Annotated in this window: 42 protein-coding genes and 2 tRNA genes (2 of these 44 running past the window's edge); 13 read left to right on the plus strand and 31 right to left on the minus strand. The window is 35.3% G+C overall.

All coding sequences use genetic code 11. The features are described from left to right. The 10 genes from ACSSV9_RS05585 to ACSSV9_RS05630 all read right to left on the minus strand — a co-directional run. Window positions 1–827 carry the 5' portion of a carbohydrate ABC transporter permease gene (locus ACSSV9_RS05585; RefSeq protein ID WP_437346255.1) on the minus strand. The gene continues 28 nt to the left of window position 1, outside the view, so 827 of the gene's 855 nt are visible here — the first part of the coding sequence; it begins with the start codon at window positions 825–827; its stop codon lies beyond the left edge, outside the window. A 5-nt stretch (window positions 828–832) separates the two neighbouring features. Beyond that, the gene (locus tag ACSSV9_RS05590; protein ID WP_437346256.1) at window positions 833–2,131 is read right to left on the minus strand and encodes an extracellular solute-binding protein; all 1,299 of its coding nucleotides are present in this window, start codon (window positions 2,129–2,131) and stop codon (window positions 833–835) included. Next, window positions 2,128–3,633, minus strand: a complete 1,506-nt coding sequence (locus ACSSV9_RS05595; RefSeq protein ID WP_437346257.1) for a SurA N-terminal domain-containing protein — start codon at window positions 3,631–3,633, stop codon at window positions 2,128–2,130. Before ACSSV9_RS05595 ends, ACSSV9_RS05590 begins: the two co-directional genes overlap by 4 nt. A 5-nt stretch (window positions 3,634–3,638) precedes the next feature. Continuing rightward, window positions 3,639–4,670 carry a PorV/PorQ family protein gene (locus ACSSV9_RS05600; protein ID WP_437346258.1) on the minus strand — a complete coding sequence of 344 codons (1,032 nt, stop codon included), beginning with the start codon at window positions 4,668–4,670 and terminating at the stop codon, window positions 3,639–3,641. 16 nt (window positions 4,671–4,686) lie between these two features. Then, the gene (locus ACSSV9_RS05605) at window positions 4,687–7,887 is read right to left on the minus strand and encodes a fibronectin type III domain-containing protein (RefSeq protein ID WP_437346259.1); all 3,201 of its coding nucleotides are present in this window, start codon (window positions 7,885–7,887) and stop codon (window positions 4,687–4,689) included. Between the two features lie 55 nt (window positions 7,888–7,942). Beyond that, complete coding sequence (locus ACSSV9_RS05610) at window positions 7,943–10,633, minus strand: TonB-dependent receptor (protein ID WP_437346260.1); 2,691 nt, start codon at window positions 10,631–10,633, stop codon at window positions 7,943–7,945. Window positions 10,634–10,744: 111 nt separating this feature from the next. Beyond that, entirely contained in the window at window positions 10,745–14,404 is a 3,660-nt protein-coding gene (locus ACSSV9_RS05615; protein WP_437346261.1) for a FlgD immunoglobulin-like domain containing protein, read from the minus strand. Continuing rightward, entirely contained in the window at window positions 14,401–15,435 is a 1,035-nt protein-coding gene (locus tag ACSSV9_RS05620) for a zinc-dependent alcohol dehydrogenase family protein (RefSeq protein ID WP_437346262.1), read from the minus strand. Before ACSSV9_RS05620 ends, ACSSV9_RS05615 begins: the two co-directional genes overlap by 4 nt. Then, entirely contained in the window at window positions 15,432–16,457 is a 1,026-nt protein-coding gene (locus ACSSV9_RS05625; RefSeq protein ID WP_437346263.1) for a LacI family DNA-binding transcriptional regulator, read from the minus strand. Before ACSSV9_RS05625 ends, ACSSV9_RS05620 begins: the two co-directional genes overlap by 4 nt. A 1,985-nt stretch (window positions 16,458–18,442) precedes the next feature. Next, a tRNA-Ser gene (locus ACSSV9_RS05630) sits at window positions 18,443–18,529 on the minus strand. A 224-nt stretch (window positions 18,530–18,753) separates the two neighbouring features. Between ACSSV9_RS05630 and rnhC the strand changes: the two genes are divergently transcribed. From rnhC to ACSSV9_RS05655, 5 genes are all read left to right on the plus strand, one after another. Beyond that, window positions 18,754–19,656: a ribonuclease HIII gene (gene rnhC, locus ACSSV9_RS05635; protein ID WP_437346264.1), complete on the plus strand. Its 903-nt coding sequence runs from the start codon at window positions 18,754–18,756 to the stop codon at window positions 19,654–19,656. A gap of 27 nt (window positions 19,657–19,683) precedes the next feature. Next, a complete protein-coding gene (locus ACSSV9_RS05640) occupies window positions 19,684–20,787 on the plus strand; it encodes a 6-phosphofructokinase (RefSeq protein ID WP_437346265.1) in 1,104 nt (367 codons plus the stop codon). A 119-nt stretch (window positions 20,788–20,906) separates the two neighbouring features. Beyond that, the gene (locus tag ACSSV9_RS05645) at window positions 20,907–21,347 is read left to right on the plus strand and encodes a hypothetical protein (RefSeq protein ID WP_437346266.1); all 441 of its coding nucleotides are present in this window, start codon (window positions 20,907–20,909) and stop codon (window positions 21,345–21,347) included. A 90-nt stretch (window positions 21,348–21,437) separates the two neighbouring features. Next, complete coding sequence (uvrA, locus tag ACSSV9_RS05650; protein WP_437346267.1) at window positions 21,438–24,218, plus strand: excinuclease ABC subunit UvrA; 2,781 nt, start codon at window positions 21,438–21,440, stop codon at window positions 24,216–24,218. An 11-nt stretch (window positions 24,219–24,229) separates the two neighbouring features. Next, a complete protein-coding gene (locus ACSSV9_RS05655; protein ID WP_437346268.1) occupies window positions 24,230–24,691 on the plus strand; it encodes an EVE domain-containing protein in 462 nt (153 codons plus the stop codon). A gap of 113 nt (window positions 24,692–24,804) precedes the next feature. On the opposite strand, the gene ACSSV9_RS05660 is transcribed toward ACSSV9_RS05655, so the two are convergent. The 5 genes from ACSSV9_RS05660 to ACSSV9_RS05680 all read right to left on the minus strand — a co-directional run bounded on the left by ACSSV9_RS05660 (window position 24,805) and on the right by ACSSV9_RS05680 (window position 31,298). After that, the gene (locus ACSSV9_RS05660) at window positions 24,805–27,093 is read right to left on the minus strand and encodes a TonB-dependent receptor (protein ID WP_437346269.1); all 2,289 of its coding nucleotides are present in this window, start codon (window positions 27,091–27,093) and stop codon (window positions 24,805–24,807) included. Between the two features lie 61 nt (window positions 27,094–27,154). Further along, window positions 27,155–27,721, minus strand: a complete 567-nt coding sequence (locus ACSSV9_RS05665) for a sirohydrochlorin chelatase (RefSeq protein WP_437346270.1) — start codon at window positions 27,719–27,721, stop codon at window positions 27,155–27,157. Window positions 27,722–27,740: 19 nt separating this feature from the next. Further along, window positions 27,741–28,331, minus strand: coding sequence for an HmuY family protein (locus ACSSV9_RS05670; RefSeq protein WP_437346271.1), 591 nt, complete (start codon window positions 28,329–28,331; stop codon window positions 27,741–27,743). Window positions 28,332–28,344: 13 nt separating this feature from the next. Beyond that, a complete protein-coding gene (locus tag ACSSV9_RS05675; RefSeq protein ID WP_437346272.1) occupies window positions 28,345–30,627 on the minus strand; it encodes a TonB-dependent receptor in 2,283 nt (760 codons plus the stop codon). 101 nt (window positions 30,628–30,728) lie between these two features. Continuing rightward, window positions 30,729–31,298: a response regulator transcription factor gene (locus tag ACSSV9_RS05680; protein ID WP_437346273.1), complete on the minus strand. Its 570-nt coding sequence runs from the start codon at window positions 31,296–31,298 to the stop codon at window positions 30,729–30,731. 189 nt (window positions 31,299–31,487) lie between these two features. Here ACSSV9_RS05680 and ACSSV9_RS05685 point away from each other — a divergent pair, with 189 nt between their 5' ends. After that, window positions 31,488–32,831, plus strand: a complete 1,344-nt coding sequence (locus tag ACSSV9_RS05685) for a deoxyribodipyrimidine photo-lyase (protein WP_437346274.1) — start codon at window positions 31,488–31,490, stop codon at window positions 32,829–32,831. A gap of 15 nt (window positions 32,832–32,846) precedes the next feature. Further along, complete coding sequence (locus tag ACSSV9_RS05690) at window positions 32,847–34,049, plus strand: purple acid phosphatase family protein (protein ID WP_437346275.1); 1,203 nt, start codon at window positions 32,847–32,849, stop codon at window positions 34,047–34,049. Between the two features lie 19 nt (window positions 34,050–34,068). Here the strand turns inward: ACSSV9_RS05690 and ACSSV9_RS05695 are convergent, their stop codons facing one another. The 4 genes from ACSSV9_RS05695 to ACSSV9_RS05710 all read right to left on the minus strand — a co-directional run bounded on the left by ACSSV9_RS05695 (window position 34,069) and on the right by ACSSV9_RS05710 (window position 37,525). After that, window positions 34,069–34,581: a TlpA family protein disulfide reductase gene (locus ACSSV9_RS05695; protein WP_437346276.1), complete on the minus strand. Its 513-nt coding sequence runs from the start codon at window positions 34,579–34,581 to the stop codon at window positions 34,069–34,071. A 1-nt stretch (window position 34,582) separates the two neighbouring features. Further along, window positions 34,583–35,149 carry a thioredoxin family protein gene (locus ACSSV9_RS05700; RefSeq protein ID WP_437346277.1) on the minus strand — a complete coding sequence of 189 codons (567 nt, stop codon included), beginning with the start codon at window positions 35,147–35,149 and terminating at the stop codon, window positions 34,583–34,585. An 80-nt stretch (window positions 35,150–35,229) separates the two neighbouring features. After that, window positions 35,230–36,465 carry a phosphoglycerate dehydrogenase gene (serA, locus tag ACSSV9_RS05705; protein WP_437346419.1) on the minus strand — a complete coding sequence of 412 codons (1,236 nt, stop codon included), beginning with the start codon at window positions 36,463–36,465 and terminating at the stop codon, window positions 35,230–35,232. Between the two features lie 76 nt (window positions 36,466–36,541). Further along, window positions 36,542–37,525, minus strand: a complete 984-nt coding sequence (locus tag ACSSV9_RS05710) for a YpdA family putative bacillithiol disulfide reductase (RefSeq protein ID WP_437346278.1) — start codon at window positions 37,523–37,525, stop codon at window positions 36,542–36,544. A 56-nt stretch (window positions 37,526–37,581) separates the two neighbouring features. On the opposite strand from ACSSV9_RS05710, the gene ACSSV9_RS05715 reads away from it, so the two are divergent. After that, complete coding sequence (locus ACSSV9_RS05715; RefSeq protein WP_437346279.1) at window positions 37,582–38,082, plus strand: hypothetical protein; 501 nt, start codon at window positions 37,582–37,584, stop codon at window positions 38,080–38,082. A 40-nt stretch (window positions 38,083–38,122) separates the two neighbouring features. Here the strand turns inward: ACSSV9_RS05715 and ACSSV9_RS05720 are convergent, their stop codons facing one another. Then, the gene (locus tag ACSSV9_RS05720) at window positions 38,123–38,410 is read right to left on the minus strand and encodes an HU family DNA-binding protein (RefSeq protein ID WP_437346280.1); all 288 of its coding nucleotides are present in this window, start codon (window positions 38,408–38,410) and stop codon (window positions 38,123–38,125) included. A gap of 209 nt (window positions 38,411–38,619) precedes the next feature. Between ACSSV9_RS05720 and ACSSV9_RS05725 the strand changes: the two genes are divergently transcribed. Continuing rightward, window positions 38,620–40,503: a putative porin gene (locus ACSSV9_RS05725; RefSeq protein WP_437346281.1), complete on the plus strand. Its 1,884-nt coding sequence runs from the start codon at window positions 38,620–38,622 to the stop codon at window positions 40,501–40,503. Here ACSSV9_RS05725 and ACSSV9_RS05730 read toward each other — a convergent pair. Further along, a complete protein-coding gene (locus ACSSV9_RS05730; protein ID WP_437346282.1) occupies window positions 40,500–41,258 on the minus strand; it encodes a TrmH family RNA methyltransferase in 759 nt (252 codons plus the stop codon). The genes ACSSV9_RS05725 and ACSSV9_RS05730 overlap by 4 nt on opposite strands. 264 nt (window positions 41,259–41,522) lie before the next feature. On the opposite strand from ACSSV9_RS05730, the gene ACSSV9_RS05735 reads away from it, so the two are divergent. Both ACSSV9_RS05735 and ACSSV9_RS05740 read left to right on the plus strand, forming a co-directional pair. Next, window positions 41,523–41,595 (plus strand) — tRNA-Thr (locus ACSSV9_RS05735). Window positions 41,596–41,982: 387 nt separating this feature from the next. Then, a complete protein-coding gene (locus tag ACSSV9_RS05740; protein WP_437346283.1) occupies window positions 41,983–44,205 on the plus strand; it encodes an NADP-dependent isocitrate dehydrogenase in 2,223 nt (740 codons plus the stop codon). 227 nt (window positions 44,206–44,432) lie between these two features. Here the strand turns inward: ACSSV9_RS05740 and ACSSV9_RS05745 are convergent, their stop codons facing one another. The 4 genes from ACSSV9_RS05745 to ACSSV9_RS05760 all read right to left on the minus strand — a co-directional run bounded on the left by ACSSV9_RS05745 (window position 44,433) and on the right by ACSSV9_RS05760 (window position 50,148). Beyond that, window positions 44,433–46,640 (minus strand): ATP-binding protein, encoded by a 2,208-nt coding sequence (locus tag ACSSV9_RS05745; RefSeq protein ID WP_437346284.1) that lies wholly within the window; start codon window positions 46,638–46,640, stop codon window positions 44,433–44,435. 408 nt (window positions 46,641–47,048) lie between these two features. Next, on the minus strand, window positions 47,049–47,774 hold the full coding sequence (locus ACSSV9_RS05750; protein ID WP_437346285.1) for a LytR/AlgR family response regulator transcription factor: 726 nt from the start codon (window positions 47,772–47,774) through the stop codon (window positions 47,049–47,051). A gap of 5 nt (window positions 47,775–47,779) precedes the next feature. Next, window positions 47,780–49,627 carry a TIGR03545 family protein gene (locus ACSSV9_RS05755; protein ID WP_437346286.1) on the minus strand — a complete coding sequence of 616 codons (1,848 nt, stop codon included), beginning with the start codon at window positions 49,625–49,627 and terminating at the stop codon, window positions 47,780–47,782. Then, the gene (locus ACSSV9_RS05760) at window positions 49,624–50,148 is read right to left on the minus strand and encodes a TIGR03546 family protein (RefSeq protein ID WP_437346287.1); all 525 of its coding nucleotides are present in this window, start codon (window positions 50,146–50,148) and stop codon (window positions 49,624–49,626) included. The genes ACSSV9_RS05755 and ACSSV9_RS05760 overlap by 4 nt, the downstream gene beginning before the upstream one ends. A gap of 201 nt (window positions 50,149–50,349) precedes the next feature. On the opposite strand from ACSSV9_RS05760, the gene ACSSV9_RS05765 reads away from it, so the two are divergent. Both ACSSV9_RS05765 and glnA read left to right on the plus strand, forming a co-directional pair. Next, entirely contained in the window at window positions 50,350–50,796 is a 447-nt protein-coding gene (locus ACSSV9_RS05765; RefSeq protein WP_437346288.1) for an Lrp/AsnC family transcriptional regulator, read from the plus strand. Between the two features lie 9 nt (window positions 50,797–50,805). Beyond that, a complete protein-coding gene (gene glnA, locus ACSSV9_RS05770; RefSeq protein WP_437346289.1) occupies window positions 50,806–52,236 on the plus strand; it encodes a type I glutamate--ammonia ligase in 1,431 nt (476 codons plus the stop codon). A gap of 58 nt (window positions 52,237–52,294) precedes the next feature. Here the strand turns inward: glnA and ACSSV9_RS05775 are convergent, their stop codons facing one another. The 6 genes from ACSSV9_RS05775 to ACSSV9_RS05800 all read right to left on the minus strand — a co-directional run. Next, complete coding sequence (locus tag ACSSV9_RS05775; RefSeq protein ID WP_437346290.1) at window positions 52,295–53,770, minus strand: phytoene desaturase family protein; 1,476 nt, start codon at window positions 53,768–53,770, stop codon at window positions 52,295–52,297. 1 nt (window position 53,771) lies between these two features. Next, window positions 53,772–54,395: a tetratricopeptide repeat protein gene (locus ACSSV9_RS05780; RefSeq protein ID WP_437346291.1), complete on the minus strand. Its 624-nt coding sequence runs from the start codon at window positions 54,393–54,395 to the stop codon at window positions 53,772–53,774. Between the two features lie 83 nt (window positions 54,396–54,478). Continuing rightward, window positions 54,479–55,480: a glycosyltransferase family 2 protein gene (locus ACSSV9_RS05785; RefSeq protein ID WP_437346292.1), complete on the minus strand. Its 1,002-nt coding sequence runs from the start codon at window positions 55,478–55,480 to the stop codon at window positions 54,479–54,481. A gap of 80 nt (window positions 55,481–55,560) precedes the next feature. After that, window positions 55,561–56,178 carry a lysophospholipid acyltransferase family protein gene (locus tag ACSSV9_RS05790; RefSeq protein ID WP_437346293.1) on the minus strand — a complete coding sequence of 206 codons (618 nt, stop codon included), beginning with the start codon at window positions 56,176–56,178 and terminating at the stop codon, window positions 55,561–55,563. A 6-nt stretch (window positions 56,179–56,184) separates the two neighbouring features. Continuing rightward, on the minus strand, window positions 56,185–56,832 hold the full coding sequence (locus ACSSV9_RS05795; protein WP_437346294.1) for a carotenoid biosynthesis protein: 648 nt from the start codon (window positions 56,830–56,832) through the stop codon (window positions 56,185–56,187). A gap of 8 nt (window positions 56,833–56,840) precedes the next feature. Further along, window positions 56,841–57,671, minus strand: partial view of a phytoene/squalene synthase family protein gene (locus tag ACSSV9_RS05800; RefSeq protein WP_437346295.1) — the 3' portion only. Its footprint extends 12 nt past the window's final position; 831 of the gene's 843 nt are visible here — the last part of the coding sequence; its start codon lies off the right edge, out of view; its stop codon occupies window positions 56,841–56,843.

Genomic DNA, 57,671 nt, shown 5'->3' on the forward strand with positions numbered 1-57,671 from the left:
TGAATAAAAACCACTGCTAATATTAATAAAGCAAAAAACAGACCAAGAGTAGCTGCATACCCCATGTGATAGTAAAAGAATCCTTGTTTATAAATATAAAGAACAGCAGAAAGAGTGCTGTTTAAAGGTCCTCCGCCGGTCATTACATACGGTTCAATAAACAGAGAAAAGCCCCCAATAGTAGAAAGTACGACTACCATAAAAATAGTAGGATTAATAATGGGAAGTGTAATCCTGAAAAATTTTTGGAAATGAGACGCACCTTCAATATCGGCAGCTTCATAGTATTGTTTCGGAACAGCCTGCAGCCCGACCAAAAACAAAACCACATAAAGTCCTACATTTTTCCATGTAGCCATAATTGCTATCGAAGGCATTGCCCAAGCAGGATCAGTTAACCATCCGACCTTAGACAATCCGATTTGTGCAAATAATCGATTAAACAACCCACTTTCGTATCCATAAAGTTGCTGCCATAAAATCGTAACAACAACTCCGGAAACAATAACAGGAGTAAAGTAAGCGGCTCTGAAAAATCCCTTTAATTTGATTCTTTGATTTAACAATTCTGCCAGGAATAATGCTACTACGATTTGTAATGGAATATGAATTGCTAAAAATATTAATGTATTACTCAATGATTTCCAGAAGAGATGGTCGCTTATTAGTCTTTTATAATTTGTAAAGCCTGTATATTGCATAGGGCCAATAATATTCCAGTCATGAAAAGTTAAAAAAATAGAAAATCCGATCGGAAACGCTATGAACAAAACAAAGAAAATAATGTAAGGTGAAACAAATATGTATGGAATAAATTTTTTCTTCATAAGAATTACCTTAAAAATAAAAGATTAACTGCATGCTCAGCGTCCTTCAATGCCTGTATGGGAGATTTTTTTCCGTAAATTACGCAGGCTTCATATTCTTGCGATATAATATCAAATACTTCTTTCAGTTTAGGCGTTTGGTCGGTTCCTTTTACGAATTTTGCTTGCATAGCAAATATTTTCATCCGAGGATTTTCATTAAAGTAATTCTCGAATTTCTTATTCTCCAACAGATTTTTTCTTCGCGGTAGCTGATTCGTAATTTTGAGCAACTCGAGGTCGTTTTCTTCCGACAAAAGATAACGAAGAAATTTCCATGCTTTTTCGGGATTCGGACAAGTATTAAATATTACAATATTTTTAGGATCGCAATATGTATAGACAGGACCTTTGTGATTGTCTGGTACCGGTATAAAAGTGAAGTCATAACTAAAGTTTTTTGGTTTAAACTTTTCTGCATGAGCTATTTCCCAGGGACCGGTGAATCTTGTTGCTATTACTCCACTTAGAAAAACATCCTGCCTTGCTGAAAGTCTCTCTTTCGGGAAATAATTTTTTTGATAAAGGGTTCTCAAGAAAGTAAAGACCTTAAGTGCCGCATCATTATTGAACACAGCTTTATTACTATCAATTAATTTACCGCCATTTGAAGCCGCAAGATAAAGCGGGTAGAAATCGAAAAGTCTTTGCCACCACGTTACAATTACTTCTGAATATCCGAACCACCTATCAATATAACCGTCGCCGTCAGTATCAAGTTGATACTTAGATGCTGCTTCAAAATATTCGGAGTAAGATGAAGGCGGTTTGTTTAATCCTATTGAGCGGATGATGTTATTATTATAAATCATCATAATAGGATTAATCTTCCAGGGTATCTGGTATATATGCCCATCTTGCGATCTAACTTCTTCAATAACACTACTGTCGCATCTCTGGTAAAGAAAATCCATAAAGCCGTCTAGAGTATCTAGGGGTATCAAAATACCAGCTCTCGCATAATCTTCTACGTCTCCCTCCCACATGTTGGAATAGATATCAGGAGTAGTTTTCCCTACGATAGCAGCTAGTATTACTTCCTCGCTTGATTGCCCTTCGGGTACCGGCTGAAACTTCACTTTCATTCCCGGATTCATTTTATTCCATTTTTCGACTACTCCTCTGGAAAAAATTATCTCTTCGGTATTATTCGAAGACCAGTAAATAATATTATCCGAAGTATGATTTGCTTTTCCGCAAGAGACCACTAAATTTACGGCTAAGATGAATAAAATTTTATATAATACTTTTCGGATAACTTTCATTGCCATTTCATCCATATGTTATCTATAGTAGGATATGGAGTTCTTGGAATTAGATTCCCTCTTTTAACAAAATAAAAATCAACAGCTCGGGGATTTTCTTCTTCACTTACCTTTATACTAGCAAGTACTTTTTCATCAATGAAAATATCCGTCACCTTTTTGAGTTCATTAATTTTATAAAATAACTTTTTAGTTAATTCCTCTTCTATCATTTCAAGAATTGTTTGTTCATTTTCTTTTTTATTCTTTGTATTAATTTCGTTGTGTTCCAACATTATTGAATTAATCATCTCCTCTTTTACTTTGCTGAAAACTATTTTGTCTTTCCACCATTTTATTTGATTTTTCACTTTTGGTATTTCGTAATAACCTTTTTCCAATGCAATTTTGGATAACAAATAATCTCTTGTCATTCTCCAGATAATACCTTCGAGCGACTTCGAAAAATTTCCCAAATTACTTTTATCATATTTAATGTACTGTTCTCTAGTTCTATACCAGTTTATAAAATCTTCCAATGTTATCTTGTAATCTTTTAAATTTACAAGTACCATTTTTTTCAGATTTCCGTCATCTTTTATATTATTTTCCTGTAATGTATTTTTTAATATTTTCTCGAGTTGCCAGGTTTCAAAAAGATCTTTTGTTAAAGTAAATCTACCGATATGGGTTCTTAAGATTTTGAAAGGGACTCTTTTTATTACAGGATTTTGTGAAAGCATTATTTTCTTTACGTACTGATTAGATAAATCATCCAGCTTTCTCTTAATTAGTGCTGTTTCTGAATCTTTAAGTAATTTCTGCTGTTCTGTTTCGGATGCAATTAATCGATAAGAAAAATTTTTTAATAATATAATATACCAGCCATCTTCAACTCTTATTGGTTTGCTATATTTTCCTATTTGTAATGTATCAATAATTTTACCGAGGAGTGGATTTTTCATTCCGAGTAAATATCTTGTAGTTTTCAAAGATCTATCCGAAGTTCGAATTGAGTCGTTTAATTGTAGATTATACAAAACTTCAAAGTTCTTTCCATTTCTAAGTGAATCATAACAATCATTAATATAAGAGCTATCACTTGAATAAAGCCATTGTATTTCTACATCAATTAATTTCTGTTTAGCAACAGTATCAATTTCCTCTTTACTCAAATTGATTTTCCCTAGAATTTCATGCCTAAACATCTCTTCAGTTGCAATGTCTGCTGCAAAAGCTTCAATATAATTTTTGATTTCACTTGTTGTATCGGTTCCGAGTTTATAACCATAAAGTGCAAGAAGTTTTTCTTTAATTAAGTGCTCCAAGAAAATTCTTTTTGAATTTTTTACTTTTTTATAAAAAGCCGGTCCATATTCATAACAATTAACGAACTCTTCAGCAGTTATATCAATAGTGCCAACCTTTGCAACAATAGAATCATTTAATGATAAGCTATCTCCAAAGGTATTAATTGAGAATAGTAATGTTAGTATGGTCAAAATCGTTTTAAATAATTTCATACATTTCAGAAGACTAAATTAATAGAAAACGTATGTACATTTTGTAACCGACCAAAATCTCTGTAAGCGTAATCAAACTTAACATATGCATTAGCAAGAAGTAATTTAGAATTAATTCCGAAACCAAATGTCAATCCTCCTTCAGAATAACTGTTGAATGCCGATTGATAGCCACCGCGCAAATAAATCAGTTCTTTGAAAGAGGTTTCGAATCCAAAATTCATACTTTCATAATCGTTATTTGGATGAATTGCATCAGCAGAAAATGTAAGTCTATAAAATTCATTTTTATAAATATTAGTTGAAATACCTATTTGAAATATTAATGGTAGATCCCACGAATCCATTTCAATATTTGTCGGTATTTGGTCATTTGAACCTTCTTTGGTTGGATCAACACTAATGAAATATCTTGCATCACGTCCAGTCATCTTTAGTGAAGTACCAAAATTGTATATTGTTGCGCCGATTACCATTCCACCAAATAGATCGGTTCTGAACTTTGTACCAGCATCGATAGCAAAAGCATTAGCAGACATATGCCATATCTTTTGTTGAATATACTTCGCCGTAAAACCAATTGAGAATCTATCTGTCAAATTTCGAGCATAAGATACTCCAACCGCAATATCTCCTGCACTAAAAAATTCGCCTGTTCCTTCTGGTTTTTCAACAGTTCTCACTTGCATATCATTCATTGAAAGAGAAGTAAAACTTACACCAATATTTCCGATTTCACCAAGAGGGATTATCAGTCCCAAAAAATCAAAATTGGTTTCAGCAATCCATAAGGTATGACTGAATGTTGCTTCATAATTTTTATGGTTTGAAATTCCTGAAGGATTCCAGTATAATGCCGTAGCATCATTAGCAAAGCTCACATAAGCACCACCCATACCTACAGCAGAAGCACCTACCGGAATTTCCAAGAATGAAGCTCCTGTTGTACCTGTTTTAGATACACTTTGTGCAGTTAAATTTTTCCCAATTAATAATATTATGCAAGCAAATAAAAATGTGATATATAATTTTCTCATATTAGTCCTCGACTTACTACTTAATTACAGCAAATTTGTCGATTTTTTCTCCAATGCCAGGAGCATCCACATGATAAACATACACCCCATAAGACAAGCTCATTCCGTCCTTAGTTATAAGATTCCATGCTTCCTGTCCATCATCAATATTACTATTATGTTCAATAGTTTTTACGTGTTTGCCGCTGATTGTATATATTCGAATAGTGCATTGTTTAGGGAGATTAATAAAATAAATTAATCTATCCCCTCTGCCCACTTCAACAGTAGCGGGCTCCCACGAAGCTGCCCCTACATAAGGATTAGGAACTACTGCAATTTTATCTAGATCATTTATTGCTTTTTGCTTATCAAACTGTGGACCCTTTAAAGTAAATTCAAAATATTCACCATTTCTAAAAGGCTTTTTAGTTATTAACTTAAAAATATCTCCATACTTGGGTGGAATCTGATTAGATTCAGAAATTGTTGTGTCTTTTATAAGGGTAACAGACCATGTGACATGTAAATCTGAAAACGAAGTTGCCGGTTTGCCTGCAGAATCACCAAGAATAATAAATATTGCATCACCTTCATTGAATATTTCGTCTTGATTTACATCCCGAAAAATAAATTGATAATTCTTACCTTCCGTTACATTTCTTACTATAATGTTTGATTTTATTGGTTTACTAAAACTAGTGGCCGGGAACGACAAATCCCCCATACCAGGTTCAGTTAATTCGATTTCAAAATCGGCTGGGTAGTCAACACGTTTACTTATGTACGCCGGTGCGAACCTCGAATCAAAACCAAGTTGTACTATATAGTTGCTGTTACCTTTTTTCCAGCCACTTTTTTCATAATCAATAGTAACTATATTATCATTATTTAATGTAAACGAAAATCCATCTATAACATTTGACGTTACTACATTTTTATCCATTTTTACGTTAATCAGTGTATCGATAGTCGTATAATCTATTAATCGATAAACAGGAAAAGCCTCGTTATTATACTTTGAGTCTTCGACAAATTCTATTCTATAAGTATGATTGTCTTTAATAGAATCTGGATCAAGTATTTCAATCTTCAAATTACCCGATGATGGCCCGCTCGAAAAATAGTTTGTTACTTCAGGTGGAATATATCCTGCGGCAGGAGGTCTTGGCACTACAACAGCAGTGTTTACATCGGTTGTAATATTTCCATTGATATCTCTTTTGATAATAGTAGTAGTTTCTGAAGGTGGAATACCTTCGAAAGTCCCTTCTATTGTAGTGGTTGTATATCCCTGATCATAAGCAGCAACTGCATAATAATATGTTTGTCCATTCTGAACTGTGGAATCTATGTATGAATGTCTTAAACCTGTGTCATCCCCAAGATAAAAATGAGCACCATTAACGTCAATCGGATGCAATCCTTTAACATCATCAACAAGGTCAAATTGCGCAATTGGTTTTCTAAATGTAGCTTTACCATATGCGTCTGTTATTGTTTTACTTTCAATGAAATTTGGGTCAGTTGCTCTATAAATACGATATCCTTCAAAATTATATTTTTGATAAAATGCATCGAATGTTTTTTCTGCTCTATCATCCCAATAAAGTATAACTTTTTTATCGCCTGGAATAACTTTGACAATCGGTTTTTCGGGTGGTTTAGCAAATCGATAGCTTGCATTATAAATTTGTTGAACTGTCTTTTTTCTTCTAAATAAATCGTCTTTATCAATTCCAAAAATTAATGCCATAGAAAATCGTTGAGTCTCGCCAGTTTCTTTAACTTCACCTGCTTCAACAGAATATTTTTCTCTTCCCCACATATGAAATAAGTAGCTCGAAAAATAATTTGCAAGATTAACACCTACGAGCGATTGACCATGAGGAGTTGGTAGACCTGAGAGAACAGTCCAGTTTTCCTCATCTCTGTCAAGTTCATATTTATGAACTGGAAAGATTGCAAATCCTGTAAGACCTAATTGATCAGACTCGTCTTTATCTAAAATTCCAAAATTCGGTTCACCTTGATCAGGCTTTCCATTGCCTTCAGTACCATCATCGTCTGGACCTTTATACCCTTCGTCAAAAGGGCCAATACCGTCTGTACCAACGTCGTCATTTAATGCTTCATCTTTATCCCAGACTCCATTACTATTTCGATCATCAAATCCTCTCCAGTTGCTATTTTCATCCGCATCCCAATGTGGTTTCCAAGAGCGTCCATAGAAGATCTTAAAATTTGTTGTATCTCTACCTGGATCTAATATATAAGGATCTTCAGAAGGAGATGAAATAAAGCGGTTAGCAATGTTGTTTCTCATTTCATCAGTTAAACCGTCCAAATCGTTATCTTTGCGATCATCGGAGATTCCAGGACTTTCAAGAAATGCATAGCCAGCCATTCCAACGGGACTCCAATTTCCTGGTGAGCCTGTAGGCACTGTTGACCATGCATATGAAATATCGAGTAAGTCATCATAATCACCTGCATTATTCGATGAGTTGTCATGACCTCCGATTCCCCAGTCGATATATTGAGCAAAAAGCACTTTTTCATAATCTGTTGTGCTCATGTTGGTAATTTCATAATACCAGAAAATTACGTCCTCAGCAAGTACTTGAGACCATTGAAAACCTCTTGCTTTAACCTGCATACCCAGGCCACCTCTCTCTGGGTCATCTTTATCGGGTCTGAAGTTATTTTTAATAATATATTCTCTATCCTCGTTGTCATCAAATACGAAATAAGTTTCAACGTCTGCATTCTTGACACCTTTACCAAAAAATCCATTCCATAAACCATTCCAGTCAGATGGGCGATCGGGCCACTTAGTAGGCCAGCTTGAAGGAACGTCGCTTCTAGCTGGTATTTCGGAATAAGGAGCTGCGTAACCAGGAAGAGGCCACCATCCGTAAGTTATCCCCGTTGAAGGATCATAACGTGTAAATTCATAATAATTAGTTTCCAGAGGATGAATAACATTTCCCGCCGGATCGAAAGTCTCTGCCTGCACAATCACAGCAACACCATCAACATAAGTATGATTTGTCCCCTTAGGCCATACACCACTTCTATTTGGTTCATTTAACCAATCTGCAATCTCACCAAAATTATAATAAACTGTAGCGGCAAGATTACCATCCATATAACCTTTTCTTGTTTGATTGTGGTCCCCTTTATTTTTATCTACAACCACTTGTGCGTTCAATTCATACATGAATATCACTGTCATAAAAAAACTCAAATAAAAACAAATACTTTTTATCGAAGTCACTGCTTCCTCCTACTTAAAAGCTTATTGATGTACCAATAATAATTTGACGAGGTGATGAATAGAAGTCGGGGCGTTTAAAAAATTCCTCTAAGGTATTTACTCCACGTGGCTTTTCCTGAGCACGAGTTAATTCTAATGTGTATCCTGCACGTCCTGTATCGGTAAAGACTTCTATTTCGTTTGCAGTATCAAACAAATTATAAACTTTGATATAAAATGATAATTGCTTATTAAACAATGTAATATATTTAGTGAGATATAAATCGACATTAAATGTGGTTGGACGATTTTCACTATTCTCAAGACCTGTTCTCTGATTCTGAAATGATGGAGTATATGGTAGTCCTGAACCTATTTTACCAATTAAACTTGCAATAATATCGCCAGGCTTCCCAGCAGTTACAGTAAAATTCAGCGAATGTCTTTGATCCCAATTAAGCGGTACAAGTTGTTTATTAGCTTCAATCGGAGGATTTGCCTGAGCTTTATTAAATGCATCGTTAGGGTCCGAGGCATTCCCTTTAGCTACTTGATAAGTATAATCAAGAGTAGCACCTATACCACTTCTAAAGCGTTTTTCAAACGAAATCGTAATTCCTTTAACCGCTCCATAATCCCTATTAATTAACTTACTGAATTTTTTGAATTCGTTTTTTATATGAATTTCTGTACCAAGCAAATTACGGATGTCTTTATAGTAACCTGTAAGTGTAATGCCGAAGTCTGTGGCTAGTTCTTGTTGCAAACCAATTTCATACATAACTGTTTGTTGAGCATCAAGATCAGCATTTCCAATTGTGTTGCCAATATTTTCCGGGAAATTACCAGTCAATGGTATTCTAAAATTAGGATTACGATAAAGATACTCAAAAGGTGGTATCTGAAAAAAATGCCCATACGAAATGTGAATTGCTCCTCTATCTGTAATAGGATAAGAGATACCTATTCTTGGACTTATCTGATATTTCGATTTTGCTTTCTCCAACAAGGAATCAGGATATGGTGGGTGAAGTTGATCGAGTAATGAGATTTTATTCGCATCTTTCAGATAATATCCATCTGGTTCAAAATAATCGAATCTAATTCCTACATTGACAACAAGGTAATCCAATTCAATTTTGTCTTGAATGTAAGAAGCAAATTGAAAAGGATTGTTTTTGTAAGTGTTATAATTGAAAGAGCCTGGTTCAGGAAGTCTTGGTTTATAACCGTTCGATGCATCAATAATAATTTGAAAATCTTTATAGTCTATTTCATGATATTTAAATTCAGCACCAGTTTTTAATTGATGAATATTATTTACCTGCCATGTAAAATCAATTTTACCAGAATAGGTAGTAGTTGTATGATAAAAATGCCAATTTTGTGTTCCCCCTGTTAAAAAAGCATTGCCACTTACATCTTGCATTCTTTCTGGTTTTACATACCTTGAGTCTAAAGGGTCTTCATAAACATATTGCTTGAATTTTGTATTAAAAGCTGAAGCTAATAAATCGATAAAAGCAGAGTTGCTTAGAATATAAGTATAACTCAAACTTGTCAAAAAGCTTTCCTGAAATTTTTTATAATCTCCATCTGGATTTAATTTGAACAAATGATCGTAGTCTTTATACTCATTATTTTGATAGAGCATATTTAATATTAGCCCTTTCCCTCCTCCATCTATATTAAACGACAACTTCCCTTGAAGAGTGTAACGTTTATTAAAATTCATGGGCACATATTTATTATCGCCCGTAGCACCTATATACCATTGGGAAGGATCATTAGCAGAAAAGTTAGAAGAATCTGAGGGATTAAACATTCTTTTTCCATAAAGGTATCCATCATTATAAATGTATCTTCCGGAAATAAAAAATTTAATAAAGTTATTTAACCCCGGTATAGGTCCACTTAGATTACCCTGGAAATTATATCCATCTGAAAGAGATAAGTGAGAAATATTATCATATAAACTTTTTCTTGTAGTAAAATAATCACCTGAATAGACCGAAATATCACCCTCAATTTTATCGCTGGCTATTTTAGTTATTTGGTTTACGACACCAGATAATGCCTCGCCATACTCAGCGTTAAAAGTTCCTGTTAACACCTGAAGTTCTTGAATACTATTGACTTCTGCTGCCAAAGCAGAGGCTCCTGAATATGCATCGTTAACTGCAACGCCGTCAATAAGATATTTAACTTCATTAGCTCTTCCACCTCTGAAATGACCATTCACAACTCCCGCTTGTAAATTTATTACTGCGTGAATATCTTCTAAAGGGAGCATGGCTATTTGTTCTCCACTAACTTTTGCCTCGGTGGAGGTGAGGTCTTTTTGTACAATTGGTTTTTGTGCCGTAACAACAATATCGTTAATTGTTACAGCTTCTTCCTGCATTGTAATATCAATTCTTGTAGTCTGATCAACAGAGACTCTGATATTTTTTATAGTTACTGTTGTATATCCTACTAATGATGCTTTTATTTCATAAATACCTGGCGGAATATTGATTATAAAATAATTGCCTTCTACGTCCGAAGCAGCACCCATCGTTGTACCTAAAATAACTACATTTACGCCAATTAAAGGCTCGCCCGTCTTGGCATCTGTAATTTTTCCAGCTATTTTACCAGTAGTTCCTGCATGGGTAGAGTTAGACCCAAATATTAATGCTGCTAAAATGATTAGAATAAAAAATTTTCGATTACGAGTGAACATTAATTCACCTGCTTTTTTTTCTTAAATAAATCTGTCCACGCTCATCTAACATAAGCAGTTCAAAGATATGCGTACCCGATCAAACGGGTACGCATAAATAATTATCATATTCTATTTCAGCAAAAGCATCTTTTTAGACAAAGTAAATCCTTCTGTTTCGAGACGATAGATATAAGTTCCTGCGGAAACCTTAACACCATAATTATTTGTACCGTCCCAAGTTACTCTATGAACGCCAGCGGACTGCGCAGAATTAACTAGTGTTTTAATTTCTCTACCAAGAATATCATAAATCTTCAGTGTAACAATTCCTTCTTTCGGGAGGGTATAGCTAATGATGGTAGTTGGATTAAAAGGATTAGGATAATTCTGGAACAAATTGAATTGATTTGGTATTGCCTCCTCGGTTTCCACACCAACCAGATCGAGTTTTCTTACTTCTAAGAGATCACAATAAACTGTGCCTTTGAATCTGCTAAGAGGATGAAGTCTTACTGACAATGATTTTGCCCCTTCCTGTACAGGGACATCAACATAAAACTGCATCCAATCAAATTCACTAGCAACAGGAAACTTGAGAGGAATATCTCTCGACCAGAATTCGCCCCAACCTTCGTTATTTCCAGATGTATTATGGAATATTGGAGTTATAGCGAAACTCGCTTGATCGCCTATTTCAGCCATTTCCTGAGGATTTAAACCAGATGCTTTTAACCAAACTGAAATTCTTATCATATCACCCGCATTAACATCTTTTAATGCAGTTATATCATAAATATGTTGAGTTAGTTTTCCGCTCGGTTCATTATTTTCTCCGATCGGATATCTTACTGTGCCTACAAATCCATCGTGTGTACCTGGCAAATTCTCGAACTTCAAACTGTATCTTCCATGATATGATTCCTCATCTGTTATTTTCGTATTCTCATATCCATCACTCAATCTTCCATCGTTACCTCCTACCGGGGGCAACCAGTAAAACCATCCCGTCGGTACTCCTAGTTGCGTGTTCCAGTCCTGGCCTGCCCACGCTCCGTTCCTTCCATAAAACATAAAATCATCTGCCCATACTGTCCCCGTTGCATTCTTCCCTCCTACAAACTTTATTACCGTTGTATAACTATCCTCCGGCAATATTACACTACCTACTTCATTTGTATCGGCTATCCATCCCTCACTGCTTGGCTTACTCTGGTCTATCGGTAATTTTACCTCCCCTATTAAATTACCACTCTCTCCATAAAACGTATAGCTTATCCACCAACGCTCGTCGTCATTGGCTGGATTTACATTTACTCCCTCTGTCCTTACGTAGGCTCCCAAAAATATGTCTACATCTTTATTATGCACAGGCGACCATAAATCACACATGTTTTCACTCTCCCAGTAGGCTTCTTCACCCGTTCCTGTCTTCTCTATCTTCAAGCTTCTGCCCATCGACCTGTAGTAATCTGTTGCCCATTCCAATTTTGCTCCGCTCGGCTCTCCCCCTTTCTTCCAGTACGACGGTAAATTACCTTCAAAACTGCCTATCTCACTTATCTGCGGTACATCCAACTTCTCTACAGTCAGGTAATCACAATATACTGTCCCTCTAAACTGCCCCAATGGATGTAATCTTATCGATAACGATTTTGCCCCTTCTTGAACTGGTATATCTACATAAAACGGCATCCAATCAAATTCACTCTTTGACGGAAATTCTATTGGAATATCCCTTGACCAAAATTCACCCCAGCCTTCATTATTCCCCGTCGTATTATGAAATATCGGAGTTATGGCAAATTTTGCTTGATCTCCTGTCTGGCTTACATGCTCAGGCTCTAAATCCTTACCTTTTATCCATACTTTGATTCTTAGAACATCACCAGCTTTTACATCGGCTCCGATCGGATATCTTACTGTGCCTACAAATCCATCGTGTGTACCTGGCAAATTCTCGAACTTCAAACTGTATCTTCCATGATATGATTCCTCATCTGTTATTTTCGTATTCTCATATCCATCACTCAATCTTCCATCGTTACCTCCTATCGGCGGCAACCAGTAAAACCATCCCGTCGGTACTCCTAGTTGCGTGTTCCAATCCTGGCCTGCCCACGCTCCGTTCCTTCCATAAAACATAAAATCATCTGCCCATACTGTCCCCGTTGCATTCTTCCCTCCTACAAACTTTATTACCGTTGTATAACTATCCTCCGGCAATATTACACTACCTACTTCATTTGTATCGGCTATCCATCCCTCACTGCTTGGCTTACTCTGGTCTATCGGTAATTTTACCTCCCCTATTAAATTACCACTCTCTCCATAAAACGTATAGCTTATCCACCAACGCTCGTCGTCATTGGCTGGATTTACATTTACTCCCTCTGTCCTTACGTAGGCTCCCAAAAATATGTCTACATCTTTATTATGCACAGGCGACCATAAATCACACATGTTTTCACTCTCCCAGTAGGCTTCTTCACCCGTTCCTGTCTTCTCTATCTTCAAGCTTCTGCCCATCGACCTGTAGTAATCTGTTGCCCATTCCAATTTTGCTCCGCTCGGCTCTCCCCCTTTCTTCCAGTACGACGGTAAATTACCTTCAAAACTGCCTATCTCACTTATCTGCGGTACATCCAACTTCTCTACAGTCAGGTAATCACAATATACTGTCCCTCTAAACTGCCCCAATGGATGTAATCTTATCGATAACGATTTTGCCCCTTCTTGAACTGGTATATCTACATAAAACGGCATCCAATCAAATTCACTCTTTGACGGAAATTCTATTGGAATATCCCTTGACCAAAATTCACCCCAGCCTTCATTATTCCCCGTCGTATTATGAAATATCGGAGTTATGGCAAATTTTGCTTGATCTCCTGTCTGGCTTACATGCTCAGGCTCTAAATCCTTACCTTTTATCCATACTTTGATTCTTAGAACATCACCAGCTTTTACATCGGCTCCGATCGGATATCTTACTGTGCCTACAAATCCATCGTGTGTACCTGGCAAATTCTCGAACTTCAAACTGTATCTTCCATGATATGATTCCTCATCTGTTATTTTCGTATTCTCATATCCATCACTCAATCTTCCATCGTTACCTCCTATCGGCGGCAACCAGTAAAACCATCCCGTCGGTACTCCTAGTTGCGTGTTCCAATCCTGGCCTGCCCACGCTCCGTTCCTTCCATAAAACATAAAATCATCTGCCCATACTGTCCCCGTTGCATTCTTCCCTCCTACAAACTTTATTACCGTTGTATAACTATCCTCCGGCAATATTACACTACCTACTTCATTTGTATCGGCTATCCATCCCTCACTGCTTGGCTTACTCTGGTCTATCGGTAATTTTACCTCCCCTATTAAATTACCACTCTCTCCATAAAACGTATAGCTTATCCACCAACGCTCGTCGTCATTGGCTGGATTTACATTTACTCCCTCTGTCCTTACATAGGCTCCCAAAAATATGTCTACATCTTTATTATGCACAGGTGACCATAAATCACACATGTTTTCACTCTCCCAGTAGGCTTCTTCACCCGTTCCTGTCTTTTCTATCTTCAAGCTTCTGCCCATCGACCTGTAGTAATCTGTTGCCCATTCCAATTTTGCTCCGCTCGGCTCTCCCCCTTTCTTCCAATACGACGGCAAATTATCTTCAAAGCTGCCTATTAAATTAATTCCTGATTGAGGAATAATGTTACTAAGCGGAAAAAGTAAAGCAACGGTAAAAACCAAGCCCCGAATATACTTCTTTATAAAATTCATTGGGCCTCCTTTAATTTGTTATTAAATTGATATTTAATGATGGATTTATTAGTAGATTGCTCCAAGTTGAAAAAGTCTGCAAGTTGATCAATAAATATTTTTTTTGTAGTAAGAGGTTTTACATTTATTTTACGAGAGACGAGCAACTCAACTGCATCAAAAAAGGTATATGGATTTAGAAGTGAAGAAATTAAAGTAATCTCATTTTTCACAAGAAAATAAATATCATAATTTGACGAAGCATTTGAAGGAGGTATACCAAACAATAGAATGCGTCCATCTTTTCTAAGAGTTTTAATAAGGTCTTTCAGAATTTCGGTATTACCAGAAGCTTCGATAGCGATATCAGCGCCACCGTTCAAAATATCTTTAATATTACTAACGAGAGCAGGATCAGATGGATAAAAAACAAAGTCGGCTCCAAGACTTAAAGCTATTTCCTGTTTTTTTTCTTCCGGTTCAATTACTATTATACGTGCTGCACCGTTTAATTTAGCTAGCTGTAGCATCAAAAGTCCTGTTGTACCAGCCCCCGCAATTACCACACTTTCTCCCACTTTAAGGTTAATACGGCGTACCCCATGAATACAACATGAAAGAGGTTCAGCAAATGAAGCTTCGTCGAGAGAAAAATCAGTTGGGAGTTTATAGATCTGGCTTAATGGCAGGCTTACATACTCAGCAAAACCACCATTTATATTAATGCCAATAGCTTTAAGATTTTCGCAGTGATTAATTTTTCCTTTCTTACAGTAATAACATTCTCCGCAAAAAATATTTGGGTCAATTACAACTTTATCACCGACTTTAATCCCTTGATTTTTATTATTAACATCGACTACAACACCACTAACTTCATGGCCTAATACAGTATTTCTTTTGGCATAGGCGACACCTTTAAAAATATTAATATCAGTACCACAAATACCGCAAGTATCAACCTTAACAATAACTTCGTTATTTGATGGCTTCGGAATATCAATTTCTTTTAATTCTACTTTACCTTGTTCAATGTAGTAAAGTGCTTTCACTTTTTAAGTTCCTTTGTAGATTCTCTCTTGATTAGTTCAACAGGTACCAATATTTTTTTGGTCTGATTAGTGGGAGGAGAAGACAAAATACTAACGATTAAATTCATAGCTTCAATTCCTAAATCGTCTTTCGGAACACGCATGGTAGTAAGAGGAGGATTTAAAAGTAAATCAGCTTCTACATCGTCGAAACCAATTAATGAAATATCGTCAGGAATTTTAATATTATTTTCTGAACAATATTGCATAAATCCTATTGCCATTGCATCGTTGCAGGCAAATACAGCTGTACAATCTGAGCAATTAGATAATAATTTTTTAGCAGCCGAATAACCATTTTGACGGGCGGGATAATTTTCGTCGGTAATAATTAAACGAGAGTCAACTTCAATTCCATAATATTCAAGAGCTTGTTTATATCCAACTAAACGATCAGATATACTTGGATGTTTAATATCACCGCCAACAAATGCTATCCTTCTGTGTCCCAGGTCAATAAGATGTTTCGTTGCGTTATAACCACCTCGTTGATTATCAATAAGCACTACATTATGTTCTCCGTCTTTCGGATAATAGTCGATAAACACAATGGGTATATCGTACGTCAACAATTCATCGACGAATAAATCAGGAACCCTGCCTGCTATAATTACACCGTCAACGCTTTTTTCCAATATAAAACGAGGCATAACTGGGTTTGAATCATAATTTCTATCTATAGTTGAAAGCAAGACATAGTAATCCGTATTGCGGGCGACAAATTCAGTACCTAAAAATATTTTGGTATAAAACGGTTCGGTTTTTAGAAAATGGTCATCAGTAAGTATAAAACCTATATTTCCTGTTTTTTTTGTTACCAATCCTTTTGCTGATCGGGAAGGATGATAATTTAATTCTTTAATAGCTTTAAGGACTTTATTTCGGGTTGTATTAGAAATCCTTTTGTTATTATGAATAACCAAAGATACGGTAGCAATTGAAACATTTGCCTTTTTAGCTACATCCTTGATAGTAACAGACATATGAATTTTTCTTTTGGTTAAACGTTTTACTAAACAAAAATATTTTTATTCCATCTTATTGTCAAGTAAGATTTTGCATAAAAATAAGTTACCGATTACTTAACGATTTGACGACTGTATTTGGGAAATTTTATTTTAATAATAGTTAAACGATTTAACAAATATGACTTTTACAGAAGTTTTTAATTAACATAAATAATCAAGAGAAAGGTGACTGAACCTATCCAAATCTTCAAACAGAACAGGAATTTTTAACTTTTCTGTTTATTTGAGATTACCTTCCTTTCTAAATTAAATGAGTTAATCTTTGTTCTTGTCGGTATAATCAACAGAGGATTTGTACTTTTGTATAGTGATTTGCTTCGTTAATTTTCGGAATAACTTGTCGGTAATATTTAATATCTTAAATTAAATTCTCGTAAAATCGTTTCATCAAAAGAATCTCTGTTTTATTAGCTAATTACTCAAAAGAATTTTTCGCCATCTTACCTTTTAATCTTCTCGTATTATTTTTCCTTTGATTTAACCTACCATCTCTCTTAACGACGTCTTCTGAGAATAATATACAATTTGGTACTAAACATTCTGGCACAACACTAACTTCTATAGGCGTCGGCTTTTCGTTGAGAGTTAATTGAGTAACTTATTTGTCCTTTATGTAGAAAAGCTTTACCAATTATATTGTTATATGCTTTTCTATATTCAATTGAATCTGTAATCGAAGCATCTATCTACTCATTCTTCTTTTTAGATAATTTAAATGAAGCGATACATGTAGTCGGCAAATTCCTTGTTAGACACAATGTAATTTTTTTGAGAGAGGGAATACCTATTTAGCAGCTTTGCAGATTCGTCCTATTAAAAACGTCGTTGCGCTATCTTTAAGATTATTGAATGTAATACCAAGCAGAAATATTTCACTCGAACATAAATTTTTTTGTCGATTTCGTATAATTTACTGAGAGTGCCATTGTCGACTTTTGTAACCTCCAGTACCAGCAGAAATATCACGCACCCCCCAACCGAAATAAAAGAATAATATTGATTACTCACTCGATTTACCTACTCCTTCCTGAACACTGCAGAAAAAATAATTTTAATACTTACGTAACTATATGTATTACTACGAATTGCTGCACGTGCATCATAAATTCGAAAGTCTGCGACATTCCAACTTTTCAGTAATTACTCTTATTAACTTAAGTGATTATAATAACATCGAATGAGACATGTTTATTATTATTCCATAGCTGCTCTTCTATTATTTCGCATCTATTCGGATAATTTGTTTTTCAACATCTTGTTGTATTGCTCTTTCAATGTGGAATAATCTGGAAAAACATATCAAAATATTTAATGATTTCGCCTCCCTCTTCGAAGTGTATCGATTTCAGATTTACAAAATTAATTAACCATACTTAAACATGTAGTTGCCGTCTTTACTCTAGAATAAGTATTGATGGTTTTCTATTGGTATTAAAGGTTTGTTTTTCTATTCGATGTAGTGTTTTCTTAATTTTCCATTTTTTATCTTCTACTAGTGACTTTACTGAAGCGATACCATCTATTGCTACATTTAATGGGTTATCAATTGAATAGCCGAAGTCAACTACTGGTATGTAAAATTATAACTGTTAATTATATTTTCTTACGATTATCTCTTACTAACTGTCGCATATGTATAATAATTTATGATTTATTAGTTTTTGTGCATTAACTAACATAATAAAAGTTAAATCATATAATACCCTCAATTGAGTTTCTTCGGTCGGTTCGCTAAAGCTAAACATAAATTCTCTACGGCAATAAATATTGTTACCTTACAGCTTTAACGTAAAAATTATTGGGTTATTTATTAGAAGACAAGTCGAGATGAATAATGTTAAAAGGAAAATCCTGGGATGAAATAAACATCACACTTTTCGCAGTACGCTAAAAACTTTCAAAGAAAGAAGGCTAAAGTTGTATAATTTAAGATTTTCTAGCGGAGAGGGAGGGATTCGAACCCCCGTGGCGCGTAAGCACCAAACGGTTTTCAAGACCGCCGCATTCAACCACTCTGCCACCTCTCCTAATATTTTATGTCTAAGTTTTAAAATGCGCCACCTATCCGTTTATGTCAGACAGGCGACCACACTGCCAATTTTTATCTTTAATTATGAGTCTTAATAAAAGACGGTCACAAGATTACGAAATTTTATTGAATTTCTCCATTGAAAAAAGTAGTCTTCATTTTGCCGAGTATATTTCTCGTCCAAAATTTATATGTTACTATCCGAATTATTTTTTTATTGGCATGGGACAAATCAATATCAAACAATCAGCGCGGAATATTATCGAGTCGGTCCACAAAAAAATTACGGAAAGTGGCTTTAATTCTTCGAATATTGAAGAAAAAAAATACAACTATGAATTCATAGTCAATTTCAGTGGGAAAAAAATAAAAATTCAAGTTTACTTCGGCAAAAAAGGAAACACAATTGTTCTTCAGGGTGACCAAAATTCGTACGAATATAATAGAATCAAAAGTGTAGTTTTCGACGAAAGTCCACCTGAAATTACGAATGATAATATTGAATACGATGAATATATTGGCACAGACGAATGCGGCAAAGGCGACTACTTCGGACCACTGGTAGTTGCTGCAGTCTATGTAAATAAAGAGACTTCAAAAATATTGAGGAAATTGGGAGTGCGTGATAGCAAGGATTTAAGCGATTCACGGATTAATTCATTAGCACCGGAAATTATCTCAATTATTAAAAAAGATAATTATGAGGTTTACTCGCTGGAACCTGCTGAATATAATAAAAAGTATGAAGAGTTCAGAAACCTTAACTCACTTCTCACTTACTGCCATTCAAAAGTGGTGAGCAAACTTCTAAACCGAGTAAAATGTAATCTTGTAATTACAGATAAATTCAGCAACAGAGAATTAAATATTCATCCTTCAATTAACACGGTAAATGTAAAAGTCATTATGGAAACAGGAGCTGAAAAATATACGGGTGTAGCAGCGGCATCAATACTTGCAAGGTATAAGTTTAACGAGTGGTTTATAATGCAAAAAGAGCGGTTCGGAATTGAACTGCCCAAGGGTTCATCCTTCAACGTTATAAACGCTGCTGCAAAATTTGAGACTGTAGAATTAGAAAAAATTGCTAAATTACATTTTAAAGTAACACAAAAATTACGATAATAAAACCGACTTAAAGTAAGGTGTATTATGCCAGCAAAAAAAATAAAAAGGATTGGAATCTTAACGGGCGGAGGAGATTGCCCCGGATTGAATGCAGTAATTCGAGGAGTAACAAAACCAGCTTTAGATAACGGCTTGACTGTTCTGGGCATTCTGGACGGATTTGAGGGATTGGTAGAAGGCAAAGCAATGGAGCTTTACAACAAAGACGTTTCGGGAATACTTGCAACGGGTGGAACAATTTTGGGTTCTTCAAATAAGGGCGATCCATTTCACTGGCCTGAAGAAGTGGAAGGTAAAATTAAAATAATGAATCGCTCGAAAGATGCAGTACGAAATTATGAAGCATGGAATCTCGATGCCATTATAGCAATTGGTGGCGATGGGACTATGCATATTTCACATCAGCTTAGCCAGATGGGCATGAACGTAGTTGGTGTCCCCAAAACTATCGACAACGATCTCGATGCCACTGATCTTACATTTGGACACGATTCAGCAGTTTATGTGGTAGCCGAGGCGCTCGACAGACTTCATACCACTGCTTCATCTCACCATCGTGTAATGGTTATCGAAGTAATGGGCAGATATGCCGGCTGGATAGCTTTAAACGGTGGTCTTGCAGGCGGAGCCGATGTAATTCTGATACCCGAAATTCCATTCGAATGGGAAGCAATTTATGACAAGGTTCTAATGCGCAATATGATGGGCAAACGTTTCAGTATTGTTTGCGTAGCCGAAGGCGCAAAATCTAAAGACGGCACAATGATTATGAAAGGCAAAGACATTAAACGAACCGACCCTATTCAGCTCGGTGGTATAGGCGAATATGTTGCAAAAAAAATCAGTGAGAATACGGGTCTCGAAACACGCTATACAGTTCTTGGACATCTTCAAAGAGGTGGCAGTCCAACTCCATTCGATCGTATATTATCAACAAAATTCGGTACACAAGCTATTCAGCTCGCCATTAAAGGACAGTTCGGCAAAATGGTCGCTTTGAAAGGAAATGAAATAAAAAGTGTAAATATTGTCGATGCAATTGCCAAACAAAAACACGTAAAAAAAACCGATCAGGGAGTTCTTGCAGCTAAAGCAGTTGGTGTTTGTTTCGGTACGAAAGAATTGTAATTTTTTTATGAATTTTATTATCATTGTGACATCAATAAACAATTTTTTTAAAAATATCTCACTACTTGCAATCCCGCATTCTGCGGGATTTGTTTTTATAATTATCAGGATGCAGTCAAATGTATAGACTTCTGTTATTATTTATTTTGAGCTTTTCATTAATCAATGCTCAAAGTACGTCAGGTTCAAAAGAATATAAATTTAAGTACGATTCTTTAACCGTTCAGAAAAAAAATCTTCAGCAAAACAAGTCGATTTTGAAAACCGAAATTGATTCTCTTAAAAACGAAAGTAAAAAGCTCGATTTATTAATTGAAAAAGCCGAGAGAGATATCGAAGCAATTTATATTAAAAAATTCGGACGTAAATACGGTAGCCGTGTTTATCATAAACAGATATGGAAAGGAATGACCGATAAGATGCTGAATGCTGGTTGGGGCAAGCCCGACAGAATCGAGAAAAACGTGGAAAAGTGGGGCGTTTTTACTCAGTGGTATTACGGAAAAATTATCTTCTTTTTCAGGGACGGAAAACTAATTGACTGGGAAGAAGAAAAGTAGTTTTTCTGACCGATCTTTTCGCCTTTGTCCTGAAAGAAAATCTTCTAACTAATTCGTAACTTACTGGTTACGATTTTTCTAAAATTACTTATGACATTCGATAATAAAAAAATAATAATAAAAGGGGCCAGACAACATAATTTAAAGAACATCTCCCTCGAAATACCTAAAAACAAATTGATTGTATTTACCGGCGTAAGTGGTAGTGGTAAATCTTCGCTTGTATTCGACACCATTTATGCGGAGGGACAGCGTCGTTATGTCGAAAGCCTTTCCTCTTATGCACGTCAGTTCCTCGAAAGGATGAACAAGCCTGATGTCGATATCATACAGGGCATTTCTCCAGCCGTAGCAATTGAACAGAAGACCACAGCACGGAATCCCCGCTCGACTGTTGCCACTTCCACCGAAATCTATGATTATTTACGTTTATTATTCGCCAGAATTGGAAAAACAATTTGCTTTGTTTGCGGTAACGAGGTTAAAAAAGATACGGTTACTACCGTTTGCGAGTGGCTCGAAAATCAGGATGAAAATGGCAAATACTATCTCGGCTTCCCGATACATCCGCACGAAAAACGGACTGTTATTGAAGAAATAGAATTACTGAAAAAGAAAGGTTTCTTTAGATTAATTGTAAATAATAAATTCGTCGACTTAAGCGAACTCGAAAGTTTTCAAGAATTTGCAGGAATCGATAAAAGCGATATTGTTGTTGTGCTCGACAGATTTAAGATAAAGAAGGGAAAAGTACGCGAATTATTGGCCGAGTCGATTGAGATTGCATTTAAAGAGGGCGAAGGAAGATTACTTATCGTTAACGCAGATAATTTCGAAAGGAAAAATTTCAACCGCTTTTATGAATGTTGTGGAATCAAATACGAAGAGCCAGAACCTCGATTTTTCTCATTCAACAATCCATACGGCGCATGTCCAGTCTGTCAGGGATTTGGCAAAACGATGGATTACGATATGAATTTGATAGTTCCAGATCCATCTTTAAGTATAAGCGAAGGCGCAATAGCCCCATGGCGCACTCCAAAATTCAGCAAGTATCTCAGACAATTAATAAGAAACAATAAGTATAAAATTCCCCTCGATAAACCGTTCAAGGATTTGAGCGAAAAACAGGTTGAAATTATTAAAAATGGGTACGATGGTTTCGACGGCATTGATGGCTTTTTCAAAGAACTTGAAAAGCATACGTATAAAATGCACATCCGAATCCTGCTGAGTAAATACAGAGGCTATACTGTATGTCATGCTTGCAAAGGTTCACGATTAAGAAGAGAAGCTCTCCAGGTAAAAATAAGTGGACTTTCAATTTTCGATATTGTAAAAATGTCGATAGAAAAAGCTCACGAATTTTTTCTTAACCTTCGATTGAGCGATTACGATAAAGCAATTGCACAGCGGATTTACGATGAGATTTTAAAAAGACTTACATTTTTAAACGAAGTTGGACTGGGATACCTTACATTAGACCGTCTCAGCAGTACACTTTCTGGCGGTGAAACTCAAAGAATTAATCTTGCCACGTCTCTGGGTTCTGCCCTGATGGGAACTTTATATGTGCTCGATGAACCTTCAATAGGACTCCATCCGAGAGATAATACAAGGTTGATAAAAATTCTTAAATCGCTACGGGATATTGGAAATACCGTACTTGTAGTAGAGCACGATCCTGAAATGATGAAAGAAGCCGATCTGATTTACGACATGGGACCGAAGGCAGGATTAAACGGCGGAGAAATTGTTGCCTACGGCTTATACAGTGAAATTATCAAAAATCCCAACTCGCTCACAGGCAAATATTTGTCGGGCAAACTTAAAATTCCAATACCCGAAAGGAGAAACACTTCCAAAACAGAGACTATAAAAATAATTGGTGCGCGAGAAAACAATCTAAAAAATATTACAGTCGAATTTCCCTTGAGAAAATTTGTTGTAGTTACCGGCGTGAGTGGTTCAGGAAAAAGTACACTTGTGCACGACATTCTCTACGGTGGGCTTGAAAAATTAAAGGGAGGCAATCCACCCAAAGTAGGTAAATTCGATTCAATTGAAGGAGCGCGATATATTGACAACATAGAAATCGTCGACCAGTCGCCTATCGGAAAATCACCTCGATCAAATCCGATCAGCTATGTGAAAGGGTATGAACTGATACGTGAAATATTTGCATCGACTCCACAAGCAAGAGCGCGCGGTTATAAACCTGGCTACTTTTCGTTCAATGTTCCCGGAGGTAGATGCGAAACCTGTGAAGGTGACGGTTTCGTAAAAATCGAAATGCAGTTTCTCGCAGATATATTCCTCGAGTGCGACGATTGTAAAGGTACGCGCTTCAAAAAGGAAGTGCGTGAAATTACATATAAAGGCAAAAATATAGTTGATGTACTAAATATGACTGTCGACGAAGCTCTTGAATTTTTTACGAACAACGACAAGTTAAAGGATATTTTGCAGACTCTTTCCGACGTCGGGTTGGGCTATATTAAATTGGGACAGCCCTCGACTACCCTATCAGGGGGCGAGGCACAGAGAGTTAAACTTGCTTCTCATCTTGTGCAACATCGAAAAAATCAACATACTCTCTTTATCTTCGACGAACCCACTACTGGTTTACATTTCGACGATATAAGCAAATTGCTGAAGAGTTTTCAAATGCTTATTGCAAATAAAAATTCTGTAGTAATTATCGAACACAATCTCGATGTTATAAAATGCGCCGATTACATAATAGATCTGGGGCCCGAAGCAGGTGAACGAGGCGGCGAGGTAGTTGCAACGGGCACGCCAGAAGAAATTATCGAATGCAGTAGATCGTATACCGGACAATTCCTGAAATCTTATTTAGAAAATAATTAACAGGAGGGTAAATGAAATACTGGCTTATGAAAACTGAACCAGATGTTTTTTCGATAGATGATCTATCAAAAAGCAAAAACCAGACAACATTCTGGGACGGCGTAAGAAATTATCAAGCGCGTAATTTTATGCGGGACGAAATGAAGAAAGGCGACCTGGTGATATTTTATCACAGCAATGCAAAACCGCCTGCAGCAGTTGGAATTTGTACCGTCGTTAAAGAAGGATACCCCGATTTTACTGCTTTTGACCCGGACGACAAACATTACGACCCCAAAAGTAAAAAAGACAATCCCACATGGTACATGGTCGACATTAAACTTATAAAGAAATTCACCCGTGCCGTAACTCTGGATGATATTAAACAAAACCCTAAATTGAAAAATATGAAACTCGTACAGAAGGGAAATCGACTATCGGTATTGCCTCTTACAAAAGAGGAATATGAAGAAATAGTTCGAATGGGGAGCTAAAATAATTTTAAGGGTCTTGTATAATATAAAATATTTGAGGGAATCCATTTTAATCAAAATCACAAATTTTATGAACTAAAAATGGACTCCCTCAAAAACCCTGTATATTTTATTTACAGTTTCAATCCAAGATTAATATAGAATGTTCTGGGATAAGAAGGCCCGTAAACATAACCGGGATCTCTATTTACACCGTAGTCAAGGTCGTTCTGATATTGGTCAAAAATATTTTTTACACCAAGAGACAATTGTGTAAGGAGATTATCCATCAGTTCAAGTTGATAATTGAGTGAGAAGTCGAATTCAATAAATTCTTTACTCCGTTTAACTTCGATCAATGGATTTTCTTGATAATCAACTGAAATTTCGTGAGGGACATACATTTTGCCCGTATATTTTGCTGCGGTAAAAAAACTTAACTTATCCGAGTAATCATAAGCAATTCTTATATATCCAAAAATGTCGGGTGTTCTGAGAAACTCCTTAATATTATAATCTTCCTGTATATCGTCAAACTCATTTTTCTTAAATGTAAAGCCGGAACGGATTTCAAGTTTGTTTAAAGGCTTAATACCAAAATCGATTTCAATTCCTTTTACGTTTGCGCCACTGCTATTAATCCTTTCCCAATACTCAACAGCCCCGTCTGTTGCGACAAACTCTTCACTGTAAGCACCTGATAAACGCGTGTAAAATAAAGTTATTCCTGAAAGTAAAGGAATATTCCCGACAAAATCCTGGAATTCTGCGCCGAATGTATAAGAGTAACTTTTTTCTTCTTTTAGTCCCGTCGAATTACGTATAACTCGCTGCATTCCTTCGAGTCCGCAAATATGCAAATCCTCATTGAAGATTTGCGGTGCTTTGAAACCTGTTGTAAATCCCATTCTCAGATTCAATGCATTCCACAATTTCATCTTAGCATTTAGGCGAGGACTGAATATCCAACTGCTAAGAGCTGAATGTTTGTCAAAACGCACACCGGCAACAATCTGGAGCTGTTCATCGCTATCGAAAGAAATTTCATCCTGCAAATAGAAGCCGAAATTCCTGAATATTTCATCAACATAATATTTATCATTAGAAACACTTTTATCTAATAGTTTATCATAATTGTATTGAATACCGGCGGTTATGATTTGTCCACTTAAATAATAATTAGCCTGCATACCGATTGAATATAACGGATTATCAGAGTAACCGTAATATTTAAGTGCTTCAAGCTTTGATTCCGGTGTATTATCTGATAATCCTCCGTAGTAAGAATTCCTTTCCAGCAAACTAAAAGCATAATTTATTTTATACTCAAATGATGCACCAATTTTTTGATTCCATTTAACTTTACCGCCCCATTTATCGTGTTTAGTCCATTCTGCAATAGAAGCTTCGTGGACAGGTTTATCGAAATCCCCGCCACCTCTCCTATCTTCGACGATTCGATGAAGCGAAAATTGTAATTCAGAATAATTATCAGGTCTTAAATATCCGTTAAAACCGATTGTTTCGTTTTTAAGTTTTCCAAGTTCAGAATAGCCATCTCCATTCCTGTCATAACTTCCACGGTTTCTGGTAGAACCGAATACATAGATTCCAGTTTTATTGTCATTGCTAACAATTTCTGCAATTGCTCCAATTTGATTATCCGGAGAACCATCGACCCAATAGCCATTATAATAAACCTTAGTGCCATTAAATGCTGGACGACGTGTCATCATGTTAATTGTTCCTGCAACTGCACCGCCGCCATATAATGCCGAACCACCTCCTTTTACTATTTCTATCTGTTCAATCATTTCCTGCGGATAGTGTTCCAGACCATACACTCCACCCAGAGAACTTATTACTGGATCCCCATCGATTAAGATTTGTGAATATTTGCCGTCAAAACCGAGTATTCGTACCTGTGTAAAGTTACAATTATTGCAGTCGTTCTCAACCATAACGCCTGTCTGGAGTCCTAACGCCTGAGCAAGATTACATGCATTTTGCTGTTGAATTAATTTTTTGGGTACTATTTCAGTTTTTACCGACGTATTCTCATAAAGATGTAATGAATTCGTTCCTGTTACCACTATCGAACCCATTTCTATTAATGCTGGTTTTAACTCAAAAGTAATGTTATCTATCTTATCAACCACTGTGTAAATAATCGATTGGTAGCCAACCATAGAGATAATCAATACCGGTTTTTCTATCGCAATTCTCCTTAATTCGAAATATCCGTTAATATCTGTAGCAGTACCGAAATTGGTCATTTTTACAATTACATTAGCACCAACAAGCGGTTCTTTTGTTATTGCATCTATAACTTTACCGGTTATATTTATTCCATTGCCGGAATAGGACATTAGAGGCTGATTTAATGATAAAATAATAGTTATTATTATAATAATACGGATCATATTCATTACTCCATGATTCTAATTCTAAAGCAATAGAACCGGCAAATGCCGGTTCTGTAAGTTATTTTTCGACAAAATGAATTAGATGTGCATTGATAAAATTCGCCAGAGCTTCCTGGCTGTAAGGCCAGGCATAGATAATTCTAATCTCAGGGTGTTCTTCCTGAAAAATTTCAATTGCGGCGGGAATATCTTTCTCGGAATGCCCGCCGCCAGGAGTGAACATTATGCTAGTTACAAGGATTAAATCTGGATTATCAAGCAAAATCTTATTAAGTGCTTCTTCTACTGTAGGGGCACACATTTCGTTGAATGCATAATGGACAGAATGGAAATTCTTAAATTTATTTCTAAATATTTCTACTATTTTAATAAAGCCAGCCCAATATGGATCGTTTTCTTCATTTCTTGGCCAGTTACGTAATTCATTTTCGATTTTTTCGGCTTCCGGGGAGTGACTCTCGTGTAATTTGAAATACTCTTTCAGTTTTGGAAAATCGCTGGCAGGAGCGCCGTGTCCCACAATTAATACAGACACTTTTTTGCTCTCTCCTGCCATTCCCAGGAGATTAGAATAGGATAAAACAAATGTAATTAATATGCTAAGAAAAATTATTTTTATTTTCATTTCATGTTCCTTTCGTTTTTTATTCAAATTTAGTAGTGCCGTTTGATTGATAAACATATCTGAAAGTGTAATATTTCGATTTATCGTTGAGTGAAGGAGAATCCGGCGCACCTTTATAGTAGCTTATAATTTGTACCTTTGCATATTTACCCTCGCCAGTTTTAATTACCAAAACAACGCCTGGTATGGGCGAAATAATATGTGTTTCAGAATTATAATTGTACCAGCCGTTTCCTGAGCCAGTGGGTATTGCAGGAGCATTTACTTCATCTACTCGATAGCCTTCAGATGGTGCTTCTTTTAAATCATAGAAGTCCGTATTTTTAAGAACAATTGCACCTCCTTTACCAGGCCCGCTTACACCGCTGTTCGTATAAATAGTTGTACTTCTGAATGCGATATCCCATTTGTCTGATAATGTATCTGCTCCTGTTATGATAGTGCTATCTGCAAATCGGTAGTATGTCAAACCCGGACCTAAGGCGGGCAGGTCCTTAACCTCAGCAACTTTAATAGCTGGTGTATTGCTATCCGGTTCGGTACTATTCGAGTCGTCACAACCGGTAAAATACAATGTTATAAGTAAAACGAATAAGTATATTCTTTTCATTTTTTCTCCTTGTTTAATAATTAATTGAAATTCCTGCATAAATTATTCTACCAGACAGATTAAGATTCTGTCCACTAAATTTTCGATTTAATAAATTTTCTATTCTCAACCGTAATGAAAAGTGGTAGTTAATCGATTTGTTTAATGCAAAATTCCAGAGGGCAAAACCTGCTGCATATTCGCTTTTATCGTCGAGAATACCGTTTCCGTTTTTGTCATAATAGCCGTACTTCCCTTTGAGAATACCTGTCAGCGTGGTAGACAAACCTAATGTTTCATTTTCGTAAGAAAGTCTAAAATTCCCCGAATGCCTGGATCGATTAAACAAACCGCCGTAATCTGCTTCTGTAACTTTTTTCAATCGCCCGGTTTCTGTATACTTATAATATTCACCTGCTTTTATTTTTTCGAGAACTCCTTCGTCCACAGCATCGAGATACTGGTATCCCGCACCAATTTTTAAATGATCAAACACAGTAATTCTTATCTCGGATTCAATACCCTGCGTGTAGATTTTATTGAGGTTGAAATATGTATATATGCTCTGTCCGTTCTTCTTAATAGCAACCGGAGTGGCGTCGATTAAATCTCTTACATTATTTCTGAAAAAGTTCAAGGATATCCAGTTGTTTCTTAGCGGTTCATATTCTATGGTAAAGTTAAAAGACCAGGAATTTTCTGCATTTAATTTATTAATGCTTTCCGGATTAATAAGGATTTTATCAACTTGTCCTTCCTCAATCAACTTATTGAAGTAGTACAAAAAATTCGTCGACCCAAAGACGGAGTATCCGACTTGAGGATTGGTAAAATTGAGATAAAGTTGTTGTAATGTCGGCGCTTTAAAACCACTGCCAATAGAAAAATTTAATTTCAAGAAATCATACGGTTTGACGATAGCGGAAAGTTTAGGGCTGATGCGGGAAGAATATTTGTTATGGTAATCATACCTTAGCCCGCCGACAATATCAAAATTCTGGAGAGGAATCCACTCATGTTGCAAAAATATAAAATGCGAATTAATATCATCGGCATCTTTACTTATTCTGTCTGCACTTACATTTTCTTTCACATAACCCACACCAAGCGTCGTAAGATTTCTCTGGTCAACGAACAAATTACCTGTATATTCTCCTTTATAATAATACTGGTCAAACTGACTATATTCATATATTTTTTCATTGAGCTGATATCTAAGTTCGCTTTCTGTATAGTAATTACTAATGTAAAATTTGAATTGATGATTGTACGAATGATTTATTTTCCCAAAGTAAGTTAGTGATAAGCTTAAATCTTGCAGCCAGTTTTTGTCTTTTAGAATTTCTGTTTTGTCATTTTCAGTAATCTCAGCAAAATTATTTTGACTTTCTCCAAAATACCTCAAACTAAATCTCGCTGAATTCCATTCGTCGAATTGATATTCTAATTTTGTATTAACCAGAAAATTATTGTACTCGGGTGCAGATTTTGAAATTGACTCGGGAGTCAAATCATATCCTTCCGATCCCCTGGTATTTAAAACGAGCGAACCCTTAAATTTTTCGAACGACTTGAAAAATTCTCCATTTATTTGATATGAATTGTGTGTTCCTGCTTGAGCAAAAAGGGCAACACGTTTAGGCTCGTCGGGAAAGGTTGTAATAAGATTAACTACCCCGGCCAGTGCCTCGCTCCCATACAGAGAAGATGAAGGACCTTTAACAATTTCAATTTGTTTTAAATTTGCCACGTCAAAACGGGATAATTCAATTGTACCTCCAGTTCTTCCGATTGCAGGTTCGCCGTCTATAAGAATTAGTGTATAATCAGGGTCAAGTCCCTGAATCTGAATACCGTTGCCATGATTGTTTATAACTGCAATTCCTGCCTGTTCCATCAACGCCTCTTTCAAACTTATATAGCCGCACTGTTTAATTTCTTTTTCAGAAATCAACTCAGTTATCACAGGCGTATCTTTCAGTTTTTTGACACTTCTTGTGCCGGTTACCACCACTGCTTCGGTAGAATATTCCTTCTTATCCAGAGTAACTGTTAAGAAATTTATTGATGGATTAAATTGAATTGTCTTAGATTCATAACCGACACAAGAAACAGAGATGAGGTCGCCTGGTTTTAAGGGATAAACAAGCTTAAATATCCCATTTTTATCGGAAGAAGTACCGTATTCCGTACCTACAAGGATGACGTTTGCCTCTGGAATTGGATTACCAGAAATGTCAATCACCCTCCCTTCTATATGAGTTTGAGCATTAACTCCACTTATTACTAAGGTCAACACAAATAATATTTTTTTCATTTACAATCCTTATTAAGACTAAATCTTTATAACAAAATTAAAGCAACCCTTCCCTGAAATCAATACGTTATTTTTAGTAAAATGTTACTAAAAAATTAGTATTAATTTTCTCCAATACTAATTAATCCTTTTCTGATGCTCTCAATTATTAGTTGTGGGGTGCTTTTCACGTTAAGTTTGCGCATAATATTTCTGCGGTGAGTCAGTACCGTAAATTCACTTATATAAAGTAACCTGCCGATTTCCTTGTTATTCATTCCTTCGGCTATTAAGCGAAGAATTTCGTATTCACGCTTGCTCAATATTTCCGATGAAACTCTCCGGTATTCGATTTCGACTATTTTTTGGCTTACTTCCTGACTAAAGTATCTTTCATTATCATAAACTTTTAAGGCAGCTTTTTGCAATTCCTCTTTTGTTATTGTTTTGGAAAGATAGCCATCGAGTCGCAGGTCTAATAAACTTTTCAATTTATATACATCGGAGGAATCAACCAGAATTAAAATTTTCAGTCGTGGAAATTCTTTTTTGATTTCTTTAATAAACAGGATGCTGTCCTGTTTGATCATATCTATTTCTACAATAATCATATCTGGATTTTGCAAACGGACTTCGTCAATTAGTTTATCTTCAGGCACACCTACAACTTTTATCCCCTCCAGGTCTTGCAAAATGCAGCTGATGGCATAATTTGTTAGAAAAAATCTATTAGCTATAATTATCAGGATTGGCTTCATGTACAATTATTATTTAGACTGTGTATAAATTACTGATTTTATTTTAATTATACAAGCATGTACAATATTCTGTATCATAAATACTTTTTTTATTTTTGACTATAAATCTTATTACAGACAAGTATGGTACTTCCTGAAAGAGTAAGGAAACTAAAGGACTTTGAATCGAAGTGCGGACCCGTAATTTACTGGATGCAAAGAGACCAGCGGGTTAACGACAATTGGGCACTCGTCTTTGCATATCAAAAAGCAAAAGAGAAGCAATTGCCATTAATTGTAATATTCAACATTGTTCCTGAATTTCTGGGTGCTGCAGTGCGTCAATATTCGTTTATGATTAATGGATTGAAACAGGTTGAAAAGAAATTATCTGAATTAAACATCGGTTTCAAATTACTTTTTGGTAATCCCGCAGTAACTATTCCTGAGTTTGTTAAGGAATCCAGCTGCTCGGAATTAATTACAGATTTCAATCCTCTTAAAATAACAAGGAAATGGAAAAAGGAAGTCCATGCGAAAATAAAAGTACCATTTTATGATGTCGACGCTCACAATATTGTTCCCTGCTTTGTTGTTTCCAACAAACAGGAATTTGCAGCTTATACATTCAGACCCAAAATTCAAAAACTTCTGCCCGACTTCCTGGATGAGTTTCCACAGATAAAAAAAATGCCTGCAAGTGATTTTGCGAACTTTAAAAACGACTGGGACAGTTTATTAAAAAAAATAAAGCCCGATTCCAGCGTTCCCGAAGTCGAATGGATAATGCCAGGTGAAGAAGCCGCTTTTGAAATACTTGATAACTTCATTGAGAATAAATTGAAATTTTATGCAGAAAAGAAGAACGATCCAAATGAAGACGTGCTTTCAAATCTATCGATTCATCTTCATTTCGGACATCTATCTGCCCAACGTGTGGTACTCGAAATAATCAGAAGAACAGAACCCTCAAAATCTAGAGAAAGCTTTCTTGAAGAATTGATTGTGCGGAGAGAGCTGTCGGATAATTTCTGTTACTACAATAAACATTACGATTCATTTGACGGCTTTCCCGACTGGGCTAAAAAAACTTTGAACGAACACCGTAAAGATAAAAGAGAATATATTTATTCACTCAAAGAATTCGAAGAAGGCCGTACTCACGACTCGCTCTGGAATGCAGCGCAATATGATTTGAGAAAAAGAGGTAAAATGCATGGTTTCCTCAGAATGTATTGGGCGAAGAAAATCCTGGAGTGGACAGAAATTCCGGAAGATGCTCTTAAATATGCAATCTACCTGAATGACAAATATGAACTTGATGGACGCGATCCAAACGGATATACCGGTATTGCCTGGTCAATCGGTGGAGTTCACGATAGAGCCTGGAACGAACGACCTGTATTTGGTAAAATTAGATATATGAATTATGCTGGATGCAAAAGAAAATTTGACGTGAGTAAATACACTATCAATGTATTCAAATAATTTAAAGGCAATAAAATGAAAAAAATCATAACACTTTATCTCTGGCTTTTCGTTTCTTTTTTACACGCACAAAGTGCAGATATACCCAAAAGAATTATTCTTAATTTGACCATCAATCCTTCATCGAGCATGGCTGTCACCTGGCATACGAAGGAAAGTCATCCTGAGAGTTTTGTCGAATTTGCCGAATCGACTAACTGGATAGAGTTCAAAGATAGTACAGTTAAAATTCCTGCTACTATGAGCGAATTAAATTACAAAGGAAATAAATCATACTCGTATTCGGCAATCTTAAGTCAATTGAAACCAAACACACTTTATACATACAGAGTTGGTTATGATTCCGTGGTCAGTGAGTGGAACCAATTCATGACTGCTTCGGAAAGCAGCCAGCCTTTCAGATTTGTTTATTTCGGTGATCCACAAAACGAGATACTCGAAGATTTATCCCGAGTATTCAGAAAAGCAATATTGACTGCCCCCGATGCTTCTTTCTGGCTTTTCGCTGGCGACTTAACAGATCTACCCGACGAATCGATGTGGGAGGAATGGTTCGAAGCAACTGGATTTATTCACAGAATCGTGCCTTCAATTATGGCCATCGGAAATCACGACCTCTACTTCGAAATGATTAATGGCAAAAAGATAAAAACCAACAAATATCCACTGTGGCAAAGCCTTTTCACATTGCCCGAAAACGGTCCAGATGGAATGGAAGAAACGGTTTATTATGTCGACTATCAGGGAGTTCGATTCATCGTTCTAAATACAAATTACGGCTTAAAAGAGCAGGCTGATTGGCTCGAAGAAGTATTGTCCAACAATCCAAATAAATGGACAATTGTAACCTACCATCACCCTGTCTATTCAACTGGCGAAGGGAGAGACAATAAAACTATTAGAGAAACATTCATGCCTATTTTCGACCGCTACAGCGTTGACCTTGTTTTACAGGGACACGACCACACATATGCCAGAACACATAAAATTTATCAGGGTAGAATTTCTGAAGACGAATCGAAAGGAACGGTCTATATTACATCTGTTTCAGGTCCAAAGCAGTATCCAGCCAATCCGATGTACAAAGATTTAATTGCTAAACTCGGTACATTCACTCAGCTATTTCAGGTAATTGATATTCAAAATGACCGGTTGATTTACAATTCTTATACGACTGCTGGAGAGCTTTACGACCATTTCGAACTAAAGAAAAAGTAGAACAATCAAAGAGCAAGGATTACTTTTTATTCCTTGCTCTTTCAATTTCTTCTTTGAACTCTTTGTATGATTTTTTACCATCGAGAAACGCTATCTTCTTTCCTTTAGAATCATAAATCAAAGTAGCTGGTAAAGCGCCGTTCCATTTCTCTTCGAGGAAATTTATCAATTCTTCGTCGTTATCAAATCCGTTTATAAAATTTCTGTAGAATACGTTATTCGATTTCAAAAATGGAATTACTTTTGAATTAATATCCTCTTGCAAATCGACGCTTAATCCAACGAAATCCACATCCCTGTACTCTTCGGCTAATTTAACAATGTCTGGTATTTCCTCTCGACATGGCACACACCACGTAGCCCACAAATTAAGGAAAAGAATTTTCCCGTTCCTGTTCTTGATTATCTTGTTTAATCCGTCTTTATTGATTTTAACAACTTTGATTTCTTTGACTGCATTTTTCTGGTTTTCACCTGAAATAAAATTGACTATTGTAAAAGTCAGCAAAAAAATCAGGATTAATTTGCGCATGTTAATCAACTCTTTTTATTGTACAACCGAATGCTTTTGTTTGTGGATTGGAAACTTTTTTGCCACTTAATATTTCGTCGAGAGCAATTCTTAAATCGTGAGTTTTTACGTCTTCTTCTTTTCTCGAATCGTCAATTCTGCCGTGATATAAAATTTCGAAGTTGCTATTGAGCACAAAGATTTCAGGTGTAACAGAAGCTTCGAATTTATCTGCGATAACGTTTCTTTCGTCTTTAAGAATTATGAATTCAAATCCGTTTTGTTTTGCGTGTTCTTTAATTTCATCCACGCTTTCCTGTTTGTTCGAATTAATTCCGATAAAACTGACACCTTTCTTTTTGTAGTCATTATAAAGTTTAACCATCCTCGAATTGTAAGCATTTGAAATGGGGCATTGTGTAGCAATGAACATAATTACAATTGCTCTAGATTCTTTGAAATCGCTCAACTGATATTCTTTGCCGTTATAGTCTTTCAGCTTGAAATTTTCGACTTTATGACCGGAAGCCAGATAGACATACGGCAAGAAAAGAACAAGCATTACTAAGGATTTATATGGGTTCTTCATCTTTTACCTTTCTTGTTTGATGTGGTTGCGTAAAATATACTTTATAATACACGATGTCAATTTATAACCGAAAGATATGCCTAAAACAACATTCGTGTTTTAATAGTTTCAGGAATTGCTCTTAATTCTTTCATGATTTCGTTGCTCATCTCTTTGCTGTCGATATCGATAATTACGTATCCAACATACGAGTCTGTTTGCAGGTACTGAGCGGCTATATTCAATTTACGCGTAGTAAAAACCTTTGATATTTTATTCATCACTCCTGGCCTGTTATGGTGAATATGAAGATATCGTTGACGATTAATATTGGGAGCAAGAGAAATTTGAACGAAATTCGTAGCTCCAATTGTTGTACCAACGTCACAATACTTGACCAGCTTTTCCGAGACTTCGAGCCCAATGTTAGCCTGGGCTTCGCATGTACTGCCGCCAATATGAGGAGTTAAAATTACATTCTTAAATTTCTGCAAGACCGATACAAATTTTTCTTTATTTGAAACTGGCTCTTCCGGAAAGACGTCGATAGCAGCCCCAGCTATATGGCCTGATTCAATAAATTCGGCTAAATGATTTAGATTAACCACCGTTCCACGTGAGCTGTTGATCAGGTAAGATCCTTTTTTCATTATGCTTAGTTGCTCACGCGCAATCATATTTTTTGTAAGTTCGGTTTCTGGCACGTGAAGCGTAACTACATCTGAAATTTTCAGAAGTTCATCGAGGCTGTCGCATGGTTTGGAATTCCCAAGATTTAATTTTTTGACAATGTCGTAGTAATAAACATTCATACCGAGGCTTTCGGCGAGTATCGAAACCTGCGAACCGATATGCCCATAACCTACAATACCGAGATTTTTTCCGCGCACTTCATAAGAGTTTTTTGCATCCTTCAGCCATACTCCCTCATGAGCCAGCGTATTTTTTTCTGGTATTCCTCTCATCAAAAAAATTATTTCGGCTATTACCAATTCGGCTACCGATCGAGTATTAGAAAACGGAGCATTGAAAACAGGAATACCTTTCATTCGCGCAGCATCGAGGTCAACCTGGTTTGTACCGATACTGTAACATCCGATGGCAATCAGTTTTTTTGCGTACTTTAAAACATCTTCAGTCAAATGCGTGCGTGAACGTATTCCAATAATATGTACGTCACGAATTTTTTCGATTAATTCATCGCCTTCAAGGGATGTTTTGAGATATTCAATATTGTTAAAATCATTACTTCTGAAATAGTCGACTGCATTTGGATGTACACCTTCGAGCAACAACACTTTAATTTTCTCTTTTGGAAGCGAATAGACCTTCCCCATTGTTTTCATCTGATTTATTATGAAAATTTATTCTACAAATATATGCCAGATGAAAGACAATAGAAAAAAGTCTTTTTTATTTTTTCATCTTTTTCTTTTTGACAATTGCTTCGAAAATTCGTCTGGCGTGGTCAATTGAATTTTCAATAAACCATTTTCCCGTGTTCATTCCACCACAAACTACTCCTGCAAGAAAAAGATTTGGGATGTTAGTCTCATGTGTCACGGGATTTATAGAGGGAACTTTCAATCTTCTTCCTTTTAATTCAATGCCCGCTCTTAGAAGAAACTCGAAGTCGGGTTTATAACCCGTCATGGCAAAAACGAAATCGTTCTTCAGTGTAATTGTTTTACCACTCTGTTCAATAACAATTTCGTTTTCTTTAATTTCCAAGAGTTCTGAATTAAAAAATGCTTTTATGCTTCCTTCCTTAATACGGTTCTCAATATCAGGTTTAACCCAATATTTAACACTTTTGTCAAGACAGCTTTTCTTGACAATCATTGTCACGTCTGCTCCATTTCTGAATGTTTCGAGAGCCACATCGACGGCAGAATTTCCCCCACCTACTACTGCCACTTTCTGGTCGTTGAAAGGATGTGGTTCTTTGTAATAATGAAATACTTTGGGAAGATTTTCACCCGGAATATTCATTAAATTCGGAGTGTCGTAATATCCTGTGGCCAATATTAGATTTTTGCATCTGTATAAAGACTTATCCGTAACAACTTCGAAAAAATCTTCTAAACGTGAAATTTCCTCCACCTTTTCGAAATAATTTACTTTCAGGTTCCATGCAGATTTTACACGTCTGTAGTATTCAAGAGCTTCACGCCGGGTTGGTTTAACACCGTGCGATACAAATGGCACGCCACCAATTTCAAGTCGTTCCGATGTTGAGAAAAATGTCATGTTTACCGGGAAATTATAAATCGAATTTACCAGACATCCTTTTTCGATAATTAGATACTCAAATTTTCTTTTGACAGCTTCGATGCCGCAGGCCAAACCTATAGGACCGGCACCTACAATGATCACATCGTATATTTTCTTTTTCATATAATTATTTTTTCTATATTAACGATCAATCTTTCGATTCATTAACACAAAACAAAATGGAAAAATTCAGTTATTCTTTTTTTGCGCGCATAATTTATCGATACGGAAATATAATAGCCACGTTTTTTCTTTCGATCCATTTTATTTCTTCAATTTATTTTATTACTGAAAAATGGTATTTCGTATTTCCTGCAGCACTCAACGGCTTTATTATTTATATACTTAACAGATATTTTTTTAAGACTTATCGGCTCTTTCCATTTACAATAGAAGCTGACAATGAAAAGATGATATGCAGTGACTTTTTTATGAGTAAAAAGAAAGTGGTAATCCATTATAAAAACATCGATGAATTGCGAGGAGGAATTTTCAGCGGTTATCCCACGCGCCCAATTTATTTATATGATAAATATCAGAATATAACTGTAGGTTTCTATTCTCACGTAGGAGAATTTCAGAAATTACTGACAAAAATCTTGCAAAACATTCCAGAAGGTCTTTACAATAATCTTCTTAATAAAATTAGAACTGACAGAAAAAAATTAAAAAGAGGCTGACCTGCAGCCTCTTAAATATTTAAATGAGCAGAAAAATCTCTTACTTTTTGTCCGTTCCCAGTATTGCGTCTTTTGCAGCTTTAACGAATCTGAATTTGAGAACTTTCTTTGCAGGAATTTTAATGGCTTCACCAGTTTGTGGATTTCTTCCTGTACGGGCTTTTCGTTTTGAAAGGACTACTTTACCCAATCCGGGAATGAGAAATTCTTTTTTAGCTTCTTTGTAAGCCAGAGCAACAAACTCTTCGAGAAATTGTGCAGTTTGTTTTTTTGTAAGCCCGGTCTTCTTTGCCATGTGATCTACAATTTGACTCTTTGTCATTGGCATAGGATTACTCCTTTTATTATTGAATATTTTACATTCCTGCTTTTAGCAGACGTACAAAATTTAACAATTTTTCAACTTAAAACAAACATTTTTTGTCTTTTTTATCAATATTTTGATTTATATCATAAAGCTGAAATTAATCAATAGATTTCACGCTTTTTTGATTAAATAATTAAAACTATCTTTGCACTATGAAAAAAGTTAAAACGATGAAAAGAATTTTTGCACTCCTGATTTTTTCTTTTTTAACTATTAGAGGACAGTCAGATTCAACTCTTCACAGAATGGGCAATTTAATTGACTCAACTGAAAACTCAATTAGTAAAAGATATATAAATTTTTCAGATTACCGATACACAGGCGATCTTATAAAATTCATGCCGTTCGGATTTTTGAGAGATCTTGGTACAGTGGGCCAACCACACGAATCGATTTTATACGGCGAAGGTTTCAATAATATCTCCGTTTTAAGCGACGGCGTATTTATTAACGAAAAAATTTTCAATGCCATCGACCTAAATTTATTTCAGTCGGAAAGCATTGAAAAGATTGAGTTAATTCCACTTACAAGAGGTTTTTTATATGGTACGAACAACAATCCGACATCGCTGAATTTCGTTTCAAGAAATTATCTCTACGAAAGACCGTTTACAAGATTGCGTTATTATCAAGCACCATACGATGAAGGTTTCATTGACGGCTATTTCAACTCTAACTTTTCCCAAAAACTAAATATATCATTCGAAATTACCAATCAAAGCACAAGTCCTCGCTATCCTAATAGCGACTACAGTCTATGGGCATATACATTAAAAGCAAACTACAGATTGAACGATTCCACATTTGCTTTTTCCTCGTTTAAATATTCCAGAACCAATACTCAATTAAACGGAGGTGTGAATATCGACTCGGTTGTAAGCTCACCACTTGATTATGAAAATTCCGTGATTTATAATCCATTACTTGCGCCTGTTAATTTCTATTACAGATATCAAAAATCAACCTTTCGATACTTTGACATTGGAATAAAATCGTATCTTGCATCAAATGCGCCTTACAAAATTTCTTTCTTTTTTCATTCGCATCTGAACGAATACAGGCAAAACGATACAACTTATTTTATTACTCAAGCAAATGTCGATACGATTATGCGGGACAACCGCTCGCAAACAATTGGATTGAATTATAATCAATCATTAAATCTCGGTGCACTCAAATTTTATTCTATTAATCAGTTTGAATATATTTCGCTATCTTCATCTTTGATCGATAGGGACAAATTTACGACTTTTGCTTCCTCTTTAATCGTGACTACCAATTTAATTAACGAGAATATCGAACTCTCTTTCTTTGGTAAATATCTCAATTACAACGGGAATTCCTATCCTGGTTATGGATTTGATTTCAACATACTCTCATCTTCGTATTTATCATTCTACGCGGGTTATTCTAACTTTAGCAAACCTTATAATTTATACGAAAGAAGTCAATTTAATGAGAGTAACGAACAGATCTATCATACTGCCGAAGTTAAAATATCTTACCATTCACCTTTATTGAGCACTGAAGTTTCATATTTCCGTAAGGAAATCAATAACAAATTAATAATGACTAAGGCTGGATTCATTTCAAAAAATGTTACACTCAATGGAATTAATTTACGTTCTGAATTGAAACTCTGGAAATTACTGTTTGAAACAAACGCATGCCACTATTTCAATACCGATGGAAGAAATTCACTCGCCTTGCCCGAGTTTGTAATGACCGGCGGAATTTATTATGTAGATACGCTATTCAATCGAAATCTGAATTTTAAGACTGGTTTTAATATTTACCTTTACGGCAAACGGCAGGGAATTTATTACGACTTCGAGAAAATGATATCTACTTCATGGCAGTATTACAAAGACGATGACTATTTATTCAAGTCCTCAAATCAGATCGATTTTTTCTTTGCCGGTCAATTGCAGGAACGAGCTATCCTTTATTTTGTCCTGGAGAATATGTTTAATTCCCGATATTTCATAGTTCCATATTATCCTAAACAAGAGCGTTCGGTGAGATTCGGTGTTGCATGGGAATTTTTCGATTAAACTCTACGAACCAATTCTGAAATTAAAACAGCCGACGCAGAAGCAACATTCAACGATTCTGCTTTGCCATATCCTGGAATCGTAAGGTATTTATCCGTTATCGACTTCAATAATTCAGTCGGGCCATTTGCTTCATTGGCAAGAACCAGAACAATTTTTCCTTCGGGTTTAAAGTCATAAATGTTCTCTCCAGTTAAATCGGCGGTAAGAATAGTGTATTTCACTTTTTTGAGTTCAGACAAAAATTCATAAAAATCATCGGGACGTAAAATCTCCACGTGAAAAATCGAGCCCGCCGAAGCTCTGATTACTTTCGGATTAAAAATTTCCGCGCAGTCTCTGCTAATAATAATTTTTCCCAATCCAAACCAGTCTGCATTCCGTGCAATTGTGCCCATATTTCCAGGATCGGAAATATCTTCGAGTGCAAGCAAAAATCTGGAATTGGAAACAGAGAATGAGAAATCCTTTTCCATAAAAAATCCGATTATACCCTGCGGCGACTCCGTATCGCTTAGCCGCTCCAATTCTCTTTGAGTTATTAGCTTTGAATTGCATCCTTTCTTTTTCAGATACTCTAAGAATTCTTCTGATTTTTCTTCAAATTGATTTGTATAAAAAACAATGTCGCATGGATAGTCTGCTTCGAGGGCTTCTTTGATTAATTTTGCCCCTTCCACCGGGAATTTTTTCTCCATTCTTCGGTATTTCTTTTTCTGAAGGGAGGAGTAATATTTAAGTTCATTTTTTGTCATGTTTACATGAACAAAAATAAAAAATTTCGCATCGATATTGCACTTAAACGAGATAATTTAGTAGATTTGCACTCGTCAATTTTGAATTGGTAAATAGCTCCGTCAACTGACGGAGGTAGAGCAGCTGACTTTAAGACTTTTTTTGCTGGCGTAGCTCATCCGTCAACTGACGGAGGTAGAGCAGCTGACTTTAAGACTTTTTTTGCTGGCGTAGCTCATCCGTCAACTGACGGAGGTAGAGCAGCTGACTTTAAGACTTTTTTTGCTGGCGTAGCTCAGTTGGTAGAGCAGCTGACTTGTAATCAGCAGGTCGGGGGTTCAAATCCCTTCGCCAGCTCACTCAATAAAGACCCGATATTTTTATCGGGTCTTTCTTTTTTTAAATAAACTTTCAATCAGACTAAATAATATCATTTATTAAGCTAATCCCGCCCAATTTGAACTGGTTTAGTTAAAGAATCAGTTACTTTAATTATTCGTGTCTTCCACTTGTAACAATTTACTCAATATTTCCGCTGCAATATTAATGATGATTTGGTAAGAATGAATTTTAATGAGAATTTACTAATAATCCCTTTCTATATGAGCATTTTTTGATTTATACATTGTTCATAAAAAATATTTCGTGTCTTTCTATTCAATTATGTTCTTTAATTATGCTTAAATCTGTATTTTAAAGCGATAAATAATAGACTTAATAAGAAAATTTAAGAGGAAAATAGTCATGAGTTTTAAAATAATATGGACAAAAACAGATGAAGCGCCAGCTTTAGCGAGCTATTCTTTGCTGCCGATATTAAAATCATATACAAAAGGCACAGGCATTGAATTCGAAGTAAAAGATATTTCACTGGCTGGAAGAATACTGGCTAATTTTCCGGAATATCTGAATGAGGACCAGCGAGTTGACGACCATTTAGCTGAACTCGGCAGACTTACACAGGATCCTAATGCCAACATTATTAAATTACCGAATATTAGTGCCACAATCCCGCAGTTGAAAGCAGCAATTAAAGAGCTGCAGGAAAAAGGTTATCGGATACCGGATTTCCCCGACGAACCCAAAACAGACGAAGAAAAAAAATTAAGGGAAAGATATTCAAAAATATTGGGCTCTGCAGTTAATCCGGTTCTGAGGGAAGGGAATTCAGACAGGCGAGCAGCAGCATCTGTAAAAAAATTCGCACAAAAACATCCTCACAAAATGATGAAACCATGGTCGAAAGATTCCAAAACTCGCGTTGCTCATATGAAACAAAACGACTTCTATGGTACTGAAAAATCGCTAACTCTTGACAAAAATAATGAAGTAAAAATCGAATTCGTCGACAAGAACGGGAATACTATCATTTTAAAAGAAAAGTTAGAATTGCTTGAAGGCGAGATAATAGATGCAGCAGTAATGAACGTAAAAGAGCTGAGAAAGTTTTATGAAGAACAGATTGAAGAAGCACGAAAAGATGGTCTTCTATTATCGCTTCATCTAAAAGCGACAATGATGAAAGTTTCTGATCCGATCATGTTCGGTCATGCCGTTTCGGTCTATTTTAATGAAGCACTTGAAAAACATTCTGACACTTTAAAAGAAATTGGTGCGAATGTTAATAACGGACTGATGGATGTTCTTGAAAAATTAAATAAACTCCCAGAAGAAAAGCGTTTAGAAATCGAAAACGACATCAATAAAGTATATGAGAATAGACCGGGTCTTGCTATGGTCGATACGCGCACCGGCAGAACAAATCTACATGTTCCTAACGATGTAATAATCGACGCTTCGATGCCGGTTGTTATTCGCGACGGTGGAAAAATGTGGAACAAAAACGACGAACTCCAGGAATGCATAGCCATGATACCCGACCGTAGCTACGCCACAATGTATCAGGCAATAATTGACGATATCAAAGCAAACGGTCAATTCGATCCTGCAACAATGGGTGCTGTTTCGAATGTTGGTCTGATGGCTAAAAAAGCGGAAGAATATGGCTCTCACGATAAAACATTTGAGTTGAAATCCGATGGAATTGTAAGAGTTGTTGACAGTGAAGGCGAAACTTTGCTTGAACAAAAAGTTGAAGCCGGCGATATTTTTAGAATGTGTCAAACAAAAGACGAAGCCGTAAAAGACTGGGTAAAATTAGCTGTTAACAGAGCGAGAGTTTCTTCCTCTCCAGCTATATTCTGGCTGGACGAAAACAGAGCTCACGATAGAGAAATTATCGCAAAGGTAAATAAATATTTAAAAGAACACGACACTTCCGGACTCGAAATTAAAATTATGAAACCGACAGACGCAATGAAGTATACATGCGAGCGCTCACGCAAAGGTCTGGATACTATTTCGGTAACAGGAAATGTACTTAGAGATTATTTGACGGATTTATTTCCGATACTGGAATTGGGCACAAGTGCCAGGATGCTTTCGATAGTTCCACTTTTAAAAGGAGGCGGATTATTTGAAACTGGCGCCGGTGGGTCGGCTCCTAAACACGTAGACCAACTTCTCAAAGAAAATCATTTAAGATGGGATTCGCTCGGTGAATATTGTGCTCTTGTACCATCTTTAGAAATGGTTTATGAGAAAACCCAAAATTACAAAGCAAAAGTGCTTGCCGAAACTCTCGACAGAGCTATCGGAAAATATTTAGAAAACGGGAAACTACCGTCACGTAAAGCAGATGAAATTGACAATCGAGGCAGTTCTTTTTATCTGGCTCTCTACTGGGCAGAAGAATTAGCATCACAAAATGACGACAAAGAAATTAAGTCCCGATTTGAAAAAATATTTAAAGAACTTTCAACAAACGAAGAGAAGATAATGAAGGATTTAATTTCTGTTCAGGGTAAGCCGGTAGATCTCGGCGGATACTATCTACCAGATGACAACAAAGCTGAGTCGGTTATGAGACCCAGCACCACATTTAATAAAATCATAGATGAGCTTTAATATTAATCCAATTAGTCTCGCTTAAACGGACAAAGAAATTTATCTTTGTCCGTTTTTAATATTAAATCCGCAAAAGGCCAATAATAAGGATGTAATAAATTCTTATTCTTCCTTATTATTATGAATTCAGCAAATTGGAAGAAAAATTTATTCATTTATTATTGCGTATAAAATAACGGTTTACCTTAATTTAAGTTGTTCATTATGAAATATCAGAGATAACGATTCTAGATATTTTTATCTTCACAGTTAAAAATCACAATGAAAACAGAACCTTCGCCTTTTTTGCTTTTCACATCAATTATAGCATTGTTCAACTTGCAATACTTCTCAACCAAAGCCAATCCTAAACCGTTACCATCGTACAATCTGGTATAACCGGTCTCTTCTTGAGTAAACGGCATGAATAATTTTTTCATAAACTCTTCACTCATTCCAATACCAGTATCTGAAACTTCAACTTTAATTTTGTTATCAAACTCTGAAACTACAATTTTCACTTCTCCTTTATTCGTATATTTAATAGCATTATCAACCAGATTAGCAAATATTTGATGTATGCTGTATTCGTCCCCTTTAATTTTAGTATTCTTTGCAAAACATTCATACTTTAGGCTCAAACCCTTATTTTGTGCTAAAATCTTGAATTCTCCGAGTATCTTATTACTCAAAATTTCCCTTAAATCAAGAATTTTAAATTGTGCCTCGTAAGAATTGGTTTGTATTTCGGAATAGTTAAGTATCATATCAATTGTTCTGATTATTCGTGCAGCAGCAATATTAATACTTTCAAATAGTCCTTCTATATCAGAATTATTCGATTCTGGAATTTCGTCTCGAATTAACTGCATACTTCCCGTAATAATATTGATCGGGGTTCTTATTTCATGCGACATTTGAGCTAAAAATTCCGTTTTCATTCGATCAGAAAGCTCTGCTTTGTTTTTGGCTATTTTTAGTTCTTCAAGTATTTTTACACGTTCTATAAATTGTCCAAGTTGGTTTGCAATAATTTCAAGCGTTCTGAGGTCATCCTCTGAATAGGCAAGTTCATTTTCATAGTCCTGAAGAGCAATTACTCCAATGGCTTCGCCGTTAATTGCATTAATTATCGGTGCACCCATCCAGATAGCTGCTTTGTGGCCTATTATTTTAATACCTTCATTTTCATTGGGATCGGCATCACGTAACTTGACGAGCTTTGCTTTTTTATTAACTCTAACATAATCTGTAAGTCCATTTTTCAAATTAATTGGTTTATTAATTACATAATCATCATACAGATCGATATGATAAATCAACCGATACAAATCACTTTCATTATCATAGAGAGCTATATAGAAATTTTCTGCTTTTAATATTCTTTTTATTTCCTTGTGAATTTGAGCGGAAAATTCAGCCAGACTTATTTCGGAGATGGATATACCTGAAATATCGTAGAGCAATTCTTTTACCTTTTCATTTTTCTTTTTTTCTGTAATATCTCTTGAAACGCCAATTATACCGATCGGATTTCCAAATTCATCTCTTAAAAAACTTGTATTAATGCTCAGTTCAACTAAGTTTCCGTCTTTTCGTAATGCCTGAAATTCAAAAATTCGTGTGCGACTTTTATCAGCATCGGGTAGTTGCTCCTTTGCAAGTTCTTCATTGAGCCATGCATTTATTTTTTTCAAAGTTTCAACCGGGAATAAATCTTTTAGCTTTAATTTCATACACTCTTCGACAGAGTACCCAAGATGATTCTTTACAGAAGGACTGATATAAAGAGGTTTAAAGTCTAAGTCGGTCAACCAAATTGTGTCAGTTATGTTATCCGTTATTAGTTTAAGCTTTTCTCGTTCACTCGATAATTGTTGTTCATAGTAAATTCTTTTTTCTTCATTAAGAAAGATTAATCCGAGTAAAGTAGTAGCAATTGGAAATAGGGTCACAAACGGCAGCCAGATTTGTCGTATTATAAACCAGCCGCTCGGAAATGGTATTATGAGTAGTTGTGAAATTAGAGTTACAATGTGCCCAATCAGACCTGCAAAAAATAGAGTTGTTAAAGTATAATAGATAGGATTGTTATTATAGTGACGTCTAATAATTAATCCGGTTAATGCAGTTCCAATAATAGTCGCCACACCCGCCAGGATTCCAGAGCCACCCATATATATTCTGAAGCTCGATGCAATAATAACAGCAATCGTAGTGCTAATTGGTCCACCAAAGAGCCCTGTCACAATCATAATAATCGAACGTCCATCATAAATAATTCCAGGTGCATATCGATACGGAATGTTCATCCCTGCTATAGCCGACGCGCCAAAAACAATTCCTATTAGGATGTTAAAGAGCACTCCGTTTTTTTTACGTAAATTGTAGAGAAGATTAAACGAGGAACCGATTGCAATCAGCAAAGAAGCGTTTAATAAAAGAGCTCTTAACATTTATTCTCTTTTTGAAGTTTATATATTCCAATTAACGATTGCAAAAAGGATCTAGAAAAAACCTGATAATAAATTATAACTTAACTTTAGATTAATCAATTAAAATTCATTCGTTATATTAAGAAATCATTTTTCTGAAAGTTTTTTTGAATACTGCTTAATAATTCTATCAATATTTACTGAACATACAAAACTTAATAGTAATATTATTTTCGTATTAGAACTCCTGTATTAACAGCAGGAGAAGTTCAATAAACAGTTTAATTGGAATTTATAATCGTGTTCTAATTGCTTGATGAGTATTTATGACTAATTTTTCATTTAGCAAAAAGTGGATTTCACCATTATTTGCTCAGCGTTAAAGATTCTCTTATTTCTATAGGTATTTTATCAGGAAAAGAATAATAATTACTTTATCACTTTCCCTTTCAAATCTGCCCAATAACTTTTTCCTATCCTTACAGGCCGGTCATAACCTTCGAGATTAAAAATCCTCGTTTGATCTGATAATTTTTCGATTTGCTTTACGTAATTTAGATTTATAATTACACCCCTGTGTACCCGGGCAAAATGACTGGGTAGAATTTCTTCCCAATTCGACATCGATTTTCTGATGTTGTATTTATTACCATCGCTGGTTGTAATAATTGAATAAATATTGTCCGCTTCGATAACAACTATCGATTTAACCATTACTTTTACAATTTTATTCCCAGCATCAACAAAAAGAAAATCCTCCAAAGTCAGTCTATTTTCTTTGTAATTAGTTTTTTTCTTCAATTGTACTTCAATTGCTTTTATAAGCTCCGATATTTTAAATGGTTTTGTCAGGTAATCGTCTGCACCCATTTCCATTCCTTTCCTGAAACTTTCCCGCTCCGATTTTGCGGTTATAAAAATGAATGGAATATTCCTAAACTCCTCCAAGCTGCGAACTTTCTCGATTACCCAGTAACCGTCGTATTCAGGCATCATAATGTCGCAAAGAATAATGTCGGGTTTAACTTCTTTTATAAGACTCAATCCTTTAAAGCTGTCGTATGAGATAAATACTTCAAAATCATTCAAACTCAAGGCGGATTTTATACTTTCACACAACACCTTGTCGTCTTCAAGCACAACAATTTTTTTCATTGTCCCTACTTTATGAGTTTATTGAGTTGTTTTTCGATGAATCCTTTTTTCTCTTCTTCGAGTCGTTTGTTTAATTCTTTTTTCTTCTCTTCAATCAACTTGTCATAATTTTCAACCAGCTCTCTATATTGATTAATCCGCTCTTCAATGGGCACAACTTTTTCATTGTAAATTTTTTCAAGTTCTGCTCTTTTGGCAGCCACAATCTGGTCGAATCGTTCTTTCAACCGCCCTTTCAACATCTCTACTTCCTGACCGATCGACCTTCGAATGCCAGCGGCAATTTCCTCGTCTAAATTTGTGCTCAGGGAGATATCATATTTCCCATCATCAATCCAGAATCTGAGAGTTGTACTAAGTTTTTTAATACCATTCAATGTATTGTATACAATTCTTTCAACTATTGATTCGGGCTGTTTTTCAAAAAATAGAATCATATTTGTAAATGTATTATCCAGAATCACGTTCAAATCATTTTCGTTAATGAAGATATCAGCCTTTGTGGATAAGAAAGCATTGTTAATTTCTGTGGGCAAAAATTTATTGGTGCCAAGTTTAACTTTTCCAACAGGAACGTCTCTGAGTTCAATTCTATACTTATCAATTTTACGAAAATTTCTTCTTTCGATTGTACCAGCAATAAAAACATGGCGATTGTTACTCAGTTCACCTTCGAGTTTAAAAGTGATCGGCTTACCCGTAAGATTTTGATTGTCGGAAATATTTTCTATTGTACCTTTACCCACAAAAATTCGACTGTTTGGATTTCCACCCGTTACTCTGATTTCTTTTATCCAGAAATCGGGATATGTGCCTTCTACCGGGAATTCGATGTCTTGTCCTTCGAAACGGGGCGGCTTCTCGTAGTCTGGTTCAGGTTTGTATTTCTGAATGCTTGCATTAATCAATTCCGCATAGGCGATGTAATTCTTTGCTCGCTCCTGGATTTCATTACCAATAATTATCGGCGCCAATCGGGGAGATTTAATGTCGGGTAATCTCGCCAGCTGTTTTAGTCTCTCGTAATCTTCCAAAGAAATTCTCCGAAGGGTGTCATACGCATTTCTATAATATGTAACTTCGCTTTTTATTTTATTGAATCGCTCTTCATATTCAGTTTTAATTTGTTTTAATGTTTTATATCCCCTGTCGGCTTTTTCGATTGCTGCTAAAATATTTTGAGCATTATTTAGACTCTTCGGTTCGATCTTTTTAATTTCCTCAATCTGTTCAATTAATTTATTTTTATTTCTTTCGTATTGACTAACAATTTCATTCCACTGGTCAGCAGTTTCCGATACTTTTAAGCGGAGGGAATCAGCGAAGTAATATGTTTTTAGGTCGAGTAGTTTAATCAGACTGTCGGGATTAAAATTCTTTTTAATGTCATTAATGTCGAAGCGGGGTATGTTGCCCATCATTTCGTCGAAGGCTTTACGGTAAGACCTAATAAACGACTTTTCTGCCCTGTAAAGAGTCGATTTTTTCCTTTCATCTTCGGGTAAAGCACCGTCGGTCGTTCTTTTACTTAGCAATTGTAATCCGTTAATATCAATTTTTTCAATGATTATCTTTTTTCTGAGCAATTGATTAAAGTCGACTCCGAACTTAACTTCGCCTGTTTCAATAGCATTTGTCCACGTGTTATACGGATTGGCAATTTGAAGTTTTTTCCAGGTAATTTCGATTGGAATAAAACTAAGATGTAAATCGTCGACTTCCGCTTTGGCTCCCGTAACGGATTCAATTGAAATTTCGATTGCTCTTTCTACCCATCTGTCCGCAAAAAAATAGACAAGTCCACTTACAAGAAGAACAACAAACAGTAAGAAAAAAAGAACTCCCTTCCTCATATCTGCATATCCCTTATTTTAATGTACCATTTGACAATATCGTTATGCCTGAGGATTTCATAGATTTTCAATTTCTGAATTTTAGAATAGAGTTTTTTTCTGTAAAGCACAGTTATTTTTTTCATACCAATATAGACTGGCAGGAATAAAACTAATGCAGTCAAAAAACTGCCCATTACTACAGTATTGTTAAAGTTTGTAAGTGGCGCCACAGGTGCATTGTAGAGATATGTCCAGAAACCTTTCAGAAAATCGACCTGCGTAAGAATTTGAAAGCCGAGCCAGTGAAAAAACGGATCGAATAGATAAGCAATAAGATTGCAAAACGTAATAGATAGGAATGCTGCGGCGAGATTAACATTCAAAGAGAGGAGAATAATCCAAAGTAGCAATCCCTGCAAATTGAATGAAGGCGACAACCCGATAGCCATACCGATTGCAAAGCCGCCTGCTATTTGTGCGGGCGATTGACCCTCTCTGAATATCTTAATTACATCTTTTATTAATTTAATCCAGAACATGTTTTTTTCTATTTTTTTGAAAACTATAATTAAAAATAAAGAAAACTATTTATAGTAAATAAAAAATTTTGTTATGTTAGAATCTATAAAACGAGGATACAAAAGTTCCAATTTTTTTAAGAAAATATTTGCATCTCAATTTTGCATACCTTATATTTTAAGTCACAATTTTACATTAACCTAAATAAATAAGAGTGTGCTATGTTAGACGACTTAGATATTGCCATACTGAAAAAACTTCAGGAAAATGGCAGGACAAAGCGGAGCGAACTTGCCGAATTGATCGGCTTATCCCTCCCTTCGCTCAGCGAACGGCTCAAAAAGCTGGAAGAACATGGAATCATTGAAGGCTACTACGCCAAACTTAATCGACACGTATTCGGCTACGATATTATGGCATTCATTATTGTTATGATGGATTCCTCGAAGAACTATGAAAAACTTGCCGAGCACGTTAAAAAGACTCCGGAAATTCTCGAATGCTATGCTGTTCTGGGTGAAGGTTCACACATATTGAAAGCAATCGTTAAGGATACTAAATCCCTCGAACAGTTGCTTAATAAGATTCAATCCTGGCCGGGAGTTACTCGTACTGTTACTAATTTTATTTTATCAACTATTAAAGAAACAACAAAAATAAATCTATAGGAGTAAGCAATGGGCAAAGAAAAAGAATCTGCAGTCGAAAAAATTCTTTCTTATATAGAAAAGAATAAGATTGAATTCGTCGATTTGAAATTCATGGATTTCCCCGGGCAATGGCAGCATTTTACTGTACCAATTAGAGTATTCGACGAATCATCCTTTGAAAATGGATTTGGGTTCGATGGTTCATCTATCAGGGGATGGAAAAGAATTAATGAAAGCGATATGATTATAATACCCGATCCTGATACAATGTTTTTTGATCCATTTATCGAAGCCCCGACTATTTCCTTAATTTGTGATGTTTATGAGCCGGCAACAAAAGAAAAATACGACCGTTGCCCTCGTAATATTGCTCAAAAAGCCGAAGCATACCTTAAATCGACAGGTCTTGCCGACACATCATATTTCGGTCCTGAAGCCGAATTCTTTGTTTTCGACGATGTCCGTTTCGATTCCGGACCAAATTTTGCTTTTTATCAAGTCGACTCGATTGAAGGCAAATGGAATTCCGGACGAGAAGAAAATCCTAATCTTGGATATAAACCACGTTATAAAGAAGGATACTTCCCTGTTCCACCTACAGACCAGTTGATGGATTTAAGGAATGAAATGGTGCAAAATCTTTTAAAAGTAGGCATCGAAGTTGAAGCACAGCATCACGAAGTTGCTAGCGGTGGTCAGTGTGAAATTGACATGAAATTTGCTCCGCTTCTTAAAGCCGCCGATCAGTTATTATTATTCAAATATATTGTTAAAAATACTGCCCGCAAGCATAACAAGACTGTAACATATATGCCCAAACCGATTTTTGGAGACAATGGTAGCGGCATGCATGTTCACGTCAGTTTATGGCTGAAAAACAAACCACTTTTTGCAGGTGGTGGTTACGCTGGTTTAAGTGAAACTGCTCTCTATTTTATTGGTGGTATTTTGAAACACGCCCCCTCCCTTCTTGCATTTACGAATCCTACAACAAATTCATACAAACGACTTGTTCCGGGATTTGAAGCTCCCGTTAATCTTGCATATTCACAACGCAATAGAAGTGCCTCGATAAGAATACCAATGTATTCGAATTCACCGAAGGCAAAACGAATTGAATTCCGTTGCCCTGACCCTTCGAGCAATCCATATCTGGCATTCTCGGCAATATTAATGGCAGGTCTTGATGGGGTTATGAATCGTATTGATCCAGGAGATCCGCTCGACAAGGATATTTATGATATGTCGCCCGAAGAATTGAAAGACGTACCTTCAACTCCGGAATCGCTCGGGGCAGCACTCAGAGCTCTTGCCGACGATCACGAGTATTTGTTAAAAGGTAACGTATTTAGTGAAGATGTAATTAATGCATGGATTAATTATAAATTGGAAAGAGAGGTCAAACCGATGGCATTAAGACCTCATCCGTTCGAATTCGAGCAATATTTCGATGTATAAAGAACTTCCTCCCTCATCTATTTTATCCCGGTTTATGCATTTATGCATAGCCGGGATTTTATATTTTTGAATCATATATACGTTCAGCAACCAGCCGAGAACTAATAACTGCCATCGGCAAGCCTGCGCCTGGTACGGTAGAAGCTCCTACGTAAAAAGTATTTTTAAATTGTTCATCAAAATTTTTGGGACGAAAGGCACCCACCTGTTTTATATCATGTGCTAGTCCTAAGCCAGAACCTTTATATAAATTAAATTGGTCCTGCCATTCTAATGGAGTAAAAGCTTTTTTATAAATTATATCTTTGGAAATGTCTTCACCAATTCTTTCCGAGAAATCATTTATTATACTATTTACAATTGAATCCCTATCTGACCAGTCTTTTTTATAAATTAGATTCGGCACTGGACATACAAAGAAAAGTGCTTCACACCCTTCGGGAGCACATTCATTATTATATTTTGAAATTACATTCACATAATAATATGGTTTCTCTAAAATTCCAGGATCACGCATAACATCGCGAGAATATTCTTCGAAATTATCACCAAGAAAATAATTATGATGTTCCACCTGCTGCAATTTACGATTAACTCCGATATAAGCCGTGAGATAACCCATTGTCCAGTTCATTTTATTTAGCTTCTGATCAGAAAATTTTGTGCGTTTGAATACTTTCCCCCTGAACCAAGCTGCATCGGAATTTATTACAAAGAGATCCGCTTTCCATTCTTTGCCATTTTGATCTATGAGCGATATTAGCTTATCTTTATTTCCTCTAAAATCCACAATTTCGGTATCATAATAAAACTCAGCTTCCAATTCACGTAGACGATTAACTAGACTTGTAACAATAGTGTACATTCCACCTTTTACATTATAATATCCGGTGTATTTAAATTCTATGTAAGATAATAAAGTATAAACGGCATTTGTATCAAAAGGAGTACGCCCGAGAAAGAAAGCAATTAAAGAAATTATCTGTCTTAATTCTTTCGATTCAAAAAAAGAACTGGTTTGTTCCCAAAAAGATTTAATAAGAACCGGAAGGTGAGCGGGATTTACTTTCATTAACGCCAGAATAAATTCAAAAATTGTATCAAAATTTTGCTTTATAACAATATCAACCGTATCCTTATATATTTGCTCGCATTTTTTTAAATAAGCTCTAAATTTTCTTTCAAATTGTGGTTCTAATTTTTCAAGTTGTTCATTCAATTTTTCAATGTCTTTATATATATAAAATGGTTTCTCTCCATTCTTAAAATGAACTGTATAGAGAGGATTAAGTTCAATAAATTCAAATGGCATAGAAATGCCACAATCATTCATCAATTCTTCGAATTCGTAAGGCATGCTAAAAAAGCTAGGCCCCGTATCAAAAGTAAATCCGGCTTCTTTAATTCGGTTCAGCCTTCCACCAGGTTGATGATTTTTTTCGACAAATATAACTTTGTAACCTCTGGAAGCCAATCGCAGACCCGTTGCAAGTCCACCAATTCCCGTACCCACAATCAATACTTTTTTATTCATATTATTTCATCCCCAATAGTTTTGGATAAAGATTTTTTTTCACCCAATCAAATTCTGGTTCAATTTCAAGAGCAATCAGACAGAATTCCTCCGCTTTATCATATTCTTCCAACTTAATATATGTATTTATAATACTTACAAGCAGATTAAGATAATTCCAGTTATATCTGATCTGATGTTTATTTTTTTTCATTAATTCGTATGCATGTAGATAGTGTACTAAAGCTTCTTTCTTTGAACCACCAAATAAAGCGGGAGTATAAAATGCAATGTTACCTAATTGTATATATCCCATCGGATTTTCAGAATCTGCTTTAATAGCTTGGGTAGCATATTTGAGGCTTTTTCTACCAATGAATGGAGCTTTATATTGAGAGATGCCAATCTCATATCCTATAAGAGCTGCCTTGTACGCATATAAAGACGAAAGGCAGTACTGCTTATTTTCTAAATGTTTAATAATTTTCTTTGATTTTTCGATATAGTATTCGGCACTGTTATATTTTTTCCCGTCAATACTCCAGGCAATATATCCATAATAATAATTGAGTAATTCAAGGTATTCTTGGTCCGAAAATATTCCTCTTTCTTCAATCGAATCGATGGTCGTTTTCCATAATTCCATATTATTATACACATAAGCATAATAAATCGATTTGTTATTCTGAGAATATAAGCTACTTAAAAAAAGAATTGATAGAAAAAATGTTAAATATATCTTCCTTTCCATGTATAAGGCTTTCCCATTTTAATTAAAATTGCATTAATTATTGCATGAAGCAAAAAGAATTGCTGCAGAGGAAAAAGAAGTAAGTTTATTACAAAGTTTTGATTGCTCGTTAAGGAATAAAATAATTGTATGAAAACAAACTCAATTACATAGATTGCTAAATAATTAGTATTAACAAAAAGTATTGGAACAAATCCTAAAGCCACAAGAGCCCAGAAAAGTAATGATAAAGAAAAACTATTGCCAAAAAACATTAGGATATTTTTTGAAAATCCTTTTAAAGCTTCCGAATAGGAATTGTACATTCTACAAACAACTCGATTTTCTCCTGCAATACATCCAATTCTCACTTTTTGTGATTTCAAATATCTCGCTATATGTATGTCTTCGACCACTGAATTTTTAAACATTTTATGAAGAAAATATTTTCTGTAAAGGTTTGCTTCAAAAAGCATGAATTGACCATTTGCCGCAGCCTGCGACGCAAATGGTGAAATTCTTACTAATTCCAGAGGAAGTAACGTAAGAAGTATGTAATTCATAATAGGTACGGTAATTCTTTCCCCTAATGTAATCATTAGCTGTTTTGGGAATATCGACAATAATCCCAAATTGTATCTTTTAGCATAGGCAATCGCATCATCTATTATTTTGCCATAAAGACGTACATCTGCATCAATAAAAAGTAAATAATCACCTTTTGCAATATTTGCCATTTGATGACATGCATAATTTTTTCCACGCCACCCTTCCGGTAGATTTGTAGCATCTATTAATGTTATTCTATCATCCAATTTTTTAAATTCATCAACAATTTTTTTTGTGTCATCAGATGAATTATCATTATAAACTATTATTTCGATTATGGGAGTTTTTATTTTATAGAGATTATTCATAAGTTCTGCAATATTTTTTTCTTCATTGCGAGCAGGAATTAAGATTGATACCTTTACATTTTTATCATTATTCGATACACTCAACTTGGGTCGAAAAATATAATTGATCAGAGTGTTTATGAATTGTAATGTTATAAAAATAAACGATATATAAGCCAGGTAATTCATTTTTGAGTTATATGTTTGTATATCGCCTCAGTATAGAATTTATTATACTCACTCTCGAGTATACTGACATCCTTATAAGTAATCTTACACGTTTTTATGAACATGTATAAACTTGGTTTCCTATTGGAAAAATAGTCAATAAGATTAACAACAAATAATATATTGACGTTATCCGGACACTTTTTTAATATGTATTCTACTCCTCTTTCGAATTTAATATTTGTGTTATAAATTGAATTAATTTCACCCTGCGGGAATAAAAGAACCATATTTTCATTGCACGACAATAATTTTGCAGCATAGTCAATTGTTTCTAAGACTGAACGGGATTTCTTCTTAACCGAAAATCCACCACTGTACTGAAAATACCAATGTTTTTTTAACTGTTCTTCCAACATCATAAAATGAAATTTACGTTTCAAAAGTTTTTGATTTAGATACATAATAAAAAATCCGTCCCACCAACTGACATGATTGGCAAGAATTAGCAGTGATTTACCGCTGTTTATATAATCGCCTTGTATAAAAACATCTTTGAAATTCATTTTAATCAAAATTCTTGTAAGCACTTTGAACATTGGATATATAAAAAAGTGATGTTTTGATTTCAGCATAACTATTCACATCAAAAAAAATAATAATAAAAAGAAAATAAACTGACTGCAGAATAGAAGTGGGGCAAAAGAATTCTTAAAATCCACTCTAAAAAGCCGAAGAATCAAAACCATAATGAATCCAAGTATGTACCATGCTATATAATTTTTAATCGGTACTGTTATATTTAGCCAATACCACATATTAAGTTTATGTGCCACCTGCTCCAAAAATAAATCATAGATCACCATAAACAAGGGAGCAATGAATAAAACTAACGTATTTTTAAAATTAAATTGTGAAAGAAGTGAAACAGACGCATATGACAAAATAAGCCAGTTGATACCAATAATCAGCGGCACTCCGAATAATTTTGGTCCTAAAGAATTACCATATAAATATTTACCGAAAATTAAACCGGTATAAATACCTGCGACTTCGATAAAATAACCAATGAGATAAACTAAAATTAAGCCGAGATATGAAGGAAATTTAAATTTTTGACCTAGTATAAAAATCAAATACGCACTTATTATAATAGAAACTGGGATTAAGTCCTTAAATAATTCGCGAGTCGTTGGTATTATAAATCCAAGAAGACCAACTAAGTAATAAATTACTATAAATTTTTTTATTTCAGATTCGGCAAATACATTTTTAATAGGTAGCCGCATAATCAACTTTATATACGATTCGTTATAAACAAAATAATTACCTTAAGGAGAATAAAAATTTTTCTGACATTTGAAATTCTCATTCTTTTTGTAAGTACATGATCCGGTTTAGCCTTTTTAATTTTTTCGAACAAAGTTTTATAGTAAAAATATGCAATGGCTACTGCTAATTTGGCTCTTCCTGGTAAATGACATATACCTCGATATGCTTCAGTGAAATCTGCTTCAATTTCTTTCTCAATATTTTTTTTAGAATTCTCATCAAACACTCTATCTTTTATTTCAGGAAAATAATTCCTATTTAGTTCATAAATATCATTCCTTAAATCACGCAAAAAATTTACTTTTTGAAATGCAGATCCCAGTTTTTGTGCCGGTATTTCCAATTTTTTATATAATTCAAAATTGTTGTTGCAAAATACTTTTAGACACATTAAACCAACAACGTCAGCTGAACCGTATACGTATTTATTTATCTCGTACTGATTCTTATAATTCTTTTTTGTCAAATCAGACTCCATACTATTCAGGAAAGAATCTATTTGTTCTCTCGTAATTCCATATTTCCTGACGGTTTCTGAAAACGACATTAATATAGGATTGGTTGATATACCGTTTTCTATCGCATAATATAAATCTTCTTTAAGCTTATTAAGTAAAAATGGCTTATCAAAGCCATGGAAAGTATCAACAATTTCATCTGCAAGTCGGACAAATCCATAAATAGCATAGATAGCATTCCGTTTTTCTTTGTCCAGAAAAAAGGTTGCCCACGAAAATGATGTACTGTACTGTCTGGTTATTAATCCAGAAATTTTAAAAGAGGTTTTAGAATATAA

The sequence above is a fragment of the Melioribacter sulfuriphilus genome, assembly GCF_051488685.1.
Taxonomy (GTDB): Bacteria; Bacteroidota; Ignavibacteria; order Ignavibacteriales; family Melioribacteraceae; genus Melioribacter.

Bases quoted from the DNA above. Each gene is read 5' to 3' on its own strand.
- ACSSV9_RS05605 (WP_437346259.1), bottom strand. From the start codon at position 7,887: ATGACAGTGATATTCATGTATGAATTGAACGCACAAGTGGTTGTAGAT.
- ACSSV9_RS05795 (WP_437346294.1), bottom strand. From the start codon at position 56,832: ATGCGGCTACCTATTAAAAATGTATTTGCCGAATCTGAAATAAAAAAA.
- ACSSV9_RS05640 (WP_437346265.1), top strand. From the start codon at position 19,684: ATGCCAGCAAAAAAAATAAAAAGGATTGGAATCTTAACGGGCGGAGGA.
- rnhC (WP_437346264.1), top strand. From the start codon at position 18,754: ATGGGACAAATCAATATCAAACAATCAGCGCGGAATATTATCGAGTCG.
- glnA (WP_437346289.1), top strand. From the start codon at position 50,806: ATGGGCAAAGAAAAAGAATCTGCAGTCGAAAAAATTCTTTCTTATATA.
- serA (WP_437346419.1), bottom strand. From the start codon at position 36,465: ATGGGGAAGGTCTATTCGCTTCCAAAAGAGAAAATTAAAGTGTTGTTG.
- uvrA (WP_437346267.1), top strand. From the start codon at position 21,438: ATGACATTCGATAATAAAAAAATAATAATAAAAGGGGCCAGACAACAT.
- ACSSV9_RS05695 (WP_437346276.1), bottom strand. From the start codon at position 34,581: ATGCGCAAATTAATCCTGATTTTTTTGCTGACTTTTACAATAGTCAAT.
- ACSSV9_RS05790 (WP_437346293.1), bottom strand. From the start codon at position 56,178: ATGCTGAAATCAAAACATCACTTTTTTATATATCCAATGTTCAAAGTG.
- ACSSV9_RS05780 (WP_437346291.1), bottom strand. From the start codon at position 54,395: ATGGAATTATGGAAAACGACCATCGATTCGATTGAAGAAAGAGGAATA.
- ACSSV9_RS05655 (WP_437346268.1), top strand. From the start codon at position 24,230: ATGAAATACTGGCTTATGAAAACTGAACCAGATGTTTTTTCGATAGAT.
- ACSSV9_RS05750 (WP_437346285.1), bottom strand. From the start codon at position 47,774: ATGAAAAAAATTGTTGTGCTTGAAGACGACAAGGTGTTGTGTGAAAGT.
- ACSSV9_RS05775 (WP_437346290.1), bottom strand. From the start codon at position 53,770: ATGAATAAAAAAGTATTGATTGTGGGTACGGGAATTGGTGGACTTGCA.
- ACSSV9_RS05590 (WP_437346256.1), bottom strand. From the start codon at position 2,131: ATGAAAGTTATCCGAAAAGTATTATATAAAATTTTATTCATCTTAGCC.
- ACSSV9_RS05600 (WP_437346258.1), bottom strand. From the start codon at position 4,670: ATGAGAAAATTATATATCACATTTTTATTTGCTTGCATAATATTATTA.
- ACSSV9_RS05720 (WP_437346280.1), bottom strand. From the start codon at position 38,410: ATGCCAATGACAAAGAGTCAAATTGTAGATCACATGGCAAAGAAGACC.
- ACSSV9_RS05765 (WP_437346288.1), top strand. From the start codon at position 50,350: ATGTTAGACGACTTAGATATTGCCATACTGAAAAAACTTCAGGAAAAT.
- ACSSV9_RS05685 (WP_437346274.1), top strand. From the start codon at position 31,488: ATGGTACTTCCTGAAAGAGTAAGGAAACTAAAGGACTTTGAATCGAAG.
- ACSSV9_RS05645 (WP_437346266.1), top strand. From the start codon at position 20,907: ATGTATAGACTTCTGTTATTATTTATTTTGAGCTTTTCATTAATCAAT.
- ACSSV9_RS05700 (WP_437346277.1), bottom strand. From the start codon at position 35,149: ATGAAGAACCCATATAAATCCTTAGTAATGCTTGTTCTTTTCTTGCCG.
- ACSSV9_RS05690 (WP_437346275.1), top strand. From the start codon at position 32,847: ATGAAAAAAATCATAACACTTTATCTCTGGCTTTTCGTTTCTTTTTTA.
- ACSSV9_RS05710 (WP_437346278.1), bottom strand. From the start codon at position 37,525: ATGAAAAAGAAAATATACGATGTGATCATTGTAGGTGCCGGTCCTATA.
- ACSSV9_RS05740 (WP_437346283.1), top strand. From the start codon at position 41,983: ATGAGTTTTAAAATAATATGGACAAAAACAGATGAAGCGCCAGCTTTA.
- ACSSV9_RS05675 (WP_437346272.1), bottom strand. From the start codon at position 30,627: ATGAAAAAAATATTATTTGTGTTGACCTTAGTAATAAGTGGAGTTAAT.
- ACSSV9_RS05660 (WP_437346269.1), bottom strand. From the start codon at position 27,093: ATGATCCGTATTATTATAATAATAACTATTATTTTATCATTAAATCAG.
- ACSSV9_RS05615 (WP_437346261.1), bottom strand. From the start codon at position 14,404: ATGAATTTTATAAAGAAGTATATTCGGGGCTTGGTTTTTACCGTTGCT.
- ACSSV9_RS05760 (WP_437346287.1), bottom strand. From the start codon at position 50,148: ATGTTCTGGATTAAATTAATAAAAGATGTAATTAAGATATTCAGAGAG.
- ACSSV9_RS05745 (WP_437346284.1), bottom strand. From the start codon at position 46,640: ATGTTAAGAGCTCTTTTATTAAACGCTTCTTTGCTGATTGCAATCGGT.
- ACSSV9_RS05755 (WP_437346286.1), bottom strand. From the start codon at position 49,627: ATGAGGAAGGGAGTTCTTTTTTTCTTACTGTTTGTTGTTCTTCTTGTA.
- ACSSV9_RS05625 (WP_437346263.1), bottom strand. From the start codon at position 16,457: ATGTCTGTTACTATCAAGGATGTAGCTAAAAAGGCAAATGTTTCAATT.
- ACSSV9_RS05670 (WP_437346271.1), bottom strand. From the start codon at position 28,331: ATGAAAAGAATATACTTATTCGTTTTACTTATAACATTGTATTTTACC.
- ACSSV9_RS05610 (WP_437346260.1), bottom strand. From the start codon at position 10,633: ATGTTCACTCGTAATCGAAAATTTTTTATTCTAATCATTTTAGCAGCA.
- ACSSV9_RS05725 (WP_437346281.1), top strand. From the start codon at position 38,620: ATGAAAAGAATTTTTGCACTCCTGATTTTTTCTTTTTTAACTATTAGA.
- ACSSV9_RS05595 (WP_437346257.1), bottom strand. From the start codon at position 3,633: ATGAAATTATTTAAAACGATTTTGACCATACTAACATTACTATTCTCA.
- ACSSV9_RS05730 (WP_437346282.1), bottom strand. From the start codon at position 41,258: ATGACAAAAAATGAACTTAAATATTACTCCTCCCTTCAGAAAAAGAAA.
- ACSSV9_RS05715 (WP_437346279.1), top strand. From the start codon at position 37,582: ATGGAAAAATTCAGTTATTCTTTTTTTGCGCGCATAATTTATCGATAC.
- ACSSV9_RS05665 (WP_437346270.1), bottom strand. From the start codon at position 27,721: ATGAAAATAAAAATAATTTTTCTTAGCATATTAATTACATTTGTTTTA.